Origin of the sequence: Pseudomonas sp. C1C7 (assembly GCF_013359595.1) — a bacterium.
GTDB lineage: Bacteria > Pseudomonadota > Gammaproteobacteria > Pseudomonadales > Pseudomonadaceae > Aquipseudomonas.
Genome location: NZ_JABFMP010000023.1, coordinates 56,898 through 112,697, shown reverse-complemented (window position 1 = coordinate 112,697; position 55,800 = coordinate 56,898). Strand labels below are relative to the sequence as shown.

Annotated in this window: 40 protein-coding genes and 2 riboswitches (1 of these 42 cut by a window edge); of the genes, 24 read left to right on the top strand and 16 right to left on the bottom strand. The window is 61.4% G+C overall.

Annotated features, from left to right (window positions below):
* Positions 1–171: 171 nt before the first annotated feature.
* Positions 172–1,731: a TerC family protein gene (locus HNO86_RS19135; RefSeq protein ID WP_175378501.1), complete on the bottom strand. Its 1,560-nt coding sequence runs from the start codon at positions 1,729–1,731 to the stop codon at positions 172–174.
* 321 nt (positions 1,732–2,052) lie between these two features.
* Entirely contained in the window at positions 2,053–2,922 is an 870-nt protein-coding gene (locus HNO86_RS19130; protein ID WP_175378500.1) for a LysR family transcriptional regulator, read from the bottom strand.
* 104 nt (positions 2,923–3,026) lie between these two features.
* Between HNO86_RS19130 and HNO86_RS19125 the strand changes: the two genes are divergently transcribed.
* Entirely contained in the window at positions 3,027–4,592 is a 1,566-nt protein-coding gene (locus tag HNO86_RS19125; protein ID WP_175378499.1) for an MFS transporter, read from the top strand.
* 156 nt (positions 4,593–4,748) lie between these two features.
* Here HNO86_RS19125 and HNO86_RS19120 read toward each other — a convergent pair whose 3' ends face one another.
* The 4 genes from HNO86_RS19120 to cobW form a co-directional block, all read right to left on the bottom strand.
* Positions 4,749–5,312, bottom strand: a complete 564-nt coding sequence (locus HNO86_RS19120) for a VWA domain-containing protein (protein WP_372242543.1) — start codon at positions 5,310–5,312, stop codon at positions 4,749–4,751.
* Between the two features lie 101 nt (positions 5,313–5,413).
* A complete protein-coding gene (locus HNO86_RS19115; protein ID WP_175378498.1) occupies positions 5,414–6,412 on the bottom strand; it encodes an ATP-binding protein in 999 nt (332 codons plus the stop codon).
* Positions 6,413–6,480: 68 nt separating this feature from the next.
* Positions 6,481–10,338, bottom strand: a complete 3,858-nt coding sequence (cobN, locus tag HNO86_RS19110) for a cobaltochelatase subunit CobN (RefSeq protein ID WP_175378497.1) — start codon at positions 10,336–10,338, stop codon at positions 6,481–6,483.
* A 3-nt stretch (positions 10,339–10,341) separates the two neighbouring features.
* A complete protein-coding gene (gene cobW, locus HNO86_RS19105) occupies positions 10,342–11,403 on the bottom strand; it encodes a cobalamin biosynthesis protein CobW (protein WP_175378496.1) in 1,062 nt (353 codons plus the stop codon).
* Positions 11,404–11,501: 98 nt separating this feature from the next.
* A riboswitch (cobalamin riboswitch) is annotated at positions 11,502–11,716 on the bottom strand.
* A gap of 162 nt (positions 11,717–11,878) precedes the next feature.
* Positions 11,879–12,105, top strand: a riboswitch (cobalamin riboswitch).
* A 120-nt stretch (positions 12,106–12,225) separates the two neighbouring features.
* Here cobW and HNO86_RS19100 point away from each other — a divergent pair.
* The 4 genes from HNO86_RS19100 to cobM all read left to right on the top strand — a co-directional run bounded on the left by HNO86_RS19100 (position 12,226) and on the right by cobM (position 14,394).
* Entirely contained in the window at positions 12,226–12,420 is a 195-nt protein-coding gene (locus tag HNO86_RS19100) for a CbtB-domain containing protein (RefSeq protein ID WP_175378495.1), read from the top strand.
* An 11-nt stretch (positions 12,421–12,431) separates the two neighbouring features.
* A complete protein-coding gene (locus HNO86_RS19095; protein WP_175378494.1) occupies positions 12,432–13,142 on the top strand; it encodes a CbtA family protein in 711 nt (236 codons plus the stop codon).
* On the top strand, positions 13,139–13,552 hold the full coding sequence (locus HNO86_RS19090; protein ID WP_175378493.1) for a cobalamin biosynthesis protein: 414 nt from the start codon (positions 13,139–13,141) through the stop codon (positions 13,550–13,552). The genes HNO86_RS19095 and HNO86_RS19090 overlap by 4 nt, the downstream gene beginning before the upstream one ends.
* Before the next feature lie 95 nt (positions 13,553–13,647).
* A complete protein-coding gene (gene cobM, locus HNO86_RS19085; RefSeq protein ID WP_175378492.1) occupies positions 13,648–14,394 on the top strand; it encodes a precorrin-4 C(11)-methyltransferase in 747 nt (248 codons plus the stop codon).
* An 82-nt stretch (positions 14,395–14,476) separates the two neighbouring features.
* Here cobM and nfuA read toward each other — a convergent pair whose 3' ends face one another.
* Entirely contained in the window at positions 14,477–15,061 is a 585-nt protein-coding gene (gene nfuA, locus HNO86_RS19080; protein ID WP_175378491.1) for a Fe-S biogenesis protein NfuA, read from the bottom strand.
* A 191-nt stretch (positions 15,062–15,252) separates the two neighbouring features.
* Complete coding sequence (locus HNO86_RS19075) at positions 15,253–17,550, bottom strand: fatty acid cis/trans isomerase (protein ID WP_175378490.1); 2,298 nt, start codon at positions 17,548–17,550, stop codon at positions 15,253–15,255.
* Between the two features lie 153 nt (positions 17,551–17,703).
* On the opposite strand from HNO86_RS19075, the gene metH reads away from it, so the two are divergent.
* Together metH and HNO86_RS19065 are read left to right on the top strand one after the other, a co-directional pair.
* Positions 17,704–21,414 carry a methionine synthase gene (gene metH, locus HNO86_RS19070; RefSeq protein WP_175378489.1) on the top strand — a complete coding sequence of 1,237 codons (3,711 nt, stop codon included), beginning with the start codon at positions 17,704–17,706 and terminating at the stop codon, positions 21,412–21,414.
* A 173-nt stretch (positions 21,415–21,587) separates the two neighbouring features.
* Entirely contained in the window at positions 21,588–21,803 is a 216-nt protein-coding gene (locus HNO86_RS19065) for a DUF2970 domain-containing protein (RefSeq protein ID WP_175378488.1), read from the top strand.
* Positions 21,804–21,915: 112 nt separating this feature from the next.
* Here HNO86_RS19065 and HNO86_RS19060 read toward each other — a convergent pair whose 3' ends face one another.
* Positions 21,916–23,001, bottom strand: a complete 1,086-nt coding sequence (locus tag HNO86_RS19060) for an ABC transporter substrate-binding protein (RefSeq protein ID WP_175378487.1) — start codon at positions 22,999–23,001, stop codon at positions 21,916–21,918.
* A gap of 519 nt (positions 23,002–23,520) precedes the next feature.
* Here HNO86_RS19060 and HNO86_RS19055 point away from each other — a divergent pair.
* Entirely contained in the window at positions 23,521–25,179 is a 1,659-nt protein-coding gene (locus tag HNO86_RS19055; RefSeq protein ID WP_175378486.1) for a nitrite/sulfite reductase, read from the top strand.
* Positions 25,163–25,657: a DUF934 domain-containing protein gene (locus tag HNO86_RS19050; RefSeq protein ID WP_175378485.1), complete on the top strand. Its 495-nt coding sequence runs from the start codon at positions 25,163–25,165 to the stop codon at positions 25,655–25,657. The genes HNO86_RS19055 and HNO86_RS19050 overlap by 17 nt, the downstream gene beginning before the upstream one ends.
* Before the next feature lie 104 nt (positions 25,658–25,761).
* On the opposite strand, the gene HNO86_RS19045 is transcribed toward HNO86_RS19050, so the two are convergent.
* The 3 genes from HNO86_RS19045 to sohB form a co-directional block, all read right to left on the bottom strand.
* Complete coding sequence (locus tag HNO86_RS19045; protein ID WP_175378484.1) at positions 25,762–29,709, bottom strand: dermonecrotic toxin domain-containing protein; 3,948 nt, start codon at positions 29,707–29,709, stop codon at positions 25,762–25,764.
* Entirely contained in the window at positions 29,706–34,592 is a 4,887-nt protein-coding gene (locus HNO86_RS19040; RefSeq protein ID WP_175378483.1) for a dermonecrotic toxin domain-containing protein, read from the bottom strand. Before HNO86_RS19040 ends, HNO86_RS19045 begins: the two co-directional genes overlap by 4 nt.
* A 273-nt stretch (positions 34,593–34,865) precedes the next feature.
* Positions 34,866–35,888, bottom strand: coding sequence for a protease SohB (sohB, locus tag HNO86_RS19035; RefSeq protein WP_175378482.1), 1,023 nt, complete (start codon positions 35,886–35,888; stop codon positions 34,866–34,868).
* A 201-nt stretch (positions 35,889–36,089) separates the two neighbouring features.
* Here sohB and HNO86_RS19030 point away from each other — a divergent pair, with 201 nt between their 5' ends.
* The 5 genes from HNO86_RS19030 to HNO86_RS19010 all read left to right on the top strand — a co-directional run bounded on the left by HNO86_RS19030 (position 36,090) and on the right by HNO86_RS19010 (position 40,594).
* Positions 36,090–36,800 carry a histidine phosphatase family protein gene (locus HNO86_RS19030; RefSeq protein WP_175378481.1) on the top strand — a complete coding sequence of 237 codons (711 nt, stop codon included), beginning with the start codon at positions 36,090–36,092 and terminating at the stop codon, positions 36,798–36,800.
* Between the two features lie 63 nt (positions 36,801–36,863).
* A complete protein-coding gene (locus HNO86_RS19025) occupies positions 36,864–37,178 on the top strand; it encodes an SCP2 sterol-binding domain-containing protein (protein WP_175378480.1) in 315 nt (104 codons plus the stop codon).
* A gap of 215 nt (positions 37,179–37,393) precedes the next feature.
* A complete protein-coding gene (locus HNO86_RS19020) occupies positions 37,394–38,257 on the top strand; it encodes a LysR family transcriptional regulator (protein WP_175378479.1) in 864 nt (287 codons plus the stop codon).
* Between the two features lie 106 nt (positions 38,258–38,363).
* Complete coding sequence (locus HNO86_RS19015) at positions 38,364–39,509, top strand: SRPBCC family protein (protein ID WP_175378478.1); 1,146 nt, start codon at positions 38,364–38,366, stop codon at positions 39,507–39,509.
* Positions 39,506–40,594, top strand: coding sequence for an SMP-30/gluconolactonase/LRE family protein (locus tag HNO86_RS19010; protein WP_175378477.1), 1,089 nt, complete (start codon positions 39,506–39,508; stop codon positions 40,592–40,594). Before HNO86_RS19015 ends, HNO86_RS19010 begins: the two co-directional genes overlap by 4 nt.
* A 163-nt stretch (positions 40,595–40,757) precedes the next feature.
* On the opposite strand, the gene HNO86_RS19005 is transcribed toward HNO86_RS19010, so the two are convergent.
* Positions 40,758–40,991, bottom strand: coding sequence for a DUF465 domain-containing protein (locus tag HNO86_RS19005; protein ID WP_175378476.1), 234 nt, complete (start codon positions 40,989–40,991; stop codon positions 40,758–40,760).
* 208 nt (positions 40,992–41,199) lie between these two features.
* Between HNO86_RS19005 and HNO86_RS19000 the strand changes: the two genes are divergently transcribed.
* The 7 genes from HNO86_RS19000 (at position 41,200) to HNO86_RS18970 (ending at position 47,376) form a co-directional block, all read left to right on the top strand.
* Complete coding sequence (locus HNO86_RS19000; RefSeq protein ID WP_175378475.1) at positions 41,200–41,721, top strand: DUF4142 domain-containing protein; 522 nt, start codon at positions 41,200–41,202, stop codon at positions 41,719–41,721.
* 224 nt (positions 41,722–41,945) lie between these two features.
* Entirely contained in the window at positions 41,946–42,797 is an 852-nt protein-coding gene (locus HNO86_RS18995; protein WP_175378474.1) for an STAS domain-containing protein, read from the top strand.
* Between the two features lie 4 nt (positions 42,798–42,801).
* The gene (locus HNO86_RS18990; protein ID WP_175378473.1) at positions 42,802–43,164 is read left to right on the top strand and encodes an STAS domain-containing protein; all 363 of its coding nucleotides are present in this window, start codon (positions 42,802–42,804) and stop codon (positions 43,162–43,164) included.
* Positions 43,161–43,565 (top strand): anti-sigma regulatory factor, encoded by a 405-nt coding sequence (locus HNO86_RS18985; RefSeq protein WP_175378472.1) that lies wholly within the window; start codon positions 43,161–43,163, stop codon positions 43,563–43,565. Before HNO86_RS18990 ends, HNO86_RS18985 begins: the two co-directional genes overlap by 4 nt.
* On the top strand, positions 43,562–44,572 hold the full coding sequence (locus HNO86_RS18980) for an ATP-binding protein (protein ID WP_175378502.1): 1,011 nt from the start codon (positions 43,562–43,564) through the stop codon (positions 44,570–44,572). The genes HNO86_RS18985 and HNO86_RS18980 overlap by 4 nt, the downstream gene beginning before the upstream one ends.
* Entirely contained in the window at positions 44,565–45,440 is an 876-nt protein-coding gene (locus HNO86_RS18975; protein WP_175378471.1) for a sensor histidine kinase KdpD, read from the top strand. Before HNO86_RS18980 ends, HNO86_RS18975 begins: the two co-directional genes overlap by 8 nt.
* The gene (locus tag HNO86_RS18970) at positions 45,430–47,376 is read left to right on the top strand and encodes a response regulator (protein ID WP_175378470.1); all 1,947 of its coding nucleotides are present in this window, start codon (positions 45,430–45,432) and stop codon (positions 47,374–47,376) included. The genes HNO86_RS18975 and HNO86_RS18970 overlap by 11 nt, the downstream gene beginning before the upstream one ends.
* A gap of 110 nt (positions 47,377–47,486) precedes the next feature.
* Here the strand turns inward: HNO86_RS18970 and HNO86_RS18965 are convergent, their stop codons facing one another.
* From HNO86_RS18965 to HNO86_RS18955, 3 genes are all read right to left on the bottom strand, one after another.
* A complete protein-coding gene (locus HNO86_RS18965) occupies positions 47,487–50,123 on the bottom strand; it encodes an excinuclease ABC subunit UvrA (RefSeq protein WP_175378469.1) in 2,637 nt (878 codons plus the stop codon).
* Between the two features lie 142 nt (positions 50,124–50,265).
* The gene (locus HNO86_RS18960) at positions 50,266–52,329 is read right to left on the bottom strand and encodes a PAS domain-containing sensor histidine kinase (RefSeq protein ID WP_175378468.1); all 2,064 of its coding nucleotides are present in this window, start codon (positions 52,327–52,329) and stop codon (positions 50,266–50,268) included.
* Positions 52,330–52,617: 288 nt separating this feature from the next.
* Entirely contained in the window at positions 52,618–53,307 is a 690-nt protein-coding gene (locus tag HNO86_RS18955; RefSeq protein ID WP_175378467.1) for a GntR family transcriptional regulator, read from the bottom strand.
* Positions 53,308–53,448: 141 nt separating this feature from the next.
* On the opposite strand from HNO86_RS18955, the gene HNO86_RS18950 reads away from it, so the two are divergent.
* The 3 genes in view from HNO86_RS18950 to HNO86_RS18940 are tightly spaced (at most 1 nt apart) and all read left to right on the top strand, a layout consistent with a single transcriptional unit that may run on beyond the window.
* Complete coding sequence (locus HNO86_RS18950) at positions 53,449–54,531, top strand: ABC transporter ATP-binding protein (protein WP_175378466.1); 1,083 nt, start codon at positions 53,449–53,451, stop codon at positions 54,529–54,531.
* 1 nt (position 54,532) lies between these two features.
* A complete protein-coding gene (locus tag HNO86_RS18945; protein WP_175378465.1) occupies positions 54,533–55,450 on the top strand; it encodes an ABC transporter permease in 918 nt (305 codons plus the stop codon).
* Positions 55,447–55,800, top strand: partial view of an ABC transporter permease gene (locus HNO86_RS18940; protein ID WP_175378464.1) — the beginning only. It continues 435 nt past the right edge of the window; the window shows 354 of its 789 coding nt (coding positions 1–354); its start codon is at positions 55,447–55,449; the stop codon falls past the right edge of the window. Before HNO86_RS18945 ends, HNO86_RS18940 begins: the two co-directional genes overlap by 4 nt.

Here is a 55,800-nt window from a genome sequence, read left to right as displayed (position 1 = left end):
CTCCGGCGTTTGCCAAAGGGAGTCGGCCGCCAGGCCGAAACAAAGAAAGCGGCCGCGCCCGCAGCAATGGATATGTACACAACCCAAAAAGCATCGCGGGCAAGCCCGCTCCCACAGGTACCGAGTCGTACTCAAACGCGGTGCACGACGCGAAACACTGCGGGAGCAAAATCACTCGCCGATACGCGCCAGGTAAACCCGCGTCACCCGCCGCTCCTCAACCGACATGACCGTCAACCGCCACCCTTCCCACTCATGGCTGTCACCAATCATCGGCAACCGATCCAGCAGGCTCACCACCAGCCCGGCCAGGGTCTGGTAATCGTCAGTCGGCTGCGCCGCAAAGCCGGTGCGCTGACGGACCCTCGCCAGGTTCAGGGCACCGCTGACCACAAACCCGCCCTTGTCCTCGACCACATCCGGGCCCTCGATCTCGCTGGCGTCCGGCAGTTCGCCGGCGATCGACTCGAGAATGTCGGTCATGGTCAGCACGCCGACAAAATCGCCGAACTCGTTGACCACAAACGCAATGTGCGTGGACGCCTTGCGCATCTGCTCCAGGGCATTGAGGATCGAGTAACTGTCCAGCAGGTTAATCGTCTGACGCGCCAGATGGGCAAGATCAGGCTGGTTACCGGCCAGGAACTCCTTGAGCAACTCCTTCTTGTGCACGAACCCCAGCGGCTCATCCACCGCGCCATTGCGAATCAGCGGCAAGCGCGAGTAGGACGAATGCATCAGGCGCGTACGAATGGTCTCGGCGTCATCGGCCAGATCAATGTGGTCGACATCCGCGCGCACGGTCATCAGGGTGCGGATCGGCCGCTCGGCCAGTTGCAGCACGCCACTGATCATCACCCGTTCGCGACGGTCGAACAGCTCTTCACTCGGCGCCTCACCGTCATCGAGCATGTCGGCAATCTCTTCACCGACCTCTTCCACCGCCAGCTTGCGCCCGCCGAGCAAACGCATCACCGCGTGGGCAGTGCGCTCACGCATCGGGCGCAGGCCCTGCATCGAACGCTTGCGACGTGCGCGGGCGATCTGGTTGAACACCTCGATCAGGATCGAGAAACCGATGGCCGCATACAGATAACCCTTCGGAATATGGAAGCCCAGGCCTTCGGCAGTCAGTGCAAAGCCGATCATCATCAAGAAGCCCAGACACAGCATGATCACCGTCGGATGCGCGTTTACGAAGCGGGTCAGCGGCTTGCTGGCGACGATCATCAGGCCAATGGAAATGATCACCGCGATCATCATCACCGCCAGTTCGTCGACCATGCCCACGGCGGTAATCACCGCATCGAGGGAGAACACCGCATCCAGCACCACGATCTGCGCCACGATGGGCCAGAACAGCGCGTAAGTGGTGTTGGCCGTACGCTGGCCGACGTGGCCTTCAAGACGTTCATGCAATTCCATGGTGGCCTTGAACAGCAGGAACACACCACCGAACAGCATGATCAGGTCACGACCGGAGAAGCTCTTGCCGAACACTTCGAACAGCGGCTGGGTCAGGGTCACCAGCCAGGAAATACTCGCCAGCAGGCCCAGGCGCATGATCAACGCCAGGGACAGACCGATGATGCGCGCACGGTCGCGCTGATGCGGCGGCAACTTGTCCGCGAGGATCGCGATAAACACCAGGTTGTCGATACCCAGTACCAGCTCCAGCACAATCAGTGTCAACAAGCCCAACCAGGCGGTGGGGTCGGCTAACCATTCCATATAGATATCTCGATCTCTTCAGTGAATTCAGAATGCCGGGCACGGCAAAGCGCGGCACAGAGGCCACAGGGTTGCGATGTTCGGGGTGTTCGAAGGCCGAAAGACCGGGTGTTTCGCGTGCGTCAGCAGCGCGCGTGGGCGCAGGGAGGAAGGAGAACTGGGGGGCTCCGTGAGGGTGTTCATGCGGGTCCTGAAAAGGGAAAAGGACTTGAATCGTACAGGCGAGAAGGACATTTCCCACAGCGGGAAATCATTTCAAGATCTGTAGATGAGCGAAAGATCGCAGCCTGCCCTGCAGGATTGAGCCAGCTCCTGCAGGGATCAGGCGCAGTGGCGGACTCTTTCGATGTAGCGCAATACCGCGGGAGACTTTTCGAAGCGGCGATGGATCAGGGCCAGCCATGACGTGGCGTCGCAATCTTCGATCGGCTTGTAGACCACGTTAGGCAGACTGACATGACCGACCACTGATTCGGGCACCACAGCCACCCCTTGTCCCAGAGATACCAGAGCGATGACCGCGACCAGTCCCCCGGGTTGCGCCCCCAGCTTTGGCGAGAAATTGCCCTTGGCGGCGACCTGCAGGGTGCCAATGACCTGTTCGGGAAGGATGAAGTTTTCATTCTGCAGGTGCACCGAGTTGATCGATGGCAGGCGGTTGAGCCAGGAATTCACCGGCAACGCCAGCACGAAGCCCTCGGCCATCAGCCGCACCGACTCGATGCCCTCGGGCATGGTTAGCGGAAATCGGACATACCCCAGATCGAAACGCCCCTCCAGGATCATATTGCCCAGGCTGGCCATCGGGCTTTCGCGCACGTTGAGGCTCACATCCGGATATTCGCCGGCAAAGCCCTGCACCTGCTTTTGCAGCAGCCCGGAATACACCGCCGACGCCACGTAACCCAGCTCGATATGGCCGATTTCGCCACGCCCGGCGCGTTGCGCGTTGCGCTGCGCCGACTCGAACTGGCGCACCGTGGCGTCGGCCTCGATCATCAGCGCCGCGCCGGCTTCGGTCAGGCTGACATCCCGCGCCTGGCGAATGAACAACCGCGCGCCCAGCTCCGCTTCCATGTCCTGGATCTGCCGGGTCAGGGTCGGCGGCGCGATGCCCAGTTGCTCGGCGGCGCGGGTGAAATTGCGATGCCGGGCGACGGCGAGGAAGTAGCGGAAATGGCGGATGTCCATTCGGTGCATTAGCTCAAAGGTAATGAAGTGATGATGCATGCCTAACGAAGGCACCAGCAATCGGCGATAAGCTGCAGGCAACCTCACAGTAGAGAATGCCCGCCATGTCCGTCAAACCCCGGGTGAGCCCGCGCCTGACCCTGCTCACCGCCTCCGCGGTGTGTTCGTTGATCGTGCTCGACACCAATATCGTCGCCGTTACCTTGCCGAGCATCGCCCGGGATCTGGGCGCGAATTTCGCCGATATCGAGTGGGTGGTCAGTGCCTACATGCTGGCCTTCGCCGCCTTGCTGCTGCCCGCAGGAAGCCTGGCCGACCGCTTCGGTCGGCAGAAAATGCTGATGTGGGGACTGGGGATTTTCATTCTCGCCTCCCTCGGTTGCGGTGCCGCGCCCACGGCTCTGTTCCTCGATATCGCCCGGGCGATCAAGGGCGTCGGTGCCGCATTGCTGTTGACCTCGGCGCTGGCCTCCATCGGCCACACCTTTCACGATGAAGTGGAACGGGCCAAGGCCTGGGCCTTCTGGGGCATCTGCATGGGCGTGGCGACCACCGCATCGCCGACCCTGGGCGGCTTGATCACCGAATACGTCGGCTGGCGCTGGATTTTCTACCTCAACCTGCCGGTGGGCCTGTTCCTGATGTACATGGTCCGGCGCGCCGTGCCGGAATCCCGCGATACCCAGTCTGCAAGGCTCGATCCGTGGGGCAGCCTGGCATTCAGCGCCAGCCTGTTGTGCCTGATCTGGGGCCTGATCGAAGCCAACCGCATTGGCTGGAACAACTCCGTGACCTGGATGCGCCTGCTGGGTGGCGCGGCGCTGCTGGGGCTGTTCGTGCTGATCGAGCGCGTGCAGCAGCGGCCGATGATCGACCTGCAGCTGTTCCGTCACCCGCGCTTTATCGGCGCCCTGCTCGGCATGTTCTTCTATGCCGCCTGCGCCCAGGTGATGATGACCATGCTGCCGTTCTACCTGCAGAACGGCCTGGGTTTCAGCGCCATTGCCGCCGGTCTGGGCATGCTGCCGTTTGCCGTGACCATGCTGATCTTTCCGCGGATCGGTGCGCGACTGGCCGGGCGGGTGAGCCCGGCGAACATGATGGCGGCCGGACTGGCGCTGGTGGGCAGCGGCAATCTGCTCAGCGCCTGGGCGGCATCCAGCGGTGGCTACCTGCCCTTCGCCCTGGCGATTGCCGTGACCGGCGCCGGTGCCGGCCTGCTCAATGGCGATACGCAGAAAAACATCATGGCGTGCGTGCCTCGGGAACGCACCGGCATGGCTTCGGGCATGAGCACCACCATGCGTTTCAGCGCGATCATGCTGGGGATCGGAATTTATGGCGCGCTGCTGGCCGGCCACAGCGAACAGTTGCTGCATGACAGCCTGGCGGCGCAGGGCGGGCAGTGGCTGGAGCAGGCCCACGCAATTGCCTCGCGGGTGGTGGCCGGGGATATGACGGCGGCGATGAACCTGTTGCCGCCAGCCGCGCAACCGCTGATCGAGCCCTTGGCCCGTCAGGCATTCGTCGGCGGTTTCAGTTTGTTGTTGTGGGTGGCGGGGCTGGCGGGACTGCTGGCGGCGCTGCTGGTCGGCACACTGATGCGTAATCCGATTCCCGTCTCGTCGCAGAGCCGGCCATTGGCAGCCGTCACAAGCGCTGGTGCTTGAGTGACGTCGGTACCCGCAGTGAGGGTGACGGGTCTGGCGCCTTCGCGGGCAAGCCCGCTCCCACAGGGTTTTGCGTCGTACACAAATGTTGTGCTCATCGCGATAACTGTGGGAGCGGGCTTGCCCGCGAAGAGGCCGGCTAGGGCAATACAAGATTCAACCAGGCAACAGCTCATCGATATGCCGATACTCGGCCTGCAACTGCTCGGCCAACACCCGACTGCGCCCAAGGCGAATCGGCCCGCGCTCGATATCGATCACCAACCCCGGACACTCAAGGGCCGCAAGCGTCGACCACTCCTTCAATCGGCCATCGGTCACCACCAGCAACCGTTGTTGCTCCGCCGCAAAGCGCTTGCGCCGCGAAGCCAGCCAGTGCCCTGCCTCGCCCAGCGCCGCCAGCAACGGCGTGCCACCACCGGCGCCAAGCCCATCGAGCCAATGGCGCAAACCGCTGGACGCCTTCAGCCCTTGCACCTGCCACTTCGGCACCGCGCCACTGGCAGTCAACAAGGCCAGTCGCGCGCGCCGGCGGTAAGCGTCATCGAACAGTTGCGCCAACAACCCCTTGGCATCGCTCAACGCCTGATGCCGACGGGTCGAAGCCGAGGCATCGACGATCACCAGCCACAGCTCATGGGGTGAGCGGGTGCGCAGTTGGAACAACAGATCCGAACGATGCCGTGGCCGGCCATTGAGCAAGGTGCCGGGCCAGTTCACCGAGCCGTTGCGGGCGCTGTGTCGCTTGCCCTGCTTGCCATGATCGAGGCGTCCGGCGCGGGGTCTGGCATTCGCCCCCGCGTCGGACCGGGGGCGAATGCCTAGGGCTTTTTTGGCCAGCTCGGCACTTCGCGGCGGGCGCCGGTTGGCAGCGCTTGGGCCGGCATTTCGCCCCACTGGCCCTGGCCTTCGCCGGGGTTGGTGTTCTGATCGGAGGGCGACTGGCCGGACTGCGGCGCAGGCGGTGTGTGCTCGCGACGACGATGGCGCAAAGCGAACCCCGCCACGGCGTCGATATCCTCTTCGGCAATGGCCTCGGCTCCGCGCCAGGCAGCGTGGGCCCGGGCTGCGCGGAGCCAGACCAGATCGGCGCGCAAGCCATCGACGCCGGCGGCGAAACAACGCTCGGTGATCTGCGCCAGCGCGTCGTCATCCAGGGGAATGCTTGCCAATGCGCTGCGCGCCTTCTGGCAACGTTCACGCAGATCGTATTGCTGGCTTTCCCATTCGGCGCAAAAGGTCTGGGGATCGCTGTCGAAATCCAGGCGGCGACGGATGATCTGCCCGCGCTCGGCCGGCGCGGTATGACCACTGAGGGCGACGTTCAAACCAAAACGGTCGAGCAATTGCGGGCGCAACTCGCCCTCTTCCGGGTTCATGGTGCCGATGAGCACGAACTTCGCCGAGTGCCGGTGGGAAATGCCATCGCGTTCGACCAGATTGGTGCCGCTGGCGGCCACGTCCAGCAACAGGTCGACGAGGTGATCGGGCAGCAGATTGACTTCATCGACGTAGAGCACACCGCCGTCGGCCTTGGCCAGCACGCCCGGGGAAAACTGCGCGCGACCTTCGCTCAGGGCGGCGTCCAGGTCGAGGGTGCCGACCAGTCGTTCCTCGGTGGCGCCCAGGGGCAAGGTGATGAATTGGCCGCTGGCCAGCAGATCGGCCAGGCCCCGGGCCAGGGTCGATTTGGCCATGCCCCGCGGGCCTTCGATCAGTACGCCGCCGATTTTCGGGTCGATGGCGGTGAGGTACAGGGCCAGTTTCAAGTCATCGGCGCCGACCACGGCGGAGAGGGGGAAATGGGGAGTGTCGGTCATTGCGCTTTTCTCTGTCGTGGTCGTTGTTTTATCAATAAATATCACAGCCACCTTGGTACCTGTGGTGATCAGCCATCTTCTTCTATATCCAGCAACAGATTTTCCAGCGCCTCGCGATACTCCCCCGGCTCCTTCCACATCCCCCGCTGCTGTGCTTCGAGCATACGTTCGGTCATGTCGCGCAGGGCATGCGGATTGTGTTCGCGAACGAAATCACGGGTTGCCGGGTCGAGCAGATAGGCATCGGCCAGCAACGCGTATTGGTGATCGTCGATCAACTGCGTGGTGGCGTCGAAGGCGAACAGATTGTCCACGGTGGCGGCCATTTCGAACGCGCCTTTATAGCCGTGGCGTTTGACGCCTTCGAGCCACTTCGGATTGGCCGCGCGGGAGCGGATCACCCGGTTCAGTTCTTCCTTGAGTGTGCGAATCCGAGGCAAGTCCGGCTGGCTGTGGTCGCCGTGATAACTGGCCGCCACCTCGCCACTGAGGCTCTCCACGGCAGCGAGCATGCCGCCCTGGAACTGGTAATAGTCGTTGGAATCGAGCAGATCGTGCTCGCGGTTGTCCTGGTTTTGCAGCACCGCCTGCACCTGACTCAGACGCTGGGCGAAGTGCTCGCGGGCGGCGGTGCCTTCGTCGGAGCCACCATAGGCGTAACCGCCCCAGTTCAGGTAAACCTCGGCCAGATCCTCGCGGCTCTGCCACAGGCGCCCATCGATGGCGCCCTGCACGCCCGCGCCATAGGCACCGGGCTTGGCGCCGAAAATGCGCCAGCCGGCCTGACGTCGCGCGGTGTCTTCATCGAGGCCGGATTGCAGCAGGGCCTCGCGTTCAGCCCGCACTTTCGCCGCCAGCGGATTCAGATCGTCCGGTTCATCCAGCGCGGCAACCGCCTGCACGGCGGCGTCAAACAGGCGGATCAGGTTGGCAAAGGCATCGCGGAAGAATCCCGACACCCGCAGCGTGACGTCCACTCGCGGTCGGTCGAGCAGGCTCAAGGGCAGGATCTCGAAATCATCGACCCGCTGGCTGCCGGTGGCCCACACCGGACGCACGCCCATCAACGCCATGGCCTGGGCGATGTCGTCGCCACCGGTGCGCATGGTCGCCGTGCCCCACACCGACAGGCCGAGCTGGCGCAGGTGATCGCCATGGTCCTGCAGGTGACGTTCGAGGATCAGGTTGGCCGACTGGAAACCGATGCGCCACGCCGTGGTGGTGGGCAGGTTGCGCACGTCCACCGAATAGAAGTTGCGCCCGGTGGGCAGTACGTCCAGGCGGCCACGGCTCGGTGCGCCGCTGGGGCCTGCCGGGACGAAGCGGCCGCCGAGGGCGTCGAGCAGGCCGCGCATTTCCGCCGGGCCGCAGGCGTCCAGCGTTGGTGCGATCACTTCGCGCAGGTTGTCGAGGATGGCGTTCACTTCCATCCAGCACGACCCCTGTGGGAGCGGGCTTGCCCGCGATAGCGGTGGGTCAGGAAGATTATTGTTTGCTGACACTCCGCTATCGCGGGCAAGCCCGCTCCCACAGGGTTTGGGGATGGCAGTTAAAACTTGCGAGATCAGTTGTGCGGCAAACAGTTCGAGGCGTTCGCGGGTATCGCCGGTGGTGCGCCACGGCTCATCACTGATCGACAACAAGGGCTCTGGCCGTGGCCCGTTCCACGGCTCGGCCAACGCGCAATCGAGCGGATCGAACCCCAACTCGAACGCCCTGGCCAACGCCCGCAACAGACTCGACTGCGCCCCGCGCCCATCCCCTCGCGGAATGCGCAACAGCGCCAGCAACGTATCAATGCGCAACCGCCCCACCGGCGACTCGCCAAACACATGCAGTCCGTCGCGGATCTGCGACTCCTTCAAATCGCACAGATAGGTGTCGAGCCGTGGCAGCCAGATCGCCGCATCGGCGTCGCTGTCCAGCTGCTCGTCCAGTTGCAGTTCGCGGTCGATGTGGGTGTCGCGCACCAGTTGCAGGATGTCGCGCTGCAACTCCCGGGCGCGGCGTGGGTCGAGCAGTTGCGCTTCGTAGTATTCGTCGGCCAGCAGTTCCAGGTTGCGCAGCGGGCCGTAGGTTTCGGCGCGGGTCAGCGGTGGCATCAAGTGGTCGATGATCACCGCCTGGGTGCGCCGCTTGGCCTGGGCGCCCTCGCCCGGATCGTTGACGATGAACGGGTAGATGTTCGGCAGCGGGCCGAGCAACGCGTCGGGCCAGCAGCTGTCGGACAGCCCGACACCCTTGCCCGGCAGCCATTCCAGGTTGCCATGCTTGCCGACGTGGATCACGCCGTGGGCGCCATAGGTGTTGCGCAGCCAGAAGTAAAACGCCAGGTAGCCGTGGGGCGGCACCAGGTCCGGGTCGTGGTACACCGCGCTCGGGTCGACCTGATAACCCCGGGCCGGCTGAATGCCGACAAAGGTCAGGCCGAAACGCAGGCCGGCGATCATCATCCGCCCGCCCCGACACATCGGATCGCTGTCCGGCGTGCCCCAACGTTCCAGCACGGCGGTGCGATTGGCTTCGGGCAGTGCGTTGAACATCCGCAGGTAATCGTCCATGGCCAGGCTTTGCTGGCACGGACGCTGGTCGAGGCTATCGAGGTCGTTGCTCACCCCGCCGAGCAACTGCTGGATCAGCGCGGTGCCGCTGTCGGGCAATTCGGCCGGCAGCGGATAACCTTCCCGCTGCAGCGCCCGCAGAATGTTCAGCGCCGCCGCGGGGGTGTCGAGCCCCACGCCATTGCCGATACGGCCATCGCGGGTCGGGTAGTTGGCGAGGATCAGCGCCACGCGTTTCTCGGCGTTGGGCAGGCGCGCCAGATCGGTGTAGCGCCGCGCCAGTTCGGCGACGAAGTCCATGCGTTCGGCGGCGGGCCGGTAGCAGACCACGTCGGACTGGCTGCGCTCGCTGCGCCAGGCCAGATCCTTGAAGCTGATGGGCCGGCTGATGATCCGCCCGTCCAGCTCGGGCAGCGCGATGTGCATCGCCAGATCCCGCGGGCCGAGGCCCTGCTCACTGGCGCGCCAGCCCGGTTCGTTGTCCTGGGCGCAGATCGCCTGAATCACCGGGATATTGCGGCGAAACGGGCGCAAATGCGGCGCTTCGGGGCTGGACTGGGCGAAGCCGGTGGTGTTCAGAATCACCCCCGCCTCGACTTCATCCAGCCAGTCCTCGACCACCGACAGGCAGCCGGGCTCTTTCAAACTGGCCAGCGCGATCGGCAACGGGTTAAGCCCCGCCGCCTGCAAACGCTGGCAGAAAATATCAATGAAAGCGGTGTTCGCCGCCTGCAAATGCGAGCGGTAGAACAGCACCGCCGCCACGGGCTGACCGGCCTGCCAGTCGGCCTGCCAATCCTGCAACGTCGCGGGGCTTTTTATCGGGTGGTAGATCGCCGTGCGTGGCAGGGTCTGCGGCTCGACCCAAGGGTAATCGCGGCCCAGCCAGCGATTGGCCAGACAGCGAAACAGGTTCAGCGCATTGGCCATGCCGCCCTGGCGCAGAAAGTGCCAGAGCCGGTCGCGATCTTCGGCGATGACTGTGCTCAGGTCGCTGAGTTCCGGGTCAGGGCGATCATCGCCCGGCACCAGGATCAATTGCACGCCCCGCTGCGACAGCTCCACCAGCCGCTCGACGCCGTAGCGCCAATAGGCGATGCCGCCGTGCAGCGAAATCAGAATCACCTTGGCGTGACGCAGCACCTCATCGACGTACAGGTCGACCGATGCGTGGTTCTGCACCTGCATCGGGTTGGCCAGGCGCATGCTGGGGTAATCCTCGGGCAACTGCTGCGCCGCTTCGGCGAGCAGCGCAAGGCTGGAGTCGCCGCTGCACAGGATCACCAGCTCGGCGGGGGTTTGTCCAAGGTCGGCGATGTTGTCATCCGACACGAAACCGCCGGGCTGGGTCCTGAGCAGGTGCATGGCTTACACGCTGAGCGCGGCGCGCAACTGCGCTTCGATCGCGGCGGCGTCCAGCTCCTGGCCGATCAGCACCAGACGGGTGATGCGCGCTTCATCGGCGTTCCACTTGCGGTCGAAGTGCTTGTCGAAACGGGTGCCCACGCCCTGGATCAGCAGGCGCATCGGCTTGCTCGGGATCGCCGCGAAGCCCTTGACCCGCAGGATGCCGTGCTTGACCACCAGTTGGGTCAGGGCGTCCAGCAGCAGGCTTTCGTCGGCTTGCGGCAGCTCGATGGAAATCGAATCGAAGGCGTCGTGGTCGTGATCGTCCTCGCCTTCGTGGTGATGATCGTGATGGCTGTGACGGCCGTCGATGTGTTCTTCGGAGCCGGCGCCCAGGCCGATCAGCACGTCCAGCGGCAGGCGACCGTTGCTGGCTTCGATGACTTTCACCGCCGGCGGCAGCTCTTCGGCCACTTCCAGGCGCACGCGGGCCAGGTCTGCAGGGTTGATCAGGTCGGCCTTGTTGAGGATCACCAGGTCCGCGCTCGACAGCTGGTCGGCGAACAATTCGTGCAACGGCGACTCGTGGTCCAGGTTCGGATCGAGTTTGCGCTGGGCATCGACCTGGTCGGGGAACGCGGCGAAGGTGCCGGCGGCAACGGCCGGGCTGTCGACCACGGTGATCACCGCGTCGACGGTGCAGGCGCTGCGGATTTCCGGCCACTGGAAGGCCTGGACCAGGGGCTTTGGCAGCGCCAGGCCGGAGGTTTCGATGAGGATGTGATCAAGATCGCCGCGACGGGCCACCAGTTCGCGCATCACCGGGAAGAATTCTTCCTGGACGGTGCAGCACAGGCAGCCGTTGGCCAGTTCATAGACGCGGCCGCTGGCCTCTTCTTCGGTGCAGCCGATGGAGCACTGCTTGAGAATTTCGCCGTCGATGCCCAACTCGCCGAACTCGTTGACGATCACCGCGATACGGCGACCCTGGGCGTTGTCCAGCATGTGCCGCAGCAAGGTGGTTTTGCCCGAGCCCAGAAAGCCGGTAACGATGGTGACGGGGAGTTTGGCCAGTGTTTTCATCGGATGCCCTTTGGCAAGGTGGCGGGCATACGGGACGAGAAGCGGCCACGCGCACGCGCGCCGCCAGTGTTCGCCACCGGATCACCCCGCCCGGTTGTAGTGAGAATCTGTATCGAGGCAGGTCTCCTGGCTGACGGTGTGCCGGTCGGTCGACTGGCGTTGGCTGCGCCTTCCCGCGGGCTCAAGCGCTGAGCGTGCAGTGGCGTGGCAGCGAACATCACCGTTCACAGTTGCGGGGGCAGCCGCGGCATCGACCGCGTTCCCTTCTTAGCTTCGGCAAAAATGCCGAAGAACCTCGAAAGCGCAAGGCTACGCATCGCGTCCGGACCGGTCAATCACTGTAGGCGCTGCCGAAGGCTGCGATCTTTTGATTTTGCTCTTAAAAACAAGATCAAAAGATCGCAGCCTTCGGCAGCGCCTACATTAACCACATGAGAACGCTTGCCAATTGACGCCCCACCCCCGCCCATGCTCTCCTACACAACTTGTTACGGGTGCCCTTCACAGGGTGAAACGGGAAACCGGTGAATCGTGTGCTTTACTCAAAGCCACGTCAGTCCGGTGCTGCCCCCGCAACGGTAAGCGAGCGAAGCGTCAGATCCACTGTGCCGATACGGCATGGGAAGGTGATGCTTTTCGGTATGAGCCACAGGCTACTACCCCTCGCGAGCCCGGAGACCGGCCCGCAACACGAAGTAATCAGACTTCAACTGAATGACAAACCCGCGGTGGGCGGGCGCTGTTCGAATCCCTGCGCGCTCGGTCGTGCGGGGCCTCTGCATGCGCTTTTGATTGCCCGCTGACAGACCAGAGGGAAACGCCATGTCGATCATCAGCAGCACCGGCCACAGCCAATCCGCCAGCAGCACCACGACCCTGACCCAACGCCTGACCGCCGCCTTCTGCGCGTCGATCCTGGGTGCGTGTCTGGTTTATTTCGCCGGCTTCTCGCACATCGAAGCGGTGCACAACGCTGCCCACGATACCCGCCACAGCGCTGCGTTCCCGTGCCATTGAGACCTGCCGACATGATCAAGCGTATTGCCCAGACCGCAGGTTTCACCGGCCTGCTGGCCGCCCTGCTGCTGACCCTTTTGCAAAGCTTCTGGGTCTCGCCGCTGATTCTGCAGGCCGAGACCTACGAAAAAGCCGAACCTGCCGCGGTTGAAGTCCACGAACACACCCACGAAGGCGCCGTTGCTGCGCACACCCACGATGCCGAAGCCTGGGAGCCGGAAGACGGCTGGCAGCGCGTGCTGTCGACCACGGGCGGCAATCTGGTAGTCGCCGTTGGCTTCGCCCTGATGCTGGCCGGTCTCTACACCCTGCGCGCACCGACCAAAACCTCCCAGGGCCTGCTCTGGGGCCTGGCCGGTTACGCCACCTTCGTGCTGGCGCCGACCCTCGGTCTGCCACCTGAGTTGCCAGGCACCGCCGCGGCGGATCTGGCGCAACGCCAACTGTGGTGGATCGGCACCGCCGCCTCTACCGCCGCAGGCATTGCGCTGATCGCTTTCGGTCGCCACTGGCTGCTGAAAGTGCTGGGCGCGGCGATCATTGCCGTTCCCCATGTGATCGGCGCTCCGCAGCCGGAAGTGCATTCGATGCTCGCGCCTGAAGCGTTGGAAGCCCAGTTCAAAATCGCTTCGCAGCTGACCAACGTCGCGTTCTGGCTGGCCCTGGGCCTGATCAGCGCCTGGCTGTTCCGCCGCAAAGGCGACGGTCAATACCACGCATGACCGATACCAACGCAGCGCCGACCCTGGTGGTCGGCCTGGGTTGCCAGCGCGGCTGCCCCGTCAGCACGCTGCGGGCCCTGCTGGATCAGGCGCTGCAGGCTCACCAGATTCCGCTGCAGCAGGTCAAAGGCCTGGCCAGCATCGACCTCAAGCGCGATGAACCGGCGCTGATCGAACTGGCCGCGCAGCTTGGCCTGCCGATGGTGTTCTTCAGCAGCGAGCAATTGACGCCTTACGAACCGTTGCTCAGCCACCATTCGCAGATCGCCTTCGAACGCACCGGCTGTTACGGTGTGGCGGAAAGCGCGGCCCTCGCCTTGGCCGAGCAATTGGCCAAGGCGCCGGTGAAACTGCTGATCCGGCGACAAAAATATGCCCAGGCAACTCTGGCATTGGCCGGCGCGGCCTGAAATCCCCGATAATCCCCGCCTTCGATCATGAGCAATCTTCATCTGAAGCGTTGCGCGCCTCTCTTTTACAGGCTCTCTATCAATAGGAACCGACGATGACCGTCTACTTCATCGGCGCCGGCCCCGGCGACCCGGAACTGATCACCGTCAAGGGCCAGCGCCTGATCCGCAGCTGCCCGGTCATCATCTACGCAGGATCCCTGGTGCCCACCGCCGTGCTGGAAGGACACAGCGCCGAGTTAGTGGTCAACAGCGCCGAGTTGCACCTGGAACAGATCATCGATCTGATCAAGGCCGCCCATGCCAACGGCCAGGACGTGGCCCGCGTGCATTCCGGCGATCCGAGCCTGTATGGCGCCATCGGCGAGCAGATTCGCCATTTGCGTGAGCTTGGCATCCCGTTCGAAATCATTCCCGGAGTGACAGCGACTGCTGCGTGCGCAGCATTGCTGGGTGCGGAGCTGACGTTGCCGGACATCTCCCAGAGCGTAATCCTGACCCGCTATGCCGATAAAACCGCAATGCCCGCCGGCGAAGACCTGGGCAGCCTGGCGCAGCACGGGGCGACCATGGCGATTCACCTTGGGGTCAATCATCTGGAGAAAATCCTCGCCGAGCTGTTGCCGCATTACGGCGAGGATTGTCCGATCGCCGTGATTCACCGCGCGACCTGGCCAGATCAGGATTGGGTGGTGGGGACGATTGGCGATATTGCCGGGAAGGTGGCCGAGAAGGGATTTCGGCGTACGGCGTTGATACTGGTGGGCCGGGTGTTGGGGAGCGATCAGTTCAGTGAGTCTTCGCTGTACCGTGCCGGGCATGCGCACCTGTATCGGCCTTGAAGGCGCCACAGGTATATGAATCAGTCAGGCAAAAAAAACGGCGCTCACGGTGCGCCGTTTTTTTCATTTCGCAGCGAACACCTTAGTAGTAGGCGTTTTCTTTCTGCGTGTGGTCGGTCACGTCGCGAACGCCCTTGAGCTCCGGAATGCGCTCGAGCAGGGTGCGCTCGATGCCTTCCTTCAAGGTCACGTCGGCCTGGCCGCAGCCCTGGCAGCCGCCGCCGAACTGCAGAACGGCGATGCCGTCCTCGACCACATCGATCAGGCTGACCTGACCGCCGTGGCTGGCCAGACCCGGGTTGATCTCGGTCTGCAGGTAATAGTTGATGCGCTCGTTGATCGGGCTGTCGGCGTTGACCATCGGCACCTTGGCGTTTGGCGCCTTGATGGTCAGCTGGCCGCCCATGCGGTCGGTGGCGTAGTCGACGACGGCGTCATCGAGGAACGCTTCACTGAAGCCGTCGATGTAGGCGGTGAAGCTTTTGAGCCCCAGCGCCGTGTCTTCGGGCTTTTCTTCGCCCGGCTTGCAGTAGGCAATGCAGGTTTCGGCGTATTGGGTACCAGGCTGGGTGATGAAGATGCGGATGCCGATGCCCGGGGTGTTCTGCTTGGAGAGCAGATCAGCCAGATAATCGTGGGCGGCGTCGGTGATGGTAATAGCGGTCATGGAAACTCCTCGCAGGCTTGGGCGCAGTTTACGCCAATCATCGCGCCGGACAAAGTCCCAGTATTTTTGTCGGGAAAGATTCTGACAAACCCGTCCGTGCAGGAGCTGCCGCAGGCTGCGATCTTTTGATTTTGTTTTTGAAGATCAAAAGATCGCAGCTTGCGGCAGCGCCTACAGGGGATCGTGGGAGATCAGAGGTTTTCGTAGCGGTTCATGTCCAATACGCCCTCTTCCACCGGATCGGTTTCGTGGATGTAGCGGCTCAAGTCATGGAAGTACTGCCAGAACTGCGGATGGCTGCGGCGAATGCCCCAGCGTTCGACGATTTTCTCGAAGCGGTTGGCGTCCTTGGCATTTTCCATGGCATCGACAAACTCCGGAACCTCGGCGGCCGGGATGTTGAACATGAAATTGGGATAACTGCTCAGAACCCCCGGGAAAATGGTCACGGTGTCCAGTTCCGGCTGATAGCGCAACGACTCGCCCAAAAGAAACGCCACATTGCTATGGGCCCGATTGCGCAAAAGGCTGTAGACCACCCGCTTGCCGCTGGCCGTCTCGACCCGCAGCATGGTCGCTTCCGGCAATTGATCGATCACCTTGAGCCCGGCGGCCGGGCGTGAAGTCAGGCGGCTCAGGGCCTGCTCGGCGTTTTGCAGGTCCGGGTCGATGTTGGGCCGTGAGCAATAGGCACCGTCGCAGCGGTTGATCGGGTCCGGCTTGGCGTTGAGTTCGCCGTAGCGCGCCAGCAGCTGCATCGCGAAATCGTATTTCGGGTCTTTTTCATCGAGCTTCAACGCAGTCGGCTTGTCGTCATCGATGTCTTCGTAATCCAGCCACATCTTGATTTTGCCGCTGCTCTGATACCAATCGTCGAGGTAACCCTCCCGTGAGTCCGCCGGCATCAGACGCAGAAAATTCTGCTCGGCACCGTTGCGGATCAGGTCGAAATAAAGTCGTGTCTGGGCTTGATGGGAGACATTGCCGAACACATCGAAATTCACCGCCAACTGGTAATAGGTGCGCTCCAGCAACGGGTAGTCGAACAGCCACATCGTCTGCGGAACTTCGCCAATCAGCCCCTTGGTCACGGCAGCGCTGTCGAAATGGCGAAAGATGCTCAACAAGGCATTGTCATTGCCGGCCCAAAGGGTCGACCAACTGGGCGCCGGTAGATCGGCGTAGCTGTCACGCCGCAGCGCCTCGTACTCGTTACGCTTGTTGCGGTAGTTGTGCCACAGGCTCAGCACGCTGCCGACGTCGTCGTTTTGCCCCGGCATCGCCAGTAAAGGCGTCGCCTGACCGCGGTAATTCGGGTCGGTGATATAGAGGTCGTGTTCCGGTGCCTGGAACAGGGCCCAGAAGTTATCGCGGATCACGTCCGTGGCGATCTGCCCCCGACACACCGGGCCGCGAATGAAGGTGCGCACGAAATATTCGGCGTTATCGAGCATGAACTGATAGCGCGCCTGGGCCGGGATCGCCTCGAAGGTCGCGAAAGGATTGGCCCGGCTTTGCGGTCCGTAGCCCGGCAACGCCGTGACCTGCCAGTTGCCGTTGTAGAACAGGCTTTTGACCCGGGCCATCTTCGCCGCGCTCAGCGGATAGGTGATGTGAGTCTTGTGCACGATCACACCCTGCACCGGCCACAGGCGGTAATAGAACTCGGTGCCGGGGTCGTCGTTCGGGCGACGGGTGCTGATAAGGTCGATCGGCTGGCCGGTGGGCGTGCGCGAGCGCACCCACTGGAAGAAATGCCCCGGCTCGCCGTCCTTGAAATAGATGTGCGCCAGAAACCAGTGTTCGAACAGCCAGCGTCCAACCAGGCTCTGCCGGGCGCCCGGCGCGTTGAGCAAGTTTTCCCACTGAACGACCTGCAGCGCTTCCTTCGCGCTCGGCACCAGGCCCTGCTCGTCGATGGGCGCGCCCGACGCCAGCCAGCGTTGCAGGGTCTGGTATTGCTGATCGGTCAAGCCGGTCACGGCCAGGGGCATGCCCTGCTGTGGATGGGTACTGGCGTAGCCGTCGAATTCCGCCGGCATCGCGCAGACGTTGTCGCGGTCAAGACCCAGGATGATGTCTTCCGGCAGCTTGGCATTGGGTTGCAGCGGCGTGCGGTGGCCCAGTTCAAGCATCCGCGCCATCAATGCCGCTTGGCTGCCCTGGGCGTCGAGCACCGAGTAAAAACCCTTCTGCTGCCAGGCCCGCTTGCCGAACGCGTCATAGAACAGCCGGGTCGGTGCGGCGGCCTGGCCCCGATCACCGTCGTAGACCGGGGTCTTGCTCGCGCCCCGCGCCGCGCCTTCGCCGCTGCCCAGGTTGAGCTGACAGGCCGAGTCGTAGCAGGCGTGGCAGGCCACGCACTTCTCGGTGAAGATCGGCTGGATGTCGCGGGTATAGGAAATGGCAGGAGTAGCCGCCGGTGTCTGCGCCATGGCGCCCCAGCTCAAACACAGCAACAGACTGCTGATGACGACGCGATACGACATGTCCTGATCCCGATCCTTGAAAACGCCGCGATTCTACCGGCCCGCGGGCCGTGCCAACATGAGCGATATTCATGCAAAAGCCTGACATGCTCCAAAAGCGCACAGGTTTGCTATTATCCCGGCCTTTCGTCATGGCCTTTCCGAGTAGTCCAAATGTCCGATCGCAGCGTTCGCCTTCAAGCTCTCAAGCACGCCCTCAAAGAGCGCATCCTGATTCTCGATGGCGGCATGGGCACGATGATCCAGAGCTACAAGCTTGAAGAGCAGGATTACCGTGGCAAACGCTTCGCCGACTGGCCCAGCGACGTCAAGGGCAACAACGACCTGCTGGTCCTGACCCGTCCGGACGTCATCGCGGGCATCGAGAAAGCCTACCTGGATGCCGGCGCCGACATTCTGGAAACCAACACCTTCAATGCCACCCGGATTTCCATGGCCGACTACGGCATGGAAGAACTGGTCTACGAACTGAACGTAGAAGGCGCGCGCCTGGCGCGCAAGGTCGCCGACGCGAAAACCCTCGAGACCCCGGACAAGCCGCGCTTCGTCGCCGGCGTGCTCGGCCCGACCAGCCGTACCTGCTCGCTGTCCCCGGACGTGAACAACCCCGGCTACCGCAACGTGACCTTCGATGAATTGGTGGAGAACTACACCGAGGCCACCAAGGGCTTGATCGAAGGCGGCGCCGACCTGATCCTGATCGAAACCATCTTCGACACCCTCAACGCCAAGGCTGCGATCTTCGCCGTGCAGGGCGTGTTCGAAGAGCTGGGCATCGAGTTGCCGATCATGATTTCCGGCACCATCACCGATGCCTCCGGCCGTACCCTGTCCGGCCAGACCACCGAAGCGTTCTGGAACTCCGTGGCCCACGCCAAGCCGATCTCGGTGGGCCTGAACTGCGCCTTGGGCGCCCGCGAACTGCGTCCGTACCTGGAAGAGCTGTCGGACAAGGCCAGCACCCACGTTTCGGCGCACCCGAACGCCGGCCTGCCGAACGAATTCGGCGAGTACGACGAGCTGCCGGCCGAGACCGCCAAGGTCATCGAAGAATTTGCCCAGAGCGGCTTCCTGAACATCGTCGGCGGTTGCTGCGGCACCACCCCGGGCCACATCGAAGCCATCGCCAAGGCCGTGGCCGGTTACGCGCCGCGCCAGATCCCGGACATTCCCAAGGCCTGCCGTCTCTCGGGCCTGGAGCCGTTCACCATCGATCGCAACTCGCTGTTCGTCAACGTCGGCGAGCGCACCAACATCACCGGTTCCGCCAAGTTCGCCCGCCTGATCCGTGAAGACAACTACACCGAAGCCCTGGAAGTCGCCCTGCAGCAGGTCGAAGCCGGCGCCCAGGTGATCGACATCAACATGGACGAAGGCATGCTCGATTCGAAGAAGGCCATGGTGACCTTCCTCAATCTGATCGCCGGCGAACCGGACATCTCCCGCGTACCGATCATGATCGACTCCTCGAAATGGGAAGTGATCGAAGCCGGCCTCAAGTGCATCCAGGGCAAGGGCATCGTCAACTCGATCAGCATGAAGGAAGGCGTCGAGCAGTTCATTCATCACGCCAAACTGTGCAAGCGCTATGGCGCCGCCGTGGTGGTGATGGCGTTCGACGAAGTCGGGCAGGCCGACACCGAAGCGCGCAAGAAGGAAATCTGCAAACGCTCCTACGACATCCTGGTCAACGAAGTCGGCTTCCCGCCGGAAGACATCATCTTCGACCCGAACATCTTCGCCGTGGCCACCGGTATCGAAGAACACAACAACTACGCTGTGGACTTCATCAACGCCTGTGCCTACATCCGCGACGAGCTGCCCTACGCCCTGAGCTCCGGCGGCGTGTCCAACGTGTCGTTCTCGTTCCGTGGCAACAACCCGGTGCGCGAGGCGATCCACTCGGTGTTCCTGCTGTATGCGATCCGCAACGGCCTGACCATGGGTATCGTCAACGCCGGCCAGCTGGAGATCTACGACCAGATCCCTGTGGAGCTGCGCGACGCCGTCGAGGACGTGATTCTCAACCGCACCCCGGAAGGCACCGACGCCCTGCTCGCCATCGCCGACAAGTACAAGGGCGACGGCAGCACCAAGGAAGCCGAGACCGAAGAATGGCGCAGCTGGGACGTCAACAAGCGTCTGGAGCACGCACTGGTCAAGGGCATCACCACCCACATCGTCGAAGACACCGAAGAATCGCGCCTGTCGTTCGCCCGTCCGATCGAAGTGATCGAAGGCCCGCTGATGGCCGGCATGAACATCGTGGGCGACCTGTTCGGCGCCGGCAAAATGTTCCTGCCCCAGGTGGTGAAATCCGCCCGCGTGATGAAACAGGCCGTAGCCCACCTGATTCCGTTCATCGAACTGGAAAAAGGCGACAAGCCGCAAGCCAAGGGCAAGATCCTGATGGCCACGGTAAAAGGCGACGTGCACGACATCGGCAAGAACATCGTCGGCGTGGTGCTGGGCTGTAACGGCTACGACATCGTCGACCTGGGCGTGATGGTGCCGGCGGAGAAGATCCTGCAGGTGGCCAAGGACGAGAAATGCGACATCATCGGCCTGTCCGGCCTGATCACTCCGTCGCTGGATGAGATGGTCCACGTGGCGCGCGAGATGCAGCGCCAGGATTTCCATCTGCCGCTGATGATCGGTGGCGCCACCACCTCCAAGGCGCACACCGCGGTGAAGATCGAACCCAAGTACAGCAACGATGCGGTGGTCTATGTCACCGACGCCTCCCGTGCGGTGGGCGTGGCCACGCAATTGCTGTCCAAGGAGCTCAAGGCCGGTTTCGTCGAGAAGACCCGCGAGGAGTACATCGACGTCCGCGAGCGCACCGCCAACCGCAGCGCCCGCACCGAGCGCCTGAGCTACGCCGCCTCGATCGCGAAAAAGCCGCAGTTCGACTGGGGCAGCTACACCCCGGTCAAACCGACGTTCACCGGCAGCAAAGTGCTGGATAACATCGACTTGAAGGTGCTGGCCGAGTACATCGACTGGACGCCGTTCTTCATTTCCTGGGACCTGGCCGGCAAGTTCCCGCGCATCCTTCAGGATGAAGTGGTCGGCGAAGCCGCCACCGCGCTGTACGCCGATGCCCAGGCCATGCTCGCCAAGCTGATCGACGAGAAGCTGATCAGCGCCCGCGCGGTGTTCGGCTTCTGGCCGGCCAATCAGGTGCGTGATGATGACATCGAACTCTATGGCGATGACGGCAAGGCGATTGCCAAGCTGCATCACCTGCGCCAGCAGATCATCAAGACCGACGGCAAGCCGAACTTCTCCCTGGCCGACTTCGTCGCGCCGAAAGACAGCGAGTTGACCGACTACGTGGGTGGCTTCATCACCACCGCCGGCATCGGCGCCGAGGAAGTCGCCAAGGCCTATCAGGACGCGGGCGACGACTACAACTCGATCATGGTCAAGGCCCTGGCAGACCGTCTGGCCGAGGCCTGTGCCGAGTGGCTGCACCAGCAGGTGCGTAAAGAGCACTGGGGTTACGCCAAGGACGAGGTTCTGGACAACGAAGCGCTGATCAAGGAGCAATACAGCGGCATCCGCCCTGCCCCGGGCTACCCGGCCTGCCCGGATCACACCGAGAAGGCCACGCTGTTCGCCCTGCTTGACCCTGAATCCAGCGAGATGCGTGCCGGCCGCAGCGGCGTGTTCCTCACCGAACACTACGCGATGTTCCCGGCGGCAGCGGTCAGCGGCTGGTACTTCGCTCACCCTCAGGCGCAGTACTTTGCCGTGGGCAAGATCGACAAGGACCAGGTGCAGAGCTACACCTCGCGCAAGGGCCAGGAACTGAGCGTGACCGAACGCTGGCTGGCGCCGAACCTGGGTTACGACGAGTAAACCAGACAACTCGGTCAAAATGTGGGAGCGGGCTTGCTCGCGAAAGCGGAGTGTCAGACAACATCATTGTTGACTGTACCCACGCATTCGCGAGCAAGCCCGCTCCCACATGGGGTTCGTGCATGCCTTGAATTGTCTATGCTTACCTCTCACACATCCGTGACGAGGGGTTTATGGACGATCCAGTCGACAACAAGCCGCCGACCTTCTGGCAGATGCTGCACAGCGTCATGGCCGCCGCATTCGGGGTACAAAGCGGAAAGAATCGCGCCCGGGACTTCACCCACGGCAAACCCAGCCACTTCATCGTGCTGGGGATTCTGTTTACGGTGGTGTTTGCCCTGACGTTGTTCGGCATCGTCAAGCTGGTGCTGATGCTGGCCCTGTGATCACATTCCCCTGCAGGAGCGAGGCTTGCCCGCGAAAGCGGTGTGTCAGGCCAAATTGATGCTGGATGCACCGACCTCTTCGCGGGCAAGCCTCGCTCCTACAGAGGTCGTGTCAATGCATCAGGGTCTGCAGGCTGAACGGATAGCGATACGACGTCGGCCGCCCCTTGGCCGAAAGCTTGTGAAAATCCACACCGAAACCCTGCGCATTCCCCATCGCCAGCAACTGCCTGGCCTGCGCCCGGTCAATCAGCTGCAACAACGGAATCTGCCGGTCCCGGCCGCCGTATTGGCTGACGTCGACCCCTTCGTCGTAATCGTGGATCTGCACCAGCGCCCAGCCGCCCAGGCTGAAGTGCCCGCCCAGCAATACGCTCAACCGGTTATCCAGCAACGCATGCAACGCTGCGGGCGAGTTGTTGATGGTGCCGAACAGTGCATCCTTGCCGGGTCTGCCGCCTGACTCTTCAAAAGCGCGCATTACGCCAAAACCCATCTCGTCATTGGCCGACCAGACCAGCGCGGTCTGCGGATAACGCTTGAACAACAGCTTGGCCTGCTCGTAAGCCCGCTCATGATTCCAGCCGCCATAGACCAACTGACGCAAGCGCACCTCGGGATGCTCGGCCAGCGCCCGGCGCATGCCCTTTTCGCGCAACTGCGCCGACGGGGTGATTTTCAGTCCGGAGAAAGCCAGCAGATCGATGTACTCACCCGCAGGCACCGGCCCGCGCAGGCGGATCAGTTCCTTGAGCATCAGGTAGCCGCCCTCCTCGTCGTTGGGCACCAGGCTGCCGATCCAGTCGGGGTATTTATCGGGCCGGGTGCCCAGCAGCTGCATCTGGTCCTGGGTCAGGGCGTTGTTGACGATGAACAGCTTCACCCCGCTGCCCTTGGCAAGGCGCAGGATTTCCGGGGCAATGTATTGCTCGTTGACGAAGACCAGATAGTCCGGGCGCTTGGGCCCCTGCAGTACTTCCCGAGCCTTGCTGACCATGAGGCCAGGATCGCGATCGCAATATTCAATGTGCAGATCCATGCCCAGGTCCTTGGCGGCCGCCTGCATGAATTGCGAATAACTGACCCAGAACACTTCCCTGGTGTTGCCCGGATTGAGAAACAGCACCGATGCGGCCTGCGCGCAAGGTCCGAGGACCGTGGCCAGCGCCAGCAGCACGCCACACAGAAACTTCAACATTTATCGCCCGAGCCCCCGGAAATTCGCCGCGCATTATAGCCAGCGAACACCCGCAAAACGGCGTTTGTTGCAGTTTTTGTCCGACAATCGTCGGAACAGAGCCCGGGCGGGTCGTTTATTGATGACTCACCCAGAAAATCGCTGTGCCGACCACCAGAATGATCAGGAACAGAATCGCCCAGGCATCGACCGTGCTATCGCTTTTCCTTGCTTTGGTTGGGTTGCTCATTGCATCGCCTCTTGTCGGTTTTATCGGTGATTGCAGAAAGACTCGACCAGAGTTAAGACGATGATTGCCCGCACGACAAATGTGGGTTAGCTGACAACCATTCTCGTTAGGCGATTTGGTTCTTTACATATATTGAAACATCACTTTTGCGCATAACTGCAAACTGGTATCTTGCCCCGGCTCCGAAGGGAGTGCGCGGCCGTGCGCGCAGAATTGCAGTGGCTCTTGGACTGCGGCAAGCACAAAAACGCAGCTGTATCCGAGCGACCCAGCCTGAGAACAGGACTTATATGTACGTATACGACGAGTACGATCAGCGGATCATCGAGGACCGCGTAAAGCAGTTCCGTGATCAGACCCGACGCTATCTGGCAGGGGAGCTGAGCGAAGAAGAATTCCGTCCCCTGCGCCTGCAGAACGGGCTTTACATCCAGCGCTTCGCGCCGATGCTGCGGGTTGCGGTGCCTTACGGCCAACTGACTTCGCGCCAGATGCGAATGATGGCCAAGATCGCCCGCGACTACGACAAGGGCTATGCCCACATCAGTACCCGGCAGAACGTGCAGTTCAACTGGCCGGCGGTGGAAGACATCCCGGACATCCTGGCTGAACTGGCCACCGTGCAGATGCACGCGATCCAGACCAGCGGCAACTGCCTGCGCAACGTCACCACCGACCAGTTCGCCGGTGTCGCCGCGGACGAGCTGATCGACCCGCGTCCATGGTGCGAAATCGTCCGTCAGTGGACCACTTTCCACCCGGAATTCGCCTACCTGCCGCGCAAGTTCAAGATCGCCGTCAACGGTTCGACCTCCGACCGCGCCGCCATCGAAGTCCACGACATTGGCCTGGAGCCGGTGCACAACGCCGCTGGCGAACTGGGCTTCCGTGTGCTGGTCGGTGGCGGCCTGGGCCGTACGCCGGTGGTGGGGGCATTCATCAATGAGTTCCTGCCGTGGCAAGACCTGTTGAGCTACCTCGACGCCATCCTGCGTGTCTACAACCGCTATGGCCGTCGCGACAACAAGTACAAGGCCCGGATCAAGATCCTGGTCAAGGCGCTGACCCCTGAAGTCTTCGCGCAGAAAGTCGATGCGGAAATGGAGCACCTGCGCGGTGGTCAGACCACGCTGACCGAAGCCGAAGTGCATCGCGTCGCCAAACACTTCGTCGATCCGGACTACAAGGCCCTGGACGACCAGACCGCCGCCCTGGCCGGTCTCGACAAGGAACACCCGGGCTTCGCCCGCTGGCGCAGCCGCAACACCGTGGCGCACAAGAAGCCCGGTTATGTTGCCGTGACCCTGTCCCTGAAGCCGACCGGCGTTGCCCCGGGCGACATCACCGACAAGCAGCTGGACGCCGTGGCCGATCTGGCCGACCGCTACAGCTACGGTCAACTGCGTACTTCCCACGAGCAGAACATCATCCTGGCCGACGTCGAGCAGGACAAACTGTTCACCCTGTGGGGCGAGTTGCGCGAGAAAGGTTTCGCCACGCCGAACATCGGCCTGCTGACCGACATCATCTGCTGCCCTGGCGGTGATTTCTGCTCCCTGGCCAACGCCAAGTCGATCCCGATCGCCGAATCGATCCAGCGTCGCTTCGACGACCTGGACTACTTGTTCGACATCGGCGAACTGGACCTGAACATCTCCGGTTGCATGAACGCCTGCGGTCACCACCACGTCGGCCACATCGGCATTCTGGGCGTGGACAAGAAAGGCGAAGAGTTCTACCAGGTGTCCCTCGGCGGCAGCGCCAGTCGCGACGCCAGCCTGGGCAAGATTCTTGGGCCGTCCTTCGCCCAGGACGACATGCCTGACGTGATCTCCAAGCTGATCGACGTGTACATCGAACAACGGACCGAAGACGAGCGATTCATCGACACCTATCAGCGTATCGGTATCGACCTCTTCAAGGAGCGCGTCTATGCAGCGAATCATTAAGAACAACGAAGTCGTCGACGAAACCTGGCACCTGCTGCCCAAGGACTTCAGCATCGACGAGATCACCAACTGCGACGACTACATCGTTCCGTTGCAGTTGTGGCGCGAACACAGCCGTATGCTCCTGGCCCGCGATGGCGGTCTGGGCGTGTGGCTGGACGCCGATGAAGAAGCCGAAGAGATCGGTGAAGACGCTAACCAGTTCCAGGTCATCGCCCTGAACTTCCCGGCGTTCACCGACGGGCGCAACTACTCCAACGCTCGCCTGCTGCGTGACCGCTATGGTTTCAAAGGCGAATTGCGGGCGATTGGCGACGTGCTGCGCGACCAACTGTTCTACCTGCACCGCTGCGGTTTCGATGCGTTTGCCATTCGCGCCGATAAGGATCCGTACGAAGCCCTTGAAGGTCTCAAGGACTTCTCGGTGACCTATCAGGCCGCTACCGACGAACCGCTGCCGCTGTTCCGTCGTCGTTAACAAATAAAGCCCTGGCTCCATACGGAGCCAGGGCTTTGTTTTTTGTGAAGCTGATCGCTCGGAACTCCACGTTGGTACCAGGTTGTTTCAACTTGATATGACGGTCAGGGTTGATCAAGCGGAAACGGACGCCCCAGCGCCACCCAGTCGTTATAAAGCCTCACACGATTTTCCAGCGCCGTGAAAACCGCCACAGGATTGTCAAACGCGCTTGATGGCAACGGCACGTCCTGTGTCAAACGTGCCGCCAACTCTGGCGACGCATCAGCCTCAATCAGCAGCCTCCAGACCCGCGCCTGAAGATCCAGGTAGTTGACGCGAAAATCCGCAGTCAAAGTCAGCGTACTCATGGTCCCTAAAAACCGTCGCCCTCCTGGCTTCAACGCAAACCGTTGCCAGACTTGCGCCCTTGCATCCCGCTGTCCTTGTTCGATACCGCGCAACCAGGGTGACGGCCCCAGGTAGTCGTTACCCGGAGCGTCCAGCCATAAGTTCAAACCCGTTGATTCGCGATGTGCCACCAGCCTTTGCAAGGTGTCCTCATCGGTCAAGGGGTTGCGCCACAACAGCACTCGATCCCGGGTGATGGCCTGATTCAACACGGCCTGTGGCACCTTTTGAATCTGATTATCTTGCAGGTCCAGGGTTGTCAGGTACGGCTGATCCGCAATTCCTACCGGGCAAACCTTGATGCCCGTATTTTGCAGTTTCAGTGAGCGCAATTGATTCATCCCCGTGACGACAGGGGGAACGACCAATGGGTTATCGCTGAGGTCCAATGCTTGCAGGTTCTTCAATGAATTTAACGCTCCCGCAGTGTTGGCCGGGACAGCCAGTGCGTGCACATCATCCAGCGCAATTGGCTGCATCGCAGATTCCGTCTGGAGGCACAACCGGGTAGAGCGCAGATTCAAAGAAGTAAGGTGCTGCAACAGGGGGATCGTCGGCGGCAACTTGCTTTCCAACTCTCCTTCAAGATTGGGCAATCGCAAGTCCGTGCTTTCCAGATTCAAGGTGCGCAAACGAGGAAAGCTTGCGAGAAAATCATTGAGGGTTCCCCGCTCGAACAAGTGGACGTTACTCATGTTCAGTTCCACCACGTCATTGAAGCGGGCATTGAGTTCCGGCAGCCGATGATACTCCTCATGACTCATGTTCATTCTGAAGCCATCGACATGGTTACCCGAGTAGAGACTATTGTTCTGCGGACGCCTCTTGCGCCAGATCGCAATCAGCTCATCGGCCAATTCAGCGCGAGTTTCGGCCTCATACTCCAGCACTTGCAGTATCCGCTCGGCGTTTATCTGTTCAATTTGCACGGCGGTCAGTCTTTCAGTCCCGGGATCCCCCATATGCAGGAACTCGACGTCCATATGGTCGATGTCGACCGCAACGCTTTCAATCCAGGCGTCCAGATCCGAAGACAGTTGATGCAACTGCTGTCTTGAACGGTTGATAAAATCCTGGGCCCCGGTTCCCAGTGGATGCAAGATCGCATCCGCTTCGGTACTGGACAGGTCGGGATAGATCTCCTTGAGTTGCAACCTCATCGTTTCATGGGTCAGTGCCGCCGCTTGAGGTGTATTCGGATAGGCGCCGCCTCTCAATCCCAGGGGATCGAACGACAACCTTGAGTCCATCCTGTCCAGCCCGAGCATCAGTTCTGAGCGAGACAACGTTCGCTCGCTGATTCTCAGCTTCAATTCGGTGCCGGGGTCGCTCGATAACAAGCCCAACGCCGAACGCTCCTCTTTGGATAGAACAGCGGCGACAGCCTGGGAAAAAGTCGTCGCGCCAGCGGTGTGAGCCAACGAATGACTGGGCAGATAGTGCTTGCCTGATTTGATCAGGATCCGACCATCAGGCGACTCGAGCGGACCGGTGCGATCGAGAAGCCGACCTGCGCTCGAACTGTCGCGCACTTCGATGCGTAACCCCTTGGGCCACCCCGGCAGGTTTTTGAGGGAGTGCAGCATCAGCGTGTCCGATTCGGCGCTGGCTACAGATCGAAGGTAAAGGCCTTCATACGCACGATTGAGGCGTACATGTTGCTGATATTGGCGCGCCTTGCCGTCCAGTTGTTTGAACAGTGCTCGGGCCTGGACCGGTTCGGGTGACGCCCTGAAATCGACACCATAGCGATCCAGCATTTGCTCCACGGCGGCTTTGGGCAGTTCAGGGTATGTCCGTTGGAACAGCCGGACCCATGGGTGCTCGGATTGCTGGAGCGCTTGATATCGACGGTCGAACTCAGCCTGCGCGGTCTGCGGACTCCCCAGTGCCGTCACTTCCTGATCGATCCTGAAACGATCGACCGTATCGGCCAGCAGTGGCGTCGGCGCCCGCCCCGCCTGCATCAGTCGCAGCATGTCATCGTCGACGGCGCTAACCCTGCCAATCTGTGCCAGCACTTCATCGCTGAACGTACCTGCCGGGGCACCGACTCCACGCAAGAGATCGGTACGCGTCGGCAGGGGCAAGGTCGGCGCAGTGTGGGTGCCTGATCCGGCAATCGGTCCCGCCTCGAGTGGCTTCGAGGATTCGCCATGGCCTTGCTCTGTTTTAGCCAAGGCCACATCCCCTGCCCCTTCACCCATCGACGCAGCTTCTGTGACCAGCGGCAACGCGTTGAGTAAACCGAACACCGTGCGGGTGACACCCTGTGAACGTTTGTCGGCTGTTTCCCCATTGATGGCCTGATCCAGGCCATAACCGGCGTCGATTAGCCCGGCAAGTGCCAGCAATCCCTCGCCACCCGGCACAAACAACGCCAACGGACCAAACTGGTTGACCCACTCAACAACCGGTTCGATCACGGCACTCAGGTTGTCGCGGTTGACCTGGGCATCGTCGCGGATGGTTGCGACACTCGCCTGCGCGGCCTGCTTCATGGTCAACACCAGCTGGGCAAAGGGATCGGTTTGCGAGCTTTGAACATCCAACTCGATGTAGTCGGCAGGTTTCCAGTAACCATCATCGTTGAAGAAGCCTGCTTCTCGGGTCAGATGATGCTGGGCCGGGTATTGCGCCATACCGTCCAGCGCCGTCAGTACGCCAGCGTGAAACGTGCCGTCGCCGCGATCTTCATCGTTGAAGTGCATCGCCAGTGCTTGTCGGGTTTCGGGTGACCGCCCTTGGGCGACCAGCCAACCGCGCAGTTGGTTTTGACTGACAAATTCGTGAATCGCAGAGGAGTTGCCGGGGATATACATGAGCACCCTGTCACTGGATCGCTCACGGAAACACCAGATGTCTGTCGCGGTGTATCGATAGATCTTCAGACGACTCGCCTCGAGATCCGCGGGCATGCGCGTGGGCGCTTGCAATTGCTGCAATGTCAGCGTTGCCCACGCCTGATCCGGCGACAATTGCGCAGCACGCATGGCCAGCTCCAGGCCTTCTGCAGACAGGCAGTTTTCACGCCGCTGCAACCAGGCCGACATAACGAACGCAGCCTTGGTCGAGGTTCTCAGGGTGTAGGATTGGGCCGCTAGAATAGCCTCGTCAGATGGCCATGCCTTATCGACGTAAGCCTGATAGAGCGCCTTGAAATCCAACTGCCAGACCCATTTCCTGAAATCCGCGGGGCTGAGGTGGATTTGAGTCTGCGGCCCATACATCTGGGGCGTTGTACGTCGGTATATGCCCTCGTACACGCGGTGGCCATCACTCGGCTCGACGGTTTGTGCGATGTGAATGGTGGGCCCTGTATCGGGAGGTGTGTACAAGCCAAATGCGGTTTCGCCAAAGCGGCCATCGCCAACGGTCTGCTCGTTGCAAAGCAGTGCTTGCACAAGCGATAGCGAACGCGCGACTTGCCCCTCGTGCCTGACAGCCCGACTGGAGCTCGACCAGAAGTCGTAATGCAACGTGACCAGTTGGGCCGTCTGCGGGTCGATGTCCGGGCCCCACTTTTCCCGAATCAAATGTTCGCCCAATTGCGCCGGGGTTTGAGGTAACGCGTTGTCGACCGCGGCGCTCAGTTCATCGCGCATGCGAGGAGCCGGGGGTAAATCCTGCTCGGAAAGGTTAACCGGTGGCAGATTGTTCATTGTGCATTCCCTTGCGTTTTGGAACTCATGGATACGTCCGACACCGGCAGGCCAGGATGTCTGGCGAGTGCTTCAGTGGTCAGACGCATGAGCAGTAGTCGGTTCTGGTTTTTATCGTTATCAATGATCGCCTTCATGCGTTGGCTGGCGGTCGCACGGGGCAAATCGACTTGAGCCTCAAGCTCAATAAATGCTTGTGCCGTGCGCTCGGAAATAGCGGTGAACTGATCCTGATAGGTCGCCAGCAGATATTCGTACCAGAACCCTTTGGTGTTGACCGACGCCAGCAGTGCCTCAGTCGTTTCAGCCTTGACGACGGCCTGGTAGGCGTTTTCGAGTTGTTGCGGGGTCACCTCGACATCCAGCCGAACATTTATTTGTCTGGTCTGGCCGGGCAAGTCCAGGCGTCGGGCCAGTCCGACGCGATAAGCAAGGCTAAGCGCGTGTGCCTGCCCGCCAGTGAAGGTTCCGGCGTTGATGCGGCTGGCGATTTCGATTAATGCTTGCTGTTCAACTTGCTCCAGACGAAACAACCCTCTCATCAAACGCACCAGCTCTCCTTCAAGGGAGCTGTCGCCAGTACGGGCAACCGCCATCGCTCTAAAACACAACACGCGCACCTCCAGTGCGCTGAAGATCCTGGCGGGATCGTCGGCACTGATCCGACCGATCCGGCTGGTTCGAAACAATGCGCGGCGTAGTGCATCGTCCTCACCCGCTGCCTCGAGCACTTCCCATACCCTTCGAGACATTTCTGTCGGCAGCCAGATGAAATCGGCGGTATTGGCCAGTTGGCCGAGCAGGTAAAAGAAATCGCCGGCGTTGGGATAAACCGCCAATGCCTTCCAGAGTGCCTGACGCTGAATAACTTTGGCGGTGATGGGTCCAGACAACCAGTTGGCGACTCGGGTATCCACTACCGGTCGCGCGGCGGATGCAGGCTGGTAGTCGGCGGTAATCACGCCCAGATTGATCCCGTTTGCCTGGTGATAAGCGGCGATCGACCGCAGGCTCGAGGAGGACAGCGGATTGCCATCGACATTGGTGCCGCGGTTCAACTCGGCTCGTGCCGCAAACACCGATTGCGGGATCTGCTCGATGGCGTTGTCGCGCAAATCCAGGGTTTGCAGATCGGGCAGTTCGCTCGTCCCCACCGGCCATTCGAGTGTCCCGGTACCGCGCAATGCAAGGTGGCGCAATTTGCGCAGCGTGGTCACGGTGAGTCGCTGACCCAGGGTTGGATTGAAACTCAGGTTAAGGGTTCGCAGGTGGGACTTGCTGCTCAGCGACAGGATCGATTCGGCGGTCAGGTATATCCGGTTATCGCTCAGATCCAGGTGTGTCAGGTTCGGCATATCCGCCACCGCCTGAGGGATGCGCGTCAATTGATTCCCGACCAGGCTCAAGGAATGCAGTTGGGTGAAGTTACGCAGAAACGTATTCAACCCCGCACTACTTCCCACCCTGTTCATCTCCAATGTGCTGATGTGGTCGAAATGGCCGACAATCACCGGCAGATCACCCAATGGGTTCGCATCGAAGGTCAAGTGATAGTGCACTGACGACGCTTGCAGGGTGACATCGGTTTCCTTGCGCCAGGCGCGCAGAATGGCCTGCGCCGCCCTAATCTTGCTTTGACGGGGCACTTTGTGCCTGGGCCCGTCACCCTCTTGATAATGGCTTTCGCGGTGAATCCAGTGCTCCAGCGCAAGGCGGATGTTCTGATATTCGTGCCTGAGACTTTCCAGCGTTCTCAGGGCCAGCACTTCATCCGAACCCAGGGTTATCAGAAAACGTTCGATCTGAGCCTTTGTATGCGATGGGTACAGCTCCCGTGCTCGCTGCACCAGCGCGGGGGATCGTTGCACGTTGGCCTCCAGGTTGGACACTGCTCGCAAGGTCGAACGCTGGATCGGTCGATCCGCCAGCCCCATTGGCGAGCGATAACCTGAATGCGCGGGCGCTATACCGATCGCCCGAGAGATGACTGGCCTTCGTTGCAGGGCCAGATTCGTGATTTTTTGACGCAGCCCAGCACCGGCATCATCCGCTTCGACCCCAAGGCCTTTACGAGCGTGTTCGGGCAAGCTCTCCCAAAGCGTCTGGAAGAGATGTTCGCAGGTACGATTCGCATGTGTGTAAAGAACGCTGTTCTCGGGATCCGTCGCGTCATAACGGTCTGCGTAGGCTTCGATGAGCACGTTGTGGGTCGCGTTATCCGGGCCGATGGTGGGCTTGCCTTCGGAGCTCACTGCCCAGTCCATAATCTGCACGCGGACATCGCTCGGCCAGCCCGGCAGACTCTCGAGGGCATCGAGCAACAATATAGGCGTGCCACGATCACTGGCCGCATCCAGATAAAGCCCTTCATAGGCCCGGTTCATGCGCAACACCTGCATGTACCGTCGTGCTTCTTCGGCCAACCGCAACGGCACGCGGTCGGCGCTCAGCTCCTCCCACTCCCCGGCATCGGCATGATCCACCAACTCGTCGGCGACACAGCCCGGCAGCTCAACAAAAGCTTCCCGAATGGGGGCAGACAGTTCCAGTTTGGCAACATCGGCACGGCGGACCAGTCGGTCAAAAAGCGAGACGCGCAGGCGCTGCACTTGCCCGGCTATCAGCTTTGTAACCAACGTCGGCCAGGTGGAGGCGTCGGCACTGCCCGTGCCCAGCAGGGCCAAGCGCTCTTGATTTCCCAGGCTTGCCAACAGGGGTGAGTGATACTTTGCATTGCGCAACAATTCATCACGCAGTTTTATTGTCCTGGTCGCCGAGTCTCGACCGTAGCGCGTGACTTCATTCCCGAGAACGTCGGTAATGCTCACGGCCACCTCACGAGGCCATTTTCCCTGCGAAGTCAGTACAAACATCTGCAAATCGGGATCGGCATAGGGTGCGGATGTCGCAGAGTTCATTTGCTCGATAAAGCGACCGGCGTCTGCATCGGCGCGAAAGCGGGCGACCGTATCGATCAAGGTCGCCATGGGTTTGCGGCGGTTAACGAAGAGCTGACGCAAAGGTGCTTCGTCGACGCCAATAATGGACAGGATTTGCAGGGCCTGGGCGTCGGACACCTCCTCCTGGCGATAACCGAGACGCCGAAACAAAGTCAAAAGGTTCCAGTCCTGGGGCAACTCCGAGGCGTGTCGCCATGCACCGGCGCCGTTGGTTTCAAGCACGGGCGAGTAGCGAGCGGTCGATTGCGCCGGCTGAATTTCCCACAACTCCGTGTCCGGCTTCGCACGCACAGCCAAGGCATCCGCGCCAATGCGTAGATAGCGATTGCCTTGCCTCAAGAGCAGCCCTTGCTCATTGAATCGCGCGCCGGACCGTATCGGGATTAACCGTCGATAGGCGGCCAGATCGGACTTCCACAAACGCATGGAACCGGATGCAACATCCACAGCCCTCAAGCCCTGAACAAAATCCGAAGCCCTGACGGCCTTGTAGGTTTTGCCGGCGGCCGAGGCACCGGCGCTGACTGCTGCCAGCAAGACCAGATTCTCGAGGGTATCGAAAAAATGATCGGTGGCTTGTTCCTGCTCCCCCTTGGCCCAACTGTCGAAACCTTCGTATACCCCTTGCAATAATTGGAAACCGGCCACGACAAACATGACCTCACCAACGACAGGCACAAACGAGGCAAACAACAGCGCGATATTGAGGCCGGCCGCCTTGTAAGACTCCAGCCGTGCCAAACGGGTTTTCTCATCTTCGTCACCGGTTGGTACGACCAACAACCTGGAATCAGCCATGACTTGTGCTGCGCGCTGGCGATACATCGCCATGAACAAATCGGTTTTCACCTCTGCCGGGAGATCAAACCCGGAGACTTTTGTGTAATGGCTTGATGGAGGGAAAGGTGCTTTGGGTGGCTCAAGAAGCTGCTGACCCAAAGCTTTCATGAAGTTTTCGCGATCTTTCAATGCGATAAAACGAAGGAAGTAATCGCGAAATTCAGGTGTTTTCAGGCGATTGCTCAATTCCACTTCGTAGCGGGTAAAGGATAGGTATTCCTTCAACGGGTGCAAGGGATCATCCGGCATGTAAACCACACAGCGGTAATCATCGTCGGCGTGTTCGCCGACAGGACCGATGAACATCGGCCCATTCATTTTTACCCCGAGAACTTCCATGCGCTGCAAGCCCAGCGTGTTGTTTCCCAACGTGATAGTCGAATGAGAGTCCGCCACCGACTTCAGCATCTGATAAACATCAGGGCTGATTTGTTTTTTCATTAGAGCGATATGTCTGGCGACCTCGAATTGATCTTTCGCAAGTGCCACATACTTGTCGTGCAAACTCCCCGCCTGCGTTCCGTCACCGAACAGTGCTTTAACGTGAACTTGATATTGCTTGCCCAAATCCAGCGTACGACACAGTTGCGCAAACTCATGGGGTTTTATCGAAAGCACTTTATTGGGACTGCCGGTGACTCGCTCCGGCACATAAATCAGGGAATCTTCGTGATAGTTTCCTGCCTGGGTCTCCGGCAGTTCGAAGTTTTCACAGGCCGCGGCCAGCAGATCTCGGTCAATGGGCAGGACCAGCTTTTTGCGCAGGCCAAACAGGCTGGAAGTCGACCGCACATGTTGGAAAATCACGCCCGCCACCTCGAAGGGCTCGCCCAACTTATCCGACATCGCCTTGGCCAATAAGGGCGCGCAAAATGATTGGGGAGACTTGAAGGCCTTTAGAACGTCCAGCGCATCATGCCGTGTTTGAAAACTGGCTTTCAGACTTTTATGAAGTGCATCACGCAGTTCAGTCGAAGACTCAAGCAGCCAAGCGGGTGTCTGCTTTTTAATCAAGTCAAAAAAAACGCCTTGTTGAGCAGGCGTCATGGCGGGAGGGTTGGTACTGCTCGTTTTTACATCCATGTTGAACGACCTTGAAACTGAAAAGAGCGTTCAGCTTAAAGTCGAGTCTTTTGCGTAAAAAGCTCAAATGTCGGATGAAAAATGCCTTCAACACAGCAGGATTACGGGTCTTTGATATAGATATTTACCTCTGTTTGGCGTAATGCCAATCAGGTAGGCAGACTGCTGTCGCAGTGCCCGTTTTACAGAAGCTGGCGAAGCCTGTGCCAAACACAGGCTTCGCCGGTTGCGGCGGTGCGCTTTAGTTTCCAATTGACTGCGCTTTGCCTGGTCTTACCAGAAACGCTGCTGGGTCAAACGGCTCCACCAGTTCAACAGCACACGGTCCACCGAACCACTGGCGGCCATACCGATGCGTTCCTGCAGGCTTTTGCGTTCGGCGTAGTGAAGGTGATAAAGCTCGAACTGTTTGGCGCGTTCGGCCAGGTATTCATCGCTGGTCTGGAGCTCGTCAACCAGTTGTTTGTCCAGCGCCGCGACACCCAGCCAGATCTCGCCGGTGGCCACTTCGTCGATGGCCAGTTGCGGGCGATAGCGGGACACGAAGTTCTTGAACAGCTGATGGGTGATGTCCAGGTCCTGCTGGAACTTCTCGCGCCCCTTCTCGGTGTTTTCGCCAAACACCGTCAGAGTGCGCTTGTACTCACCAGCGGTCAGCACTTCAAAGTCGATATCGTGCTTTTTCAGCAGGCGATTGACGTTGGGCAACTGGGCGACCACACCGATGGAGCCAAGGATCGCGAACGGGGCGCTGATGATCTTCTCGCCGATGCACGCCATCATGTAGCCGCCGCTGGCCGCCACCTTATCGATGCACACGGTCAACGGTATGCCGGCCTGACGGATACGCGCCAGTTGCGAAGAGGCCAGGCCATAGCTGTGCACCATGCCGCCGCCGCTTTCCAGACGCAGCACCACTTCGTCCTTGGGCGTGGCGAGGGTCAGCAGCGCGGTGATTTCATGACGCAGGCTTTCGGTAGCCGAAGCCTTGATGTCACCGTCGAAATCCAGCACGAACACCCGAGGTTTGGCCTCGGTTTTTTTCTTCTGCTTTTTCTCGGTTTTAGCCTTGGTCTTGCGCAAGGCCTTGAGCTGATCCTTGTCGAGCAGCGTTTGTTCCAGGCGCTCGCGCAGTCCTTTGTAGAAATCATTGAGTTTGCTGACTTGCAACTGGCCGGCGGTCTTGCGTCGACCTTTACTGCGCAAGGCCGCAAAGCTGGCCAGGACCACCAGAATGGCGATCACCAGGGTGACGGTCTTGGCCAGAAAAACAGCGTATTCGGACAAAAAATCCACACAGGACTCCTCAAGCGGTGCGCGGCATGTAGCGCGCGGGACACCTCCAGCATACCCATGCGTCGTCGTTGCGACCAGTCGTGAAACCGCTGGCGATGGGCCTGTAACGGGCATTTCAAACAAGCGTATGTTTTTTCATTGACAGCTCACCGCCATCCTCATAACCTCGCCGAACCTTCAACGTACCGGGACGACGCGGACGTGGGCAGCATCTATTTGATTCGACATGGCCAGGCCTCCTTCGGTGCAGACGACTACGATGTCCTCTCGCCCATCGGTATTCGCCAGGCAGAAATCCTCGGCCAGCATCTGGCTGCACTCGATATCAGCTTCGACCGCTGCCTGGCAGGCGACCTGCGCCGCCAGCAACACACCGCCAACAGTGCCCTGGAGCAATTCGCTGCCGCGGGCCTGCCGGTGCCGATCCTGGAAACCGACTCCGCCTTCAATGAATTCGACGCCGACGCGGTGATCCGCGCTCTGCTGCCGGCGATGCTGCCCGAAGAACCCCATGCCCTGGACATCCTGCGTAACGCCGCGCAAAACCGTGGCGAGTTCCAGCGCATCTTCGCCCTGATCATCGAACGCTGGCTGGCCGGCACCTACGACACCCCCGGGCTGGAAAGCTGGCTGGGCTTTGTCGAACGGGTTCGCGGCGGGCTGAACAGAATTCTCGAGCAAGCCGACAACACCCGGAAAATCGCAGTGTTCACCTCCGGCGGCACCATCACCGCCCTGCTCCACCTGATTACGCAAATGCCTGCAAAACAGGCCTTCGAGCTGAACTGGCAAATCGTCAACACCTCGCTCAACCACCTGAAATTCAGAGGCCGCGAGGTGGCCCTGGCTTCTTTCAACGGTCATGCGCACCTGCAACTGTTGAAAGCCCCGGAACTCATCACCTTCCGTTGAGTCCGGACTATTGTGACCCTGGCTGTAACCATCCAGCTCTATTACTCAAGAAAGGATCGAACCATGACCTCAGTAGCAGATGCCGTACAAGCAATGAAAGCCAAGTTCAACCCATCCGCCGCTGCCGGTCTGGATCTGGTCTTCGGTTTCCGCATCGACGACACCAAGCACTTCTCCCTGATCGTCAAGGACAGCACTTGCGAACTGCAGGAAGGCGAGAACCCGGACGCCCAGGTGACCCTGGTGATGGACGGCGAAACCCTGCAAGGCATCGTCAGCGGCGAAACCGACGGCATGCAGGCCTTCATGGGCGGCAAACTGCGCGCCGAAGGCGACATGATGCTGGCGATGAAACTGTCCGAGCTGTTCCCGGCGTAACGCTGCCGCGAAAGCACACGAAACCCGCCCCTGTGGCGGGTTTTGTCGTTCAGGGCGTATACGCCCTCCCCCGTGTGCGAGCCTGCTCGCGATGGCCGTCAACGATAACGCGCAAAACCTGACACGCCGAGGAGTGCAATTCTCCATCGCGAGCAGGCTCGCTCCCACAGGGGGGATGGTCTTACAATGCCACCACCTCCCGATCCGGCCCGCCCATGGACATCGACCTCGCCCGCACCTTCCTGGAAATCGTCCGTCACGGCAGCCTCGCCGCCGCGGCCGACAAGCTCCACGTCACCCAGACCGCCATCACCGCGCGAGTCCAGAAACTCGAGAGCCAGCTGGGCAGCACGCTGTTCGTGCGCAATCGCGCCGGTGCCCGCCTGACGCCCAATGGCGAAGCCTTCGTGGTGTATGCCAACCAGCTGGTGGAAACCTGGGAAGCCGCGCGCCGGGACCTGCCGTTGCCCGAGGGTTACCACGACGTGCTGCACATCGGCGGCGAAGTCAGCCTGTGCAACCCGTTGATGCTCAGTTGGGCCGCCGAACTGCGGGAGAAAATCCCCAGCCACGCCTTGCGCATGGAAATCCGCGACGGCGAAAACCTGCTGCGGCAACTGGAGCTGGGCGTACTGGACGCCGCCCTGGTCTATCAACCCGAATACTGGCCACGCCTGCAAGTCGAGCAGGTACTGGAAGAAAAGCTGGTCCTCGTGCGCCTGCCCGGGCGTGCCGATCCTTACGTGTACATCGACTGGGGCCAGGACTTCCGGCGGCAACACGACGCAGCCCTGCCGGAAAAGGCCAAGGCGCCGGTGAGCTTCAACCTCGGCCCGCTGGGCTTGCAATACATTCTGGAGAACGGCGGCAGCGGTTATTTCCGCACCCGCGTCGTGCAGAGCTACCTGCAAAGCGGCGCGCTGGAACAAGTGCCCAAGGCCCCGGAATTCAATTACCCGACCTATCTGGTCTACTCCCGCGATCGCGACTCGCCCATCCTGCAACAGGCCTTCGATCTGCTGCGCGAAGTCATCCGTACCGATGACGACTGGTCGCAACGCTGGGACCCGCTGATGTGAATCCGGTTTACACCGGATGATGGCGTTTGTGTCCTCAATGTTCGAACTTCGCACGCGTCGGGATCGACTAATCTGCTGGGAATAACAAAAACGACAGGTGATTGCAGTGAGGCAGACCACCGAAGCATTCCGCAGCCGTTATCGCGCAGGCATCCATCCCCTCTACAACCCATGGCTGCACGGCACCTTCGTGCTGCTGTTCGGCCTTCTGGCCATCGCCGGCTTCTGGAGCACCGTCCACCACATCCAACCGCTGCAATGGCTGGCGGTGCCGCTGACCCTGCTGCTGTTCAACCTCGGCGTGTACGTGGTGCACCGCCACCTGGGCCATCACAAAAAATCCTTCGCGCGGATGTTCTATGCCCGGCACGCGGGGGATCATCACAGTTTCTTCGCTCCCGGCAACATGACCTACGACAACGCCCGCGACTGGCGGGTCATCCTGTTTCCGGCCTGGCTGATCGTGTTGCATACGCTGGTCATCAGCGTGCCGATCTGGTGGCTGCTCAAGCAGTTCGATCCTGACATCGCCGGGCTGGCGGGCGGTTGTCTGGTCCTGGGTTATCTGGCCTACGAGGTGTTTCACGCCTGCGAGCATCTGCCCCCGCACAACCCGCTGACGCGTCTGCCGTGGATTCGTCAGATGCGTCGCCTGCATGAACTGCATCACCGTCGCGAAATGATGCAGGAGCGCAATTTCAACATCGTTTTTCCGTTGATGGATTACCTGTTCGGCACCCTCTACTGGGAGCCGGAACAGGCCACCCCGTACCTGACGAGAACGCCCATGACCCGCATGCAGCACGAGATCGAGATCGCCGCAAATCCCATCGATGTACTCGCCTACGCCAGCACCGTGACCCGCTGGCCGGAGTGGCATCCATCGTCGCTCAAGATCAACGGGCAAAAAGGCCCGCTGCATGCCGGCGCGCGGTTCGATGAGGACATTCGCGCCGGTGGGCGTGACGGGCATCTGAACTGGATGGTCGACGAGTATCTGCCGGGACGGCGCTGGGTCGCTCAGGCTCAGGGCGATCATGGCCTGTCGCTGGTGCTCACCTACGAGTGCGAGGCCCAGGGCGAAGGCACGCGGTTTGTCCGCACCCTCGAGTATCGGTTCAGCGGCCCGGGAATGCGCCTGGCCAACCTGTTGCTGCTCAGGCGCCGGATCGATCGCGAGTCGGCGGCGTCGATGCTGGCCCTGCGCGAGATGGCGGAAAAATATCTGACGCAGGCGGGAGTCAAGGCGTGAGTCGATCAATCCGGTTCCGCCATTGGCTGTTGCTGTTGATTGTGGTGATTGGCGGATTTCTGCTGCTGATGCCAACCAAGGTGCGGCCGGTGGCCTGGACGCCGCCGCCCGCGCCCTCCCTCACCGGCGGCGTATATGCCGAGAATCAGCGCTTGAAGGGCGTGAAACCGGTCGGCGCCGTCGACATCGACGGCCCGGAGGCGCTGCTGCTGGAGGACGACATGCTGCTCACCGGCCTGCATGACGGTCGAGTGCTGCGCACCAGCCTCGACGGCAAGACCCGCACGGTCCTGGCCGATACCGGTGGCCGCCCTTTGGGTCTGGCCCGTCATCCCAATGGATTGCTGGTGATCGCCGATGCGGTCAAGGGCTTGCTGTCGCTGGATGCCCAGGGTCGACTGGTGGCAATGACCACGGCAGCCGGTGGCGTGCCCTTCGGTTTTACCGACGATGTAGTGATCGACAAACCCGGGCACTACGCCTACTTCACCGATGCCTCAAGCCGTTTCGGCTATGGCAGTGACAGCGATGCGATCATCGAGCATGGCGGCGACGGACGTCTGCTGCGTTACGACTTCCAGACCGGCAAGACCGCGGTGCTGCTCGAAAAATTGGAGTTCGCCAACGGCGTCGCCCTGGGGCCGGACGACGCCTTCGTGCTGGTCAACGAAACCGGCGCCTATCGCATCACCCGTTACTGGCTGAACGGGCCGAAGGCCGGGACGCAGGATGTGTTCATCGACAATCTGCCGGGCTTGCCGGACAACCTGTCCTTCAATGGTCGCGACCGTTTCTGGGTCGCCCTGTATGCGCCGCGCAGTGCCTTGCTCGATGCCACGGCTGAGCATCCGTTCGTACGCAAGATGCTGGTGCGGGCCATGACCGTATTGCCCAAGCCCGTGGAAAAGCGCGCCTTTGCCCTGGGTCTGGACCTGGACGGCAAGGTCATCGCCAATCTGCAGGACGGCAGCACCGGCAACTACTCGCCGATCACCACGGTGCGTGAGTATGGGGATTGGTTGTATTTCGGGTCGTTGAAGGCGAAGAACATGGTGCGATTGCCGTTGAGCGCGGCCCTGCAATAACACACTTCACGTTTTAATGAATGACACCCGCTTTGTTTTTTGTAGGGGTATTCATGGGGCACCTCGCATGGAGCCGTGTCGTCGGACTCTGAACATTCGAGGTGCCGGGTTTTTGCGCCGTTCCAACTTTCGATCACCGGTCGTCGGTGACCTTCTTATCGAGTCAGGACGACATCTGGAGTTGTTTGACGATCTGATCCTTGACCTCCAGGCGTTTCGCCTTGAGTTTGGTCACCGTGTCATCGCTGGATTTGGCTTGCTCGGCCTTCACCACCTCGGCATCTGTCTGGGAATACTTGTTGATCAGAGAATCCAGTTTCGGATCCTTGGTGCGTCTGTGCTGGATTTCTTCCTTTGAGTAACTCAGATCCTGAAAAAGGTCATGGGACACCGGCATGGAACACCTCCGTTTGTTGATCGGTAGCAAACGCGACTGATTGCGTTCGCCAACTATCAGAATGGCCTCGGTTGGCCGGTTCTGTCGACCATCGGTCCGACTGGCGGTGTCCGTTCGTCGCCCTTTCGCAAATGTGATCAAACCTTTGCCCGCGTACCAGCCTCCACACAGTAACGATCACATCGATCATCAGCGTGGAGAAGCACCAATGGACGGATTTAACCTGCGCCACCTCGTTCTCGCCGTAGCCCTGAGCACCAGCATGGGCGCGGCTTTCGCAGCGACTTCCAACGATTTCGTCGACAAGGCCGCCGCCGGTGGCATCGCCGAGATCGAAACCAGCCGGCTGGCACTGGAAAAAAGCCAATCGGCCGACATCAAGGAATTCGCCAATATGATGATCACCGACCATGGCAAGGCCAACGATGAGCTGGCCAGCATCGCGAAAAAGAACGACATCGAAGTGCCGGACAGCACGACGCTGGTGAAACAGGCCAAGGAAAAGATCCTCGACATGCGTGACGAATCCTTCGACGCCGCCTACGCCAACAATCAGGTCAAGGCCCACGAAGAAGCCATCGAGCTGTTCACCAAGGAAGCCAACACCGTCACCGACGACAAGGCCAAGGGCGCCACCGAGCTCAAGGGCTTTGCCCAGAAAATGCTCCCCGGCCTGCAAAAGCACCTGGACATGGCGAAAAAACTGCAAGCCGCGCATCCCAGCAAATAACCTCGCTGCACGCCAAAAAAACCGCATCCACGATGCGGTTTTTTCGTTTATGTGCCCGCCTGGCAACGAAAAACCACTACCGGGCCCGCCGCCGACTACAGTCCATAGGCAGCGATTGAAAAAATGATGGCAAAACGAAACAACTATTTCATTGGTGAAATGTCACTGCTTTTACGCCGATCGTTTTTTGGGGAATCGGCGCCTACATTCAGGAGTCAAGGCACATGGCGACACTGCAATCCGGCACCATCGAAGCGATCAAGAAAAATCAGGCGCCACTGCTTGCCCAGTGGACCGCCAACCTCGAGGCCAGCGGCGCTACGCGCAATCTCAAGGATCAGGACCTGAAGCAACAGACCACCGATTTTCTGCAACTGATCGTCTCCGGCCTCAACGACGGCAACGGCCTGAATGTCGCGTCCGCCGGCTGGGACGATATCCGCCTGTTCCTGGAAAAGCTCTCGCGCAGCCGTGCGCTCTTGGGCCATGACTCGTCCCAGACCGCCAACTTCATCTTATCGCTCAAGGGCCCGCTGTTCGCCCTGCTGCAGAACCATTACCAGGACAGCCCAGCACAGCTGGCCGAGCAGGTCTGGGAGATTTCCGAGCTGCTCGACACCCTGGGCATGCACACCATCCGCACCTTCCAGAAGTCCCGCGAGGAAGTGATCAAGCGCCAGCAGGAAGAGTTGCTGGAGCTTTCGACCCCGGTGGTCAAGCTCTGGGACGGCGTGCTGGCCCTGCCGATGATCGGCACCCTTGACTCACAGCGCACCCAGGTGGTCATGGAATCGCTGTTGCAGCGCATCGTCGAGACCGGCTCGGAGATCGCCATCATCGACATCACCGGCGTACCGACCGTCGACACCCTGGTGGCGCAGCACCTGCTCAAGACCGTCACCGCGATCCGCCTGATGGGCGCCGACTGCATCATCAGCGGCGTGCGTCCGCAGATCGCCCAGACCATCGTGCACCTGGGGCTGGACCTGCAAGGCGTGGTGACCAAGGCCAACCTGGCCGATGCCCTGAAACTGGCCCTGACCCGGCTGGGAATGACCATCAGCAAGGCGAACTGAGCCCATGGAGCGCATTCCGATTCTGCAAATGGGCGACTTCCTGCTGGTGACCATCCAGGTCGACATGCATGACCAGTTGGCCCTGACCCTTCAGGACGATCTGTCCGAGCGCATCAGCAGGACCTCCGCCCGAGGCGTGCTGATCGATATTTCCGCGCTGGACATGGTCGACTCCTTCATCGGCCGAATGATCGGCACCATCTCGGGCCTGTCGAAAATCATGGACGCCGAGACCGTGCTGGTGGGCATGCAGCCGGCGGTGGCCATCACCCTGGTCGAGCTCGGCCTGACCCTGCCTGGCGTCAGCACCGCGCTGAACGTCGAGCGCGGCATGAAACTGTTGCAGGAAAGAGTACTCGAGCAATGACCGTGCGCAGCAGCGGTACTCACCCGATTCATATCGAACAGGACGTGGTCCTGGCCAGGCAACTGGCGCGCAAGCTGGCGACCGAGTGCGGCATGCGTCTGATCGACCTGACCAAACTGGTGACCGCCGTCAGCGAGCTGGCGCGCAACACCATGGTCTACGGCGGTGGCGGCGACATGGACTGGCAGATCATCGACGAAAACCCGCGCACCGGTCTGCGCCTGACGTTTCGCGACGAAGGCCCCGGCATCCCCGACGTCAAACTGGCGATGACCGACGGCTGGACGTCCGGCTCGGGCCTGGGCCTGGGACTGACCGGAGCAAAACGGCTGGTGGACGACTTCGAACTCGATACCGCGCCAGGCAAGGGCACCCGCGTGACGATTACCCGATGGACATGAATATCAGCAGTTCAATGACTCAGGTGTTGGCCATCGAAGACAGCAGCCAGATCGGTCACGCACGGCGCACCGCACAGCAATTGGCAGAGAAAAACGGCTTCGACGCAACCGATGCCGGGCGCGTGGCGCTGGTGGCGACGGAGCTTGCCAGTAACATTCTCAAGCACGCCAGCTGTGGCGAGTTGCACCTGCGGGTGCTACCCCGTACGACGGGCGCCGGCATCGAAATGCTCGCCGTTGACCGCGCCAACGGCTTTGATTTGCAGGCCTGCCTGACCGACGGCTTTTCCACGGGCGGTACCCAGGGCATCGGCCTGGGCGCGGTGTCGCGCCAGACCGAAGTGTTCGATGCCTACGCCGATTCGCGGGGCGCGGTGCTGCTCACGCGCCTCTATTCGCGCCAGCACAAGACCCGGGACCTGCGCATCGGCATCAGCCAGCATTCGCTGCACAACCACCCGGCCTGCGGCGATGTCTGGCACCTGGCCTTTGACGGACCTCGCATCAGCGTTCTGGTGATCGACGGCCTGGGCCACGGCGAAGAAGCCGAGCGGGCCGCCCTCGCCGGCGAAAAAGCCTTTGCCCTCGCGCCATTCGCCGCGCCGGTGCGGGCCATGGAGGATATGCATCTGGCCATGATCGGTACCCGTGGCGGTGCGGTCGCCATCGCACAGGTCGATACGGCGGGCGACACCCTGAAATTCATCGGTATCGGCAACATCGGCGCCAGCATCGTCGCACCGGACAAATCCCGCGGCCTGGCCTCCCATCCGGGGATCGTCGGCGGTCAGTACCGAAAAGCCCAACCCTTTGACTATGCTCAAATCAATGGACAACTCTTGATCATGTACAGCGACGGCCTGCAATCACGCTGGAACCTGCAGGACTACCCAGGTCTCGCGCATCGCCATCCCGCCGTGATCGCCGCCATTCTGCACCGTGATTTCTGCCGGGGACGGGACGATGTCACGGTGCTGGTCATCGCTCTGGAGACCGCTCATGTCTGAAACACCCATCAGCCGGATCGACGAGCAAGCGGCCCTGATCGAACAATTGAAAGGTGAAGCCGACGCCCTGCGCGCCGAACTGGACGAGACCAATCAGGGGGTTCTGGCGCTGTATGCCGAACTCGACATCCAGGCCGAACAACTGCGCCAGGCCTCGGACCTGAAAAGCCGCTTCCTGTCGTACATGAGCCATGAATTTCGCACGCCGCTGGGCTCGATCCTGAGCATCGCCAGCCTGCTGAGCGACGAACTGGACGGGCCATTGAGCCCCGAGCAGCACAAACAGGTGACGTTCGTCAGCAACTCGGCGCGGGAGCTGAGCGACATGGTCGACGACCTGCTGGACTTGGCGAAGATCGAGGCCGGGCGCATCACCATTTCGCCGGCCTGGTTCGACATGTTCGACCTGTTCGCGGCCCTGCGCGGCATGTTCCGCCCGATCGTCGATGCCAGCGCCGTGGACCTGATTTTCGAGGAGCCGGTGGGCCTGCCGCGGTTGTACACCGACGACAAGAAGCTGGCGCAGATCCTGCGCAACTTCATTTCCAACTCGCTGAAATTCACCACCCGTGGGGAAGTGCGTGTGTCTGCACAGCTGGAAGATGGCGACAAGGTACGCTTTGCCGTCAGCGACACCGGCATCGGTATCGCTCCCGAGTTGCATGGCGCACTATTCGAAGACTTCTCTCAGGTCGACTCCCCTTTGCAGAAACGCCTGCGCGGTACCGGACTGGGACTGTCGCTGTGCAAACGCTTCGCCCAACTGCTGGGTGGTGACGTCGGGGTGCAGAGCTCGCCGGGCAACGGCTCGACCTTTTTCGTGATCATCCCGTTGGCCATCGCCATGGAGCCCGCCGATGAAACGTGATCTGCGCCTGCTGATTGTCGATGACAACATCGCCACCCGCTACGCCCTGCGTCGGCGCCTGGAGCGACACGGCTATGAAGTGCTCGAAGCGGGCACCGGCAGCGAAGGCCTGGAGCTGATCGACAGCGTCACCCTCGATGCGCTGATTCTCGACGTCAATCTGCCGGACATGAGCGGCTTCGACATCGTGCGCAAACTGCGCTCGGACCCGGCCACCGCATTGCTGCCGGTGGTGCATGTCTCGGCGGCCTCGATCCAGACCGGCGACATCATCACGGGCCTGGATGCCGGGGCCGATGCCTACCTGATCCATCCGGTGGACCCGGATGTGCTGCTGGCGACCCTGCGCACCTTGCTGCGGGTACGGGAAACCGAGAATGCCCTGCGCGAGAGCGAGGCGCGTTTTCGCGAGATTTTCTTCAACGTGTCGGCGCCCATTGCGGTACTCGATGCCGATTTGAAAGTGCACGAGTGCAACCACGCCTTCGCCCGGCTGATCCAGGACAACCTCGCCACCGAGACCCTGCGCGAATGCTTTGCCGACGATCAGGCGTCGGTCATCGAAGAGCTGCGCCTGCGCCTGGCCTATGGCGAACGCTGGAAAGGCACCCTGAGCATGCGGGTGCTGGGTGAAATTCGCGAAACCGAATGGCAGATTTCGCCCTATCGCACCCCTCAGTTGAGCCTGGTGTTCGTCGAGGATGTCAGCGAACACCGCCATCGCGAGCGCTCGCACCTGGCCCGGCTGGATGACGCCACCACCCAGCTGGCCAAAGAGGTCGCCGAACGGGTACGTACCGAGGCCCAGCTGTTGCAGGTGCAGAAGATGGATGCGCTGGGCAAGCTGACCGGCGGCATCGCCCACGACTTCAACAACCTGCTCACCGGCATCATCACCAGCCTGGAACTGATCCAGAAACGCGCTGCCGATAACCGCACCGACAAGGTCCAGTTCTACGCCGAGGCAGCCCTGAGCTCGGCCATGAGCGCCGCCGCCCTGACCCACCGCCTGCTGGCCTTCGCCCGTCTGCAACCTCTCGATACCCGCCCGGTGGACATCAACGAGCACATCCGTTCGCTCGAAGAATTGCTCGTGCGCACGATTGGCGAACGCATCAGCCTGAAGCTGGAACTGACCTCCAAGGCCGCCATTGCCCTGGTCGACCCGATCCAGCTGGAAAGCGCGGTGCTCAATCTGGTGATCAATGCCCGGGATGCCCTGCCCGAAGGTGGCAATGTCTGGGTCAATACCTATGCCGCCTACTCCCATGGCGATCCGAATCTGGCCGACGGCGCCTACGTTGCGCTGTCGGTGCGCGATGACGGCAGCGGAATCGACCATACCGTGATCGACAAGGTGTTCGATCCGTTCTTCACCACCAAACCCCTGGGCCAGGGCACCGGGCTGGGCCTGTCGACCATCTACGGTTTCGCCCGGCAATCAGGGGGCAATGCGCATATCCGCAGCGTGGCCCGACGCGGTACCGAAGTGACCATCATGCTGCCGGCCAGCTCCGATCCGACCGCCGTCGAAACCACGCCGGCCAGCGTCAACCCGCAGGGCGCCGGCGAGCATGTATTGATCGTCGAAGACACGGCGTCGGTGCGGATGTTCGTCGCCGAGGTGCTGGTGGACGCCGGTTACCGTTGCACTCAGGCCGCCGACATTGAAACGGCACTTGAACGCCTGCAGAACGACCCAAGCATCGACTTGCTGCTGACCGACGTCGGCCTGCCGCGCATGACCGGCCGCGAGCTGGCGGATGTCGCGAGGGGCTGGCGGGAGAAGTTGCCGATCCTGTTCATGACCGGGTATGCGGAAACCGCGATCAATCGGCAGGTGTTTCTGGGGGATGGGATGGAGATGCTGATCAAGCCGTTTCAGATCAGTGAGTTGCTGGACAAGGTTAGGCGCACCATTGATGGCGCCTGTTAGATCCATTCGCGAGCAAGCCCGCTCCCACAGTTGACCGCGTTGTTCAGTAGAACTCGGTCCAATGTGGGAGCGGGCTTGCTCGCCAAGAGGCCAGTCAACTCACTACTCATTCAAGCTTGGTCCAACACCCGGGCCAAAAACGGCCCAGTCCTGCTCTTCTTGCTCCTGGCGACCCTCTGCGGCCCCCCCGCCACCACAATCTTTCCACCCTGATCCCCCGCCCCCGGTCCGATATCGATCACCCAGTCACTCTGCGCCACCACCCGCATCTCATGCTCCACCACAATCACCGTATGTCCCGCCGTCACCAGAGTGTTCAACTGCTCCAGAAGCCGGTCGACATCCCGCGGATGCAGGCCGGTGGTTGGCTCGTCGAGCACATACAAGGTCGCGCCGCGCTGGTTGCGCTGCAGCTCCGTGGCCAGCTTGATGCGCTGCGCCTCGCCGCCGGACAGCTCGGTCGCCGGCTGACCGAGGCGCAGATAGCCCAGGCCGATATCGCGCAGCACCTCCAGCGAGCGGCGCACGCTGGCCTGTTCGGCGAATACCTCTACCGCCTGATCCACGGTCAATTGCAGCACTTGGGCGATGTTGCGGCCCCGCCAGGTGATCGCCAGGGTCTGCGGGTTGTAGCGTGCGCCATGGCAGGTCGGGCATGGCGCATAGACGCTGGGCATGAACAGCAACTCGACGCTGACAAAGCCTTCGCCCTCGCAGGTGGCGCAGCGCCCCTTGGCGACGTTGAAGGAGAACTGCCCGGCGTCGTAGCCCGCGGCCTGGGCTTCGGGGGTGGCGGCGTAGAGCTTGCGCACGTTGTCGAACAACCCGGTGTAGGTCGCAAGGTTGGAGCGCGGGGTGCGACCGATGGGTTTCTGATCGACCTGCACCAGACGCTTGATCGACTCCAGCCCCGCCGTGACCTGGCCGCCGCTGGTCTGCGGTGCATCGTCTTCCAGGCTCGGCTCTTCGGATTCATTGTCGGCGGCCGGGCGCCCGAGGTGCGCGCCAACCAGTTCCAACAAGGCCTGGCTGACCAGACTCGACTTGCCGGAGCCGGAGACGCCGGTCACCGCGGTAAAGCAGCCCAGCGGGAACTCGACATCGAGGTTGTTGAGGTTATTGCGGGTGATGCCTTCCAGGCGCAGCCAGTCCTTGGGCGTGCGCGGGGCGCGAACCGGGCGGTCGTGTTCGGCGAACAGATAGGCGCGAGTTTGCGAGTCGCTGACATCAGCCAATCCGGCCGGCGCACCGCTGTACAGCACCCGGCCGCCGTGCTCGCCCGCTGCCGGGCCGACGTCGATCAGCCAATCGGCGCGGCGCATGGTTTCCAGGTCGTGCTCGACCACAAACAGGGTGTTGCCGGCGGACTTCAGGCGCTGCAAGGCTTCGAACAGCGCCTCGCCATCCGCCGGATGCAGGCCCGCCGAAGGTTCGTCCAGCACATAGATCACCCCGAACAGCTGCGAACCCAATTGCGTGGCCAGGCGCAGGCGCTGCAATTCGCCGCAAGACAGTGTCGGCGTGCTGCGTTCCAGCGCCAGATAGCCCAGGCCCAGATCAGTCAGGGTGCTGACCCTCTCCAGCAGATCCTGGGCGATGCGTTGCGCGGCCAGGCGTTTTTCCACGGACAGGTTCGGCGTATGACGCACGTCCGGAGCGTTGGCGTGTCCGCTGGCACCGTGGGCGACGCGCGCTTTGCGGGCCTCGCGGGTCTGGGTGTGGCTCAGCACTTCACCCGCCTCTTCGCCTTCGTGCAGGTACTGCTCGGACGCCACCGGCCTCAGCACTTGGGCGAGTTGCAGCAACGGCATCTGCGCCAGTTCGCCGATGTCGTAACCGGCGAAGGTCACCGACAGCGCTTCGCGCTTGAGGCGCTTACCGTCGCACAGCGGGCACGGGCTGCCGAGCATGAATTGCGAGACGCGCTTCTTCATTAGCGCGCTTTGCGAATGGGTGAAGGTGTGCAGGATGTAGCGCCGGGCGCCGGTGAAAGTACCCTGGTAGCTGGGCTCCATCTTGCGTTTGAGCGCAACGCGGGTTTCTTCCGGGGTGAGCCCGGCGTACACCGGCACCGTCGGGGTTTCTTCGGTGAAGAGAATCCAGTCGCGCTGTTTTTTCGGCAGGTCGCGCCAGGGGATGTCGACGTCATAACCCATGGTCACCAGGATGTCCCGCAGGTTCTGGCCCTGCCAGGCCAGGGGCCAGGACGCCACGGCGCGCTGGCGGATGGTCAGGCTCGGGTCCGGCACCATCAGCGCCTCGGTGACCTCGTACACCCGGCCCAGGCCATGGCATTGCGGGCAGGCGCCCTGGGGCGTATTGGGGGAAAAGTCTTCGGCATAGAGCATCGGCTGCCCCGCCGGGTAACTGCCGGCGCGGGAGTAGAGCATGCGGATCAGGCTCGACAGGGTGGTGACGCTGCCCACCGACGAGCGCGTGCTCGGCGTGCCCCGTTGCTGCTGCAAGGCCACCGCCGGCGGCAGACCCTCGATGGAGTCCACATCCGGCACCCCGACCTGATCGATCAGCCGCCGCGCATAGGGCGCCACCGATTCGAAATAACGACGCTGGGCCTCGGCGTAGAGCGTGGAAAACGCCAGGGACGACTTGCCCGACCCGGACACCCCGGTGAACACCACCAGCGCATCGCGGGGAATATCGACGTCGATGTTCTTGAGATTGTGCTCCCGGGCGCCACGCACCCTGACCATGCCTGAAGGAGGGTTCGCGCTGCGGTTGGAGGTCATCGGGTGGCCTTGTTCAAAGTGGGTCGGATAAACGCAATTCCAATGCAGGAGCTGCCGAAGGTTGCGATCTTTTGATTTTGGTTTTTAGACGCAAGATCAAAAGATCGCAGCCTTCGGCAGCTCCTGCATAGAGCAGTGGTGGTCAGCCGTTGAGCACCGCGCGAATCATCTGCGTCAGCGCCTGTGGGCTGTAGGGTTTGCTCAGCAAATGCGTGTCGGGGCTGAGTTGGTGGTTGCGCGAGATAATGTCACGGGTGTGGCCGGAGGTGAACAGCACCACCACCGGCGGGTTCTGGACCTTGGCCCAGGCACCGAGGTCCGAGCTCTTGATCAGGCCGGGCATGACCACGTCGGTAAAGATCAGGTCCACCACCGCGCCATCGAGCAACATCTGCATGGCGAAGTCGGCGTTGGCGGCGGTCAGCACCTGGTAGCCCTCTTCCTGCAACATCTCCACGGTGGACACCCGCACCGCGTCGTTGTCCTCCACCACCAGAATGCGCTCTCGCCCGCCTCGCGGCGGCACATCAGTGACCGAAGTTTCCCGGGGCGCCGAGCGCAGGCTGCGGGGGAAATACAGCTGCACCCGCGTGCCCTCCCCGACCACACTGGACATCTCCACGTGCCCACCGCTCTGTTTGACGAAACCGAACACCATGCTCAGGCCCAGCCCGGTGCCCTGGCCGTCGGGTTTGGTGGTGAAAAAAGGCTCGAAGGCCTGGGCCAGTACCTGGGGCGGCATGCCCGAGCCCGAGTCGGCCACCGTCACGCGCACGTAGTCGCCGACGGAAATGTCCTTGCCTGCGCAGAACGTCTGATCGAGGCTGATGTTGTCAGCGCAGAGTTCGATGATCCCCTCGCCCAGCATCGCATCACGGGCGTTGATCGCCAGGTTGAGGATGGTGTTTTCCAGTTGGTTGCGATCGACGAACACCGGCCAGGGATCGGCGGCAGCGGTCATCCGGATCTCAATGGTTTCCCCCAGCGCGCGCTGCAGCAACTCGCCCAGTCCGTCGAAAATCTGCTGCGGCGTGCAAATCGCCGGGGACAGCGGTTGGCGGCGGGCGAACGCAAGCAGCTGCGAAGACAGCTTGGCACCTCGCTCGACGGCGGCAATCGACGCGCTCACCCGGCGTTGCACGTTGGCATTGTCCGTCTCGTGACGGGCCAACAGGTGCAGGTTGCCGGCGATCACCTGCAGCAGGTTATTGAAGTCGTGGGCCACGCCGCCGGTCAGCCCGCCAATCGCTTCGAGTTTCTGTGACTGGCGCAACTGCTCTTCCGCCAACAGCCGCCCTTCCACTTCATCAGCGACCCGCTGCTCGAGATTGCGGGTGAACTTGAGCAACGACTCTTCGGCGATCTTGCGCTCATGGATGTCGATCAGCACCCCGGGGAAGCGTAAAGGCTGACCCTGATCATCGAACTCGCAGCAACCGCTGGCCTGCACCCACAGATAGCTGCCGTGGGGGCGCAGCACCCGGTATTCGGCGTTGAAGGGGGCGCCGGTCTGCACCGAACGCATGACCTGCTCCTGTACCCAGCTGCGGTCGTCGGGGTGGATCTGCGCTTCGGCGACGTCCCGGGGCAGGTTGTCCAGCGACTGGCCGGGGGGAAAGGAAAAGGTCCGGGCAAAGCGTTCATCGCCGCTGAGCACATTGGCCTTGATGTCCCAGACGAACGAACCGAGCAAGGCCCCGGCATTCAGGGCCAGGCGTACCCGTTCGTTATCGGCGCGATAGGCATTTTCGGCGGCCTGGCGCAGGCGCTCGGAAATCACCCGTTCGGTGGTTTCCACCACCATGGCCATGACCCCGGCGGGCATTCCTTCGTCGTTGGCTACCGGGCTGTAATAGAGGTCCATCCAGACGTCTTCGGGAACGCCGTCGCGCAGCAGTACCAGCTCTTTATTGCGATAGGACAAGGTGCCGCCGGCCAGGCAGGTATCGACCACATTGCGATTGAAGTCGGCCACTTCCGGCCAGCCCAGCTCCACCGGGGAGCCCAGCAGGTACGGATGGCGGCCGCCGGCGAAGATCGAATAGGCATCGTTGTAGATCATGTAGCCGGGGCGGGCCCAGAGCATCACCATCGGCAGCGGTGAGGCGAGCATCAGCTGCACCGTGCTGATCAGGCTTTTGGGCCAGCTTTCGATGCAACCAAGCTCGGTGCGGCTCCAGTCGAACGCACGAATGCGCCCGGCCATTTCACCGCTCCAACCTGCACACCCGTGGCTATCGTCTAGAAACTGCATTGGCTGGCTCTGAGTTCCGGTGATTGCACCCGTTTGTTTCGAGCGTGGTGGATGCCAATCGTTCCTGGAGGTATAGCTGATTGTCCAGTCTTGTATTTTTACCCTGTGGCGAATACGAAATCCTTGATCCACACCGAACCAATGCAGGAGCTGCCGAAGGCTGCGATCTTTTGATTTTGAAGATCAAAAGATCGCAGCCTTCGGCAGCTCCTGCACGGACCAATCCCCAAATCCCCCAGGTCAAACCTCGATCAGATGCTTGAGCGGGTTATACCCCGACTTCAACGTAGCAGCCACATCAAGAATCGCCTTCTCAATCCCATTCAAATGCATACAGGTCAACTCAATCGCAGCACTCTGATTCCCCGCCTCGATGTACTCGATCAACCGCAAATGCTCATTGTCACGACAGGCCTCATGACTGTCGTCATCCAGCGCCGCCGCATACAGCGACGCCCGGGAAATCAGCTTCTGAAACCAATCCAGCAGCACCGGGTTATTCAGGCTGCGAGCCAGCTTGATGTGGAATTCGCCGAGCAAATGAATCAGCCGCTCATGGTCCCCGCTCCGGTGCGCCTCATCCTCCAGCAATAAATGATCACGCAGGTCCTGGGTCACCGCGGTATCCCGGCGGCGGCACAGTTCGCTGACGATGCCGATCTCCACCAGACGCCGGGTTTCGAACAGCGAACGGATCTCCTCATCGCTGGGCAATGACACCGATGCACCTTTATTGGGCTCGGTGGTCACCAGGCCATCGGCCTCCAATTGCTTGAGCGCGGCGCGAACCGACGTGCGGCTGACATTGAAAAGTTCGGCCAAAGACGCCTCCCCCAGCTTCATTCCAGGCCGCAACGAGCGCTTGCTGATGGCCTCGTAAACCCCTTGGTAGACGCGGTCGACCGTGGTTTCCAGTTTCTTCTCGCTCATTCGATGACTCCTTCAGCGCTATGCAATCGCCCCCTTGGCGCCAGTACAGCCATGAAAAAGGGGGTTGCATGAGCAGGTTAATCCGGGTATTTCTAAATTGCATCCAGATTTTGCATACAATAAATAGAGGAATGCACCATTATGGGTCATCCAGTTGCAATTGAAGTGCGTAACGTCTCCAAGCGCTATTCCGACGATCCAGGCCTGGCGCCAGCCCTGGACAACGTCTCGGTCAACATTGCCGACAACGAGTTCTTCACCCTGCTCGGCCCCTCCGGCTGCGGCAAGACCACCCTGTTGCGCACCATCGCCGGCTTCGAGCACGTCAGCGACGGCGAAATCCGCCTGGCGGGCGAGCCGGTCAACGACCTGCCGCCGTTCAAGCGTCGGGTCAACACGGTGTTCCAGAGCTACGCACTGTTTCCACATATGAGTGTTGCGCAGAATATCGCCTTCGGCCTCGAGATGCAGGGTCTTGAACGCAAGCTGATCCCCCAGCGCGTCGACGAAATGCTGGCGCTGGTGCAAATGCAGCACCTGGCCAAGCGCAAGCCGGCGGAACTGTCCGGTGGCCAGCAGCAACGGGTGGCTCTGGCGCGGGCCCTGGCGCCGAAACCGAAAGTGCTGTTGCTCGATGAACCGCTTTCAGCACTGGACCTCAAGCTGCGCAAGGAAATGCAGGTCGAACTCAAGCGCGTGCAGAAAGAAGCCGGGATCACCTTCATTTTCGTCACCCACGATCAGGAAGAAGCCCTGACCCTGTCCGATCGCATTGCCGTGATGTCCGCCGGCAAGATCCTGCAGATCGGCACCCCCAACGAGATTTACGAGCGGCCGCAGCATCAGTTCGTCGCCCAGTTCATCGGCGATATCAACTTCCTGCCCGGTCACCTCAAGCGTGGCGAGCACAACGAAAACCTGTTCGTGCCCAGCGGCATGCCGGTGGAAATCCCCTGCCCGCCCCAGGGCATCGACGGCAAGGTGCAACTGGCCTTCCGCCCGGAGCGCTCGCAACTGGTGGACCCGACCCAGCCGCATCACCTGCGCGGGGTGATCGAGGCTGTGCTGTACGTCGGCACCGCGACCCTCTATCAGTGCCGCCTGAACAACGACATCAAGGTCACGCTGCGGGAAAACAACGAAGGCCTGAACCGCAATCGCGGCGTCGGCGATCGCGTGGCGGTCAACCTGCCGCCCCACGCCTGCCTGCTGATGGAGGCCTGACATGAGCGTCAGTAGCACTTCTGCGGCCCTCAACCGGGCGCTGTTGCTCAGCCCGGTGGTTCTGACCCTGTTGGCCCTGATCGCCATTCCGCTGGGCATCATGGGCTACATCAGCCTGCTGCCGCGCAACGTCTATGGCGGCGTCGACTGGCAGGCCAACTGGCAATTGCAAAGCTACGTGCAACTGTTTTACCAGGAAGGTTTCGACGGTGAACTGGAACTGAACTGGGTCTACGCCCAGGCGCTGATCCGCTCGGTGTTCCAGGCCGGCGGCACCACGGTGCTGTGCTTCCTGTTCGGTTTTCCGGTGGCGCTATGGATGTCGAGCCTTACACCGCACCGGCGCAATCTGATGGTGCTGCTGATCACCATTCCGTTCTGGACCAACCTGCTGATCCGCAACTACGCCTGGCTGATCATCCTGCGCGAGCAGGGCTGGGTCGCCCAGAGCCTCAACGCGCTGTTCCCGTCCGCCGGTGGCATCACCCTGCTCTACAACGACTTCGCGGTCAGCGTCGGGCTGGTCTACAGCTTCCTACCGTTCATGATCCTGCCGATCTACTCGACCCTGGAAAAACTCGACTGGCGCCTGGTGGAAGCCGCCTACGACCTGGGCGCCAACCGTTGGCACGCCCTGCGGCGGATCATCCTGCCGCTGTCGATGCCGGGGGTGATCGCAGGCTCCCTGCTGGTGTTCGTGCCGAGCCTGGGTGCGTTCATCACCCCGGCGATTCTCGGCGGTGGCAAGACCCTGATGATCGGCAACCTGATCCAGCAGCAGTTCGGCACCGCCCGCAACTGGCCGCTGGGCAGTTCGCTGTCGTTCCTGTTGCTGGGAATTCTGCTGCTGTCCCTGGTGCTCTACGCCCTCTATAGCCGCAGCGCCGCCAAAACTCTTCGTCGGGGAGCCACCGCATGATCGCCCTGCACCTGAAAAAACTGCCGATGACCCGGGAAGTCAGCCTGCTGATCCTGGCCTACCTGTACCTGCCGATCTTCGTGCTGATCGCCTACAGCTTCAACGCCAACCGTTCGGCGACGGTCTGGACCGAGTTCTCCCTGGACTGGTACGGACGCATCCTGGCCAACCCGTCGATCCAGACGGCGGCGCTGAACTCGATCATCGTCGCCGGCATCGCCACGGTCTGCGCCACGGCCATTGCGCTGCTCGCGGCACTGGCGACCTATCGGCCGTTCTACGGGCAGAAGATGGTCGAAGGCGGGATCAACCTGCCGCTGATCCTGCCGGAGATTGTCACGGCAGTGGCC

Excerpts from the sequence above, each read along its gene's own strand:
- cobM (WP_175378492.1), top strand. The coding sequence starts at position 13,648 with ATGACCGTCTACTTCATCGGCGCCGGCCCCGGCGACCCGGAACTGATC.
- nfuA (WP_175378491.1), bottom strand. The coding sequence starts at position 15,061 with ATGACCGCTATTACCATCACCGACGCCGCCCACGATTATCTGGCTGAT.
- HNO86_RS18980 (WP_175378502.1), top strand. The coding sequence starts at position 43,562 with ATGAATATCAGCAGTTCAATGACTCAGGTGTTGGCCATCGAAGACAGC.
- HNO86_RS19000 (WP_175378475.1), top strand. The coding sequence starts at position 41,200 with ATGGACGGATTTAACCTGCGCCACCTCGTTCTCGCCGTAGCCCTGAGC.
- cobW (WP_175378496.1), bottom strand. The coding sequence starts at position 11,403 with ATGAAAACACTGGCCAAACTCCCCGTCACCATCGTTACCGGCTTTCTG.
- HNO86_RS18990 (WP_175378473.1), top strand. The coding sequence starts at position 42,802 with ATGGAGCGCATTCCGATTCTGCAAATGGGCGACTTCCTGCTGGTGACC.
- HNO86_RS19130 (WP_175378500.1), bottom strand. The coding sequence starts at position 2,922 with ATGGACATCCGCCATTTCCGCTACTTCCTCGCCGTCGCCCGGCATCGC.
- HNO86_RS19050 (WP_175378485.1), top strand. The coding sequence starts at position 25,163 with ATGCAGCGAATCATTAAGAACAACGAAGTCGTCGACGAAACCTGGCAC.
- HNO86_RS19125 (WP_175378499.1), top strand. The coding sequence starts at position 3,027 with ATGTCCGTCAAACCCCGGGTGAGCCCGCGCCTGACCCTGCTCACCGCC.
- HNO86_RS19095 (WP_175378494.1), top strand. The coding sequence starts at position 12,432 with ATGATCAAGCGTATTGCCCAGACCGCAGGTTTCACCGGCCTGCTGGCC.
- HNO86_RS19065 (WP_175378488.1), top strand. The coding sequence starts at position 21,588 with ATGGACGATCCAGTCGACAACAAGCCGCCGACCTTCTGGCAGATGCTG.
- HNO86_RS19075 (WP_175378490.1), bottom strand. The coding sequence starts at position 17,550 with ATGTCGTATCGCGTCGTCATCAGCAGTCTGTTGCTGTGTTTGAGCTGG.
- HNO86_RS19025 (WP_175378480.1), top strand. The coding sequence starts at position 36,864 with ATGACCTCAGTAGCAGATGCCGTACAAGCAATGAAAGCCAAGTTCAAC.
- HNO86_RS18960 (WP_175378468.1), bottom strand. The coding sequence starts at position 52,329 with ATGGCCGGGCGCATTCGTGCGTTCGACTGGAGCCGCACCGAGCTTGGT.
- HNO86_RS18950 (WP_175378466.1), top strand. The coding sequence starts at position 53,449 with ATGGGTCATCCAGTTGCAATTGAAGTGCGTAACGTCTCCAAGCGCTAT.
- HNO86_RS18985 (WP_175378472.1), top strand. The coding sequence starts at position 43,161 with ATGACCGTGCGCAGCAGCGGTACTCACCCGATTCATATCGAACAGGAC.
- metH (WP_175378489.1), top strand. The coding sequence starts at position 17,704 with ATGTCCGATCGCAGCGTTCGCCTTCAAGCTCTCAAGCACGCCCTCAAA.
- HNO86_RS19100 (WP_175378495.1), top strand. The coding sequence starts at position 12,226 with ATGTCGATCATCAGCAGCACCGGCCACAGCCAATCCGCCAGCAGCACC.
- cobN (WP_175378497.1), bottom strand. The coding sequence starts at position 10,338 with ATGCACCTGCTCAGGACCCAGCCCGGCGGTTTCGTGTCGGATGACAAC.
- HNO86_RS18970 (WP_175378470.1), top strand. The coding sequence starts at position 45,430 with ATGAAACGTGATCTGCGCCTGCTGATTGTCGATGACAACATCGCCACC.
- HNO86_RS19115 (WP_175378498.1), bottom strand. The coding sequence starts at position 6,412 with ATGACCGACACTCCCCATTTCCCCCTCTCCGCCGTGGTCGGCGCCGAT.
- HNO86_RS19090 (WP_175378493.1), top strand. The coding sequence starts at position 13,139 with ATGACCGATACCAACGCAGCGCCGACCCTGGTGGTCGGCCTGGGTTGC.
- HNO86_RS18945 (WP_175378465.1), top strand. The coding sequence starts at position 54,533 with ATGAGCGTCAGTAGCACTTCTGCGGCCCTCAACCGGGCGCTGTTGCTC.
- HNO86_RS18955 (WP_175378467.1), bottom strand. The coding sequence starts at position 53,307 with ATGAGCGAGAAGAAACTGGAAACCACGGTCGACCGCGTCTACCAAGGG.
- HNO86_RS19040 (WP_175378483.1), bottom strand. The coding sequence starts at position 34,592 with ATGGATGTAAAAACGAGCAGTACCAACCCTCCCGCCATGACGCCTGCT.
- HNO86_RS19060 (WP_175378487.1), bottom strand. The coding sequence starts at position 23,001 with ATGTTGAAGTTTCTGTGTGGCGTGCTGCTGGCGCTGGCCACGGTCCTC.
- HNO86_RS19045 (WP_175378484.1), bottom strand. The coding sequence starts at position 29,709 with ATGAACAATCTGCCACCGGTTAACCTTTCCGAGCAGGATTTACCCCCG.
- HNO86_RS18975 (WP_175378471.1), top strand. The coding sequence starts at position 44,565 with ATGTCTGAAACACCCATCAGCCGGATCGACGAGCAAGCGGCCCTGATC.
- HNO86_RS19005 (WP_175378476.1), bottom strand. The coding sequence starts at position 40,991 with ATGCCGGTGTCCCATGACCTTTTTCAGGATCTGAGTTACTCAAAGGAA.
- HNO86_RS18965 (WP_175378469.1), bottom strand. The coding sequence starts at position 50,123 with ATGACCTCCAACCGCAGCGCGAACCCTCCTTCAGGCATGGTCAGGGTG.
- HNO86_RS18995 (WP_175378474.1), top strand. The coding sequence starts at position 41,946 with ATGGCGACACTGCAATCCGGCACCATCGAAGCGATCAAGAAAAATCAG.
- HNO86_RS19135 (WP_175378501.1), bottom strand. The coding sequence starts at position 1,731 with ATGGAATGGTTAGCCGACCCCACCGCCTGGTTGGGCTTGTTGACACTG.
- HNO86_RS19020 (WP_175378479.1), top strand. The coding sequence starts at position 37,394 with ATGGACATCGACCTCGCCCGCACCTTCCTGGAAATCGTCCGTCACGGC.
- HNO86_RS19055 (WP_175378486.1), top strand. The coding sequence starts at position 23,521 with ATGTACGTATACGACGAGTACGATCAGCGGATCATCGAGGACCGCGTA.